The organism is Halorubrum aquaticum (genome assembly GCF_900113615.1).
Lineage (GTDB): Archaea > Halobacteriota > Halobacteria > Halobacteriales > Haloferacaceae > Halorubrum > Halorubrum aquaticum.
Genome location: NZ_FOPZ01000015.1, coordinates 1 through 52801, shown reverse-complemented (window position 1 = coordinate 52801; position 52801 = coordinate 1). Strand labels below are relative to the sequence as shown.

General features: G+C 68.9%; 66 protein-coding genes and 1 tRNA gene (1 of these 67 cut by a window edge). 21 read left to right on the top strand and 46 right to left on the bottom strand.

Translation table 11 applies throughout. The features are described 5' to 3' along the window. The 29 genes from F3H10_RS12180 to F3H10_RS12040 form a co-directional block, all read right to left on the bottom strand. Positions 1-916, bottom strand: the 5' portion of a protein-coding gene (locus F3H10_RS12180) for a tyrosine-type recombinase/integrase (RefSeq protein WP_149785033.1). Its footprint begins 206 nt before the window's first position; only the first 916 of its 1122 coding nucleotides appear in the window; the start codon lies at positions 914-916; the stop codon falls past the left edge of the window. Between the two features lie 4 nt (positions 917-920). Continuing rightward, on the bottom strand, positions 921-1541 hold the full coding sequence (locus F3H10_RS12175) for a hypothetical protein (RefSeq protein ID WP_149785032.1): 621 nt from the start codon (positions 1539-1541) through the stop codon (positions 921-923). Between the two features lie 49 nt (positions 1542-1590). Continuing rightward, positions 1591-3069, bottom strand: coding sequence for a preprotein translocase subunit SecY (gene secY, locus F3H10_RS12170; RefSeq protein WP_149785031.1), 1479 nt, complete (start codon positions 3067-3069; stop codon positions 1591-1593). Positions 3070-3071: 2 nt separating this feature from the next. Continuing rightward, a complete protein-coding gene (locus F3H10_RS12165) occupies positions 3072-3569 on the bottom strand; it encodes an uL15m family ribosomal protein (protein ID WP_149785030.1) in 498 nt (165 codons plus the stop codon). Next, complete coding sequence (locus F3H10_RS12160) at positions 3566-4030, bottom strand: 50S ribosomal protein L30 (RefSeq protein WP_149785029.1); 465 nt, start codon at positions 4028-4030, stop codon at positions 3566-3568. The genes F3H10_RS12165 and F3H10_RS12160 overlap by 4 nt, the downstream gene beginning before the upstream one ends. Then, a complete protein-coding gene (locus F3H10_RS12155) occupies positions 4030-4677 on the bottom strand; it encodes a 30S ribosomal protein S5 (protein WP_066413566.1) in 648 nt (215 codons plus the stop codon). The genes F3H10_RS12160 and F3H10_RS12155 overlap by 1 nt, the downstream gene beginning before the upstream one ends. Beyond that, positions 4670-5227: a 50S ribosomal protein L18 gene (locus F3H10_RS12150; protein WP_149785028.1), complete on the bottom strand. Its 558-nt coding sequence runs from the start codon at positions 5225-5227 to the stop codon at positions 4670-4672. The genes F3H10_RS12155 and F3H10_RS12150 overlap by 8 nt, the downstream gene beginning before the upstream one ends. Then, the gene (locus F3H10_RS12145; protein ID WP_149785027.1) at positions 5227-5688 is read right to left on the bottom strand and encodes a 50S ribosomal protein L19e; all 462 of its coding nucleotides are present in this window, start codon (positions 5686-5688) and stop codon (positions 5227-5229) included. The genes F3H10_RS12150 and F3H10_RS12145 overlap by 1 nt, the downstream gene beginning before the upstream one ends. Beyond that, a complete protein-coding gene (locus tag F3H10_RS12140; protein WP_149785026.1) occupies positions 5681-6388 on the bottom strand; it encodes a 50S ribosomal protein L32e in 708 nt (235 codons plus the stop codon). The genes F3H10_RS12145 and F3H10_RS12140 overlap by 8 nt, the downstream gene beginning before the upstream one ends. A 1-nt stretch (position 6389) precedes the next feature. After that, positions 6390-6923: a 50S ribosomal protein L6 gene (locus F3H10_RS12135; protein WP_149785025.1), complete on the bottom strand. Its 534-nt coding sequence runs from the start codon at positions 6921-6923 to the stop codon at positions 6390-6392. Between the two features lie 2 nt (positions 6924-6925). After that, positions 6926-7318, bottom strand: coding sequence for a 30S ribosomal protein S8 (locus F3H10_RS12130; RefSeq protein ID WP_142987147.1), 393 nt, complete (start codon positions 7316-7318; stop codon positions 6926-6928). 2 nt (positions 7319-7320) lie between these two features. Then, positions 7321-7494, bottom strand: a complete 174-nt coding sequence (locus tag F3H10_RS12125) for a 30S ribosomal protein S14 (RefSeq protein WP_066413547.1) — start codon at positions 7492-7494, stop codon at positions 7321-7323. Beyond that, positions 7491-8015, bottom strand: coding sequence for a 50S ribosomal protein L5 (locus tag F3H10_RS12120; RefSeq protein WP_149785024.1), 525 nt, complete (start codon positions 8013-8015; stop codon positions 7491-7493). The genes F3H10_RS12125 and F3H10_RS12120 overlap by 4 nt, the downstream gene beginning before the upstream one ends. Then, positions 8008-8757: a 30S ribosomal protein S4e gene (locus F3H10_RS12115; protein ID WP_149785023.1), complete on the bottom strand. Its 750-nt coding sequence runs from the start codon at positions 8755-8757 to the stop codon at positions 8008-8010. The genes F3H10_RS12120 and F3H10_RS12115 overlap by 8 nt, the downstream gene beginning before the upstream one ends. Continuing rightward, positions 8754-9110: a 50S ribosomal protein L24 gene (gene rplX / locus F3H10_RS12110; RefSeq protein ID WP_142987151.1), complete on the bottom strand. Its 357-nt coding sequence runs from the start codon at positions 9108-9110 to the stop codon at positions 8754-8756. The genes F3H10_RS12115 and rplX overlap by 4 nt, the downstream gene beginning before the upstream one ends. Before the next feature lie 2 nt (positions 9111-9112). Then, positions 9113-9511: a 50S ribosomal protein L14 gene (locus F3H10_RS12105; protein ID WP_122106333.1), complete on the bottom strand. Its 399-nt coding sequence runs from the start codon at positions 9509-9511 to the stop codon at positions 9113-9115. Continuing rightward, positions 9511-9855 carry a 30S ribosomal protein S17 gene (locus F3H10_RS12100; protein ID WP_149785022.1) on the bottom strand — a complete coding sequence of 115 codons (345 nt, stop codon included), beginning with the start codon at positions 9853-9855 and terminating at the stop codon, positions 9511-9513. The genes F3H10_RS12105 and F3H10_RS12100 overlap by 1 nt, the downstream gene beginning before the upstream one ends. Beyond that, positions 9846-10292 (bottom strand): ribonuclease P protein component 1, encoded by a 447-nt coding sequence (locus F3H10_RS12095; RefSeq protein ID WP_149785021.1) that lies wholly within the window; start codon positions 10290-10292, stop codon positions 9846-9848. Before F3H10_RS12095 ends, F3H10_RS12100 begins: the two co-directional genes overlap by 10 nt. Position 10293: 1 nt before the next feature. Then, positions 10294-10506: a 50S ribosomal protein L29 gene (gene rpmC / locus F3H10_RS12090; protein WP_066413526.1), complete on the bottom strand. Its 213-nt coding sequence runs from the start codon at positions 10504-10506 to the stop codon at positions 10294-10296. 1 nt (position 10507) lies between these two features. Next, a complete protein-coding gene (locus F3H10_RS12085; protein ID WP_149785020.1) occupies positions 10508-11455 on the bottom strand; it encodes a 30S ribosomal protein S3 in 948 nt (315 codons plus the stop codon). After that, entirely contained in the window at positions 11455-11919 is a 465-nt protein-coding gene (locus F3H10_RS12080; RefSeq protein ID WP_149785019.1) for a 50S ribosomal protein L22, read from the bottom strand. The genes F3H10_RS12085 and F3H10_RS12080 overlap by 1 nt, the downstream gene beginning before the upstream one ends. A 3-nt stretch (positions 11920-11922) precedes the next feature. Continuing rightward, positions 11923-12348, bottom strand: coding sequence for a 30S ribosomal protein S19 (locus F3H10_RS12075; protein WP_142987156.1), 426 nt, complete (start codon positions 12346-12348; stop codon positions 11923-11925). Continuing rightward, complete coding sequence (locus tag F3H10_RS12070; protein WP_112077512.1) at positions 12345-13067, bottom strand: 50S ribosomal protein L2; 723 nt, start codon at positions 13065-13067, stop codon at positions 12345-12347. Before F3H10_RS12070 ends, F3H10_RS12075 begins: the two co-directional genes overlap by 4 nt. A gap of 2 nt (positions 13068-13069) precedes the next feature. After that, on the bottom strand, positions 13070-13324 hold the full coding sequence (locus F3H10_RS12065; protein ID WP_149785018.1) for a 50S ribosomal protein L23: 255 nt from the start codon (positions 13322-13324) through the stop codon (positions 13070-13072). Then, positions 13321-14067, bottom strand: coding sequence for a 50S ribosomal protein L4 (gene rpl4p, locus F3H10_RS12060; RefSeq protein ID WP_149785017.1), 747 nt, complete (start codon positions 14065-14067; stop codon positions 13321-13323). The genes F3H10_RS12065 and rpl4p overlap by 4 nt, the downstream gene beginning before the upstream one ends. A 3-nt stretch (positions 14068-14070) precedes the next feature. Then, positions 14071-15087: a 50S ribosomal protein L3 gene (locus tag F3H10_RS12055; protein WP_149785016.1), complete on the bottom strand. Its 1017-nt coding sequence runs from the start codon at positions 15085-15087 to the stop codon at positions 14071-14073. Positions 15088-15091: 4 nt separating this feature from the next. Then, positions 15092-15958, bottom strand: a complete 867-nt coding sequence (locus tag F3H10_RS12050) for a putative RNA uridine N3 methyltransferase (protein WP_149785015.1) — start codon at positions 15956-15958, stop codon at positions 15092-15094. A gap of 85 nt (positions 15959-16043) precedes the next feature. Continuing rightward, complete coding sequence (locus F3H10_RS12045; RefSeq protein WP_149785014.1) at positions 16044-17234, bottom strand: molybdopterin-dependent oxidoreductase; 1191 nt, start codon at positions 17232-17234, stop codon at positions 16044-16046. A 128-nt stretch (positions 17235-17362) separates the two neighbouring features. Next, positions 17363-18121, bottom strand: coding sequence for an HFX_2341 family transcriptional regulator domain-containing protein (locus F3H10_RS12040; protein ID WP_149785013.1), 759 nt, complete (start codon positions 18119-18121; stop codon positions 17363-17365). 250 nt (positions 18122-18371) lie between these two features. Here F3H10_RS12040 and F3H10_RS12035 point away from each other — a divergent pair, with 250 nt between their 5' ends. Beyond that, entirely contained in the window at positions 18372-18713 is a 342-nt protein-coding gene (locus tag F3H10_RS12035) for an ArsR/SmtB family transcription factor (protein ID WP_149785012.1), read from the top strand. A 43-nt stretch (positions 18714-18756) separates the two neighbouring features. After that, a tRNA-Gly gene (locus F3H10_RS12030) sits at positions 18757-18827 on the top strand. A gap of 760 nt (positions 18828-19587) precedes the next feature. Here the strand turns inward: F3H10_RS12030 and F3H10_RS12025 are convergent. From F3H10_RS12025 to F3H10_RS12015, 3 genes are all read right to left on the bottom strand, one after another. After that, a complete protein-coding gene (locus F3H10_RS12025) occupies positions 19588-19887 on the bottom strand; it encodes a hypothetical protein (RefSeq protein ID WP_149785011.1) in 300 nt (99 codons plus the stop codon). Between the two features lie 296 nt (positions 19888-20183). After that, entirely contained in the window at positions 20184-20711 is a 528-nt protein-coding gene (locus tag F3H10_RS12020) for a redoxin domain-containing protein (RefSeq protein WP_149785010.1), read from the bottom strand. Next, positions 20708-22519: an acyl-CoA carboxylase subunit beta gene (locus F3H10_RS12015; RefSeq protein WP_149785009.1), complete on the bottom strand. Its 1812-nt coding sequence runs from the start codon at positions 22517-22519 to the stop codon at positions 20708-20710. Before F3H10_RS12015 ends, F3H10_RS12020 begins: the two co-directional genes overlap by 4 nt. Positions 22520-22637: 118 nt before the next feature. Between F3H10_RS12015 and pyrH the strand changes: the two genes are divergently transcribed. From pyrH to F3H10_RS11995, 4 genes are all read left to right on the top strand, one after another. After that, entirely contained in the window at positions 22638-23357 is a 720-nt protein-coding gene (gene pyrH, locus F3H10_RS12010) for a UMP kinase (protein ID WP_149785008.1), read from the top strand. Then, positions 23354-25099, top strand: a complete 1746-nt coding sequence (gene lysS / locus F3H10_RS12005) for a lysine--tRNA ligase (protein ID WP_149785007.1) — start codon at positions 23354-23356, stop codon at positions 25097-25099. Before pyrH ends, lysS begins: the two co-directional genes overlap by 4 nt. Beyond that, positions 25100-25399, top strand: a complete 300-nt coding sequence (locus F3H10_RS12000) for a DUF7573 domain-containing protein (protein WP_149785006.1) — start codon at positions 25100-25102, stop codon at positions 25397-25399. A gap of 165 nt (positions 25400-25564) precedes the next feature. Then, the gene (locus F3H10_RS11995; protein ID WP_149785005.1) at positions 25565-26476 is read left to right on the top strand and encodes a sensor histidine kinase; all 912 of its coding nucleotides are present in this window, start codon (positions 25565-25567) and stop codon (positions 26474-26476) included. A gap of 45 nt (positions 26477-26521) precedes the next feature. On the opposite strand, the gene F3H10_RS16460 is transcribed toward F3H10_RS11995, so the two are convergent. The 3 genes from F3H10_RS16460 to F3H10_RS11985 form a co-directional block, all read right to left on the bottom strand. Further along, positions 26522-26656, bottom strand: a complete 135-nt coding sequence (locus tag F3H10_RS16460; protein WP_262488571.1) for a hypothetical protein — start codon at positions 26654-26656, stop codon at positions 26522-26524. 146 nt (positions 26657-26802) lie between these two features. Then, complete coding sequence (gene icd / locus F3H10_RS11990) at positions 26803-28065, bottom strand: isocitrate dehydrogenase (NADP(+)) (protein ID WP_149785004.1); 1263 nt, start codon at positions 28063-28065, stop codon at positions 26803-26805. A gap of 71 nt (positions 28066-28136) precedes the next feature. Next, the gene (locus F3H10_RS11985; RefSeq protein ID WP_223174307.1) at positions 28137-29057 is read right to left on the bottom strand and encodes a glycosyltransferase; all 921 of its coding nucleotides are present in this window, start codon (positions 29055-29057) and stop codon (positions 28137-28139) included. A gap of 126 nt (positions 29058-29183) precedes the next feature. On the opposite strand from F3H10_RS11985, the gene F3H10_RS11980 reads away from it, so the two are divergent. From F3H10_RS11980 to F3H10_RS11935, 10 genes are all read left to right on the top strand, one after another. Beyond that, positions 29184-30092, top strand: coding sequence for an isoaspartyl peptidase/L-asparaginase (locus F3H10_RS11980; RefSeq protein ID WP_149785003.1), 909 nt, complete (start codon positions 29184-29186; stop codon positions 30090-30092). A 380-nt stretch (positions 30093-30472) separates the two neighbouring features. Next, the gene (gene cofD / locus F3H10_RS11975; protein WP_149785002.1) at positions 30473-31513 is read left to right on the top strand and encodes a 2-phospho-L-lactate transferase; all 1041 of its coding nucleotides are present in this window, start codon (positions 30473-30475) and stop codon (positions 31511-31513) included. Continuing rightward, positions 31510-32376: a tRNA-dihydrouridine synthase gene (locus F3H10_RS11970; RefSeq protein WP_223174306.1), complete on the top strand. Its 867-nt coding sequence runs from the start codon at positions 31510-31512 to the stop codon at positions 32374-32376. Before cofD ends, F3H10_RS11970 begins: the two co-directional genes overlap by 4 nt. Further along, positions 32373-33362: a triphosphoribosyl-dephospho-CoA synthase gene (locus tag F3H10_RS11965; protein ID WP_223174305.1), complete on the top strand. Its 990-nt coding sequence runs from the start codon at positions 32373-32375 to the stop codon at positions 33360-33362. Before F3H10_RS11970 ends, F3H10_RS11965 begins: the two co-directional genes overlap by 4 nt. Continuing rightward, positions 33359-34006, top strand: a complete 648-nt coding sequence (locus F3H10_RS11960) for a DUF447 domain-containing protein (RefSeq protein WP_321167756.1) — start codon at positions 33359-33361, stop codon at positions 34004-34006. The genes F3H10_RS11965 and F3H10_RS11960 overlap by 4 nt, the downstream gene beginning before the upstream one ends. A gap of 91 nt (positions 34007-34097) precedes the next feature. Continuing rightward, complete coding sequence (locus tag F3H10_RS11955; protein ID WP_149785000.1) at positions 34098-34292, top strand: 30S ribosomal protein S17e; 195 nt, start codon at positions 34098-34100, stop codon at positions 34290-34292. An 80-nt stretch (positions 34293-34372) separates the two neighbouring features. Then, the gene (locus F3H10_RS11950; protein ID WP_149784999.1) at positions 34373-35608 is read left to right on the top strand and encodes a tripartite tricarboxylate transporter permease; all 1236 of its coding nucleotides are present in this window, start codon (positions 34373-34375) and stop codon (positions 35606-35608) included. A 110-nt stretch (positions 35609-35718) separates the two neighbouring features. Then, complete coding sequence (locus F3H10_RS11945) at positions 35719-35898, top strand: HVO_2753 family zinc finger protein (protein WP_122106307.1); 180 nt, start codon at positions 35719-35721, stop codon at positions 35896-35898. A 1-nt stretch (position 35899) separates the two neighbouring features. After that, complete coding sequence (locus F3H10_RS11940; RefSeq protein ID WP_149784998.1) at positions 35900-36166, top strand: elongation factor 1-beta; 267 nt, start codon at positions 35900-35902, stop codon at positions 36164-36166. A 175-nt stretch (positions 36167-36341) separates the two neighbouring features. Next, on the top strand, positions 36342-37175 hold the full coding sequence (locus F3H10_RS11935; protein ID WP_149784997.1) for an HpcH/HpaI aldolase family protein: 834 nt from the start codon (positions 36342-36344) through the stop codon (positions 37173-37175). Positions 37176-37491: 316 nt separating this feature from the next. On the opposite strand, the gene F3H10_RS11930 is transcribed toward F3H10_RS11935, so the two are convergent. From F3H10_RS11930 to F3H10_RS11915, 4 genes are all read right to left on the bottom strand, one after another. Next, the gene (locus tag F3H10_RS11930; protein WP_149784996.1) at positions 37492-38049 is read right to left on the bottom strand and encodes a DUF1684 domain-containing protein; all 558 of its coding nucleotides are present in this window, start codon (positions 38047-38049) and stop codon (positions 37492-37494) included. A gap of 73 nt (positions 38050-38122) precedes the next feature. Beyond that, positions 38123-38827, bottom strand: coding sequence for a helix-turn-helix domain-containing protein (locus F3H10_RS11925; protein ID WP_149784995.1), 705 nt, complete (start codon positions 38825-38827; stop codon positions 38123-38125). A gap of 78 nt (positions 38828-38905) precedes the next feature. Then, positions 38906-39187: a DUF7521 family protein gene (locus F3H10_RS11920; RefSeq protein WP_149784994.1), complete on the bottom strand. Its 282-nt coding sequence runs from the start codon at positions 39185-39187 to the stop codon at positions 38906-38908. Continuing rightward, positions 39184-39567, bottom strand: coding sequence for an ArsR/SmtB family transcription factor (locus tag F3H10_RS11915; RefSeq protein ID WP_149784993.1), 384 nt, complete (start codon positions 39565-39567; stop codon positions 39184-39186). Before F3H10_RS11915 ends, F3H10_RS11920 begins: the two co-directional genes overlap by 4 nt. An 81-nt stretch (positions 39568-39648) precedes the next feature. Between F3H10_RS11915 and F3H10_RS11910 the strand changes: the two genes are divergently transcribed. Further along, positions 39649-39951 (top strand): DUF7853 family protein, encoded by a 303-nt coding sequence (locus F3H10_RS11910; RefSeq protein WP_149784992.1) that lies wholly within the window; start codon positions 39649-39651, stop codon positions 39949-39951. 39 nt (positions 39952-39990) lie between these two features. On the opposite strand, the gene F3H10_RS11905 is transcribed toward F3H10_RS11910, so the two are convergent. The 4 genes from F3H10_RS11905 to F3H10_RS11890 all read right to left on the bottom strand — a co-directional run bounded on the left by F3H10_RS11905 (position 39991) and on the right by F3H10_RS11890 (position 44388). After that, entirely contained in the window at positions 39991-42174 is a 2184-nt protein-coding gene (locus tag F3H10_RS11905) for a (Fe-S)-binding protein (RefSeq protein WP_149784991.1), read from the bottom strand. Between the two features lie 127 nt (positions 42175-42301). After that, complete coding sequence (locus F3H10_RS11900) at positions 42302-43015, bottom strand: energy-coupling factor transporter transmembrane component T family protein (RefSeq protein ID WP_149784990.1); 714 nt, start codon at positions 43013-43015, stop codon at positions 42302-42304. Then, entirely contained in the window at positions 43012-43803 is a 792-nt protein-coding gene (locus F3H10_RS11895) for an energy-coupling factor ABC transporter ATP-binding protein (protein WP_149784989.1), read from the bottom strand. The genes F3H10_RS11900 and F3H10_RS11895 overlap by 4 nt, the downstream gene beginning before the upstream one ends. A gap of 3 nt (positions 43804-43806) precedes the next feature. After that, the gene (locus F3H10_RS11890; RefSeq protein WP_149784988.1) at positions 43807-44388 is read right to left on the bottom strand and encodes a biotin transporter BioY; all 582 of its coding nucleotides are present in this window, start codon (positions 44386-44388) and stop codon (positions 43807-43809) included. Between the two features lie 152 nt (positions 44389-44540). Here F3H10_RS11890 and F3H10_RS11885 point away from each other — a divergent pair, with 152 nt between their 5' ends. The 3 genes from F3H10_RS11885 (at position 44541) to F3H10_RS11875 (ending at position 48202) form a co-directional block, all read left to right on the top strand. Then, entirely contained in the window at positions 44541-45218 is a 678-nt protein-coding gene (locus F3H10_RS11885; RefSeq protein ID WP_149784987.1) for a hypothetical protein, read from the top strand. Between the two features lie 482 nt (positions 45219-45700). Further along, positions 45701-46360, top strand: coding sequence for a CRISPR-associated protein Cas4 (locus F3H10_RS11880; RefSeq protein ID WP_188127933.1), 660 nt, complete (start codon positions 45701-45703; stop codon positions 46358-46360). A gap of 279 nt (positions 46361-46639) precedes the next feature. Continuing rightward, positions 46640-48202 carry a 2-isopropylmalate synthase gene (locus F3H10_RS11875; RefSeq protein ID WP_188127932.1) on the top strand — a complete coding sequence of 521 codons (1563 nt, stop codon included), beginning with the start codon at positions 46640-46642 and terminating at the stop codon, positions 48200-48202. A 50-nt stretch (positions 48203-48252) separates the two neighbouring features. On the opposite strand, the gene F3H10_RS11870 is transcribed toward F3H10_RS11875, so the two are convergent. Next, on the bottom strand, positions 48253-49431 hold the full coding sequence (locus F3H10_RS11870; protein WP_149784984.1) for a CBS domain-containing protein: 1179 nt from the start codon (positions 49429-49431) through the stop codon (positions 48253-48255). 92 nt (positions 49432-49523) lie between these two features. Beyond that, positions 49524-50864: an aminotransferase family protein gene (locus tag F3H10_RS11865; protein ID WP_149784983.1), complete on the bottom strand. Its 1341-nt coding sequence runs from the start codon at positions 50862-50864 to the stop codon at positions 49524-49526. Between the two features lie 66 nt (positions 50865-50930). On the opposite strand from F3H10_RS11865, the gene F3H10_RS11860 reads away from it, so the two are divergent. After that, positions 50931-51353, top strand: a complete 423-nt coding sequence (locus tag F3H10_RS11860) for a cupin domain-containing protein (RefSeq protein WP_149784982.1) — start codon at positions 50931-50933, stop codon at positions 51351-51353. Positions 51354-51426: 73 nt separating this feature from the next. Here the strand turns inward: F3H10_RS11860 and F3H10_RS11855 are convergent, their stop codons facing one another. After that, complete coding sequence (locus tag F3H10_RS11855) at positions 51427-52230, bottom strand: M14 family metallopeptidase (RefSeq protein ID WP_149784981.1); 804 nt, start codon at positions 52228-52230, stop codon at positions 51427-51429. Positions 52231-52801 lie beyond the last annotated feature (571 nt).

Sequence of the window (52801 nt, the reverse complement as noted above, 5' to 3'; positions counted from 1 at the left end):
AATCGGCCGGACGTAGAGGTCGCTGTACTCCAGCATTCTTGGCTGCTTGCTTGACGATGTTATTGATCTGCGGTCCCGGCATTTTGGAACTTTGAGTGGTGACCAAGATATTCCCCGAGTTGGGTTCCACTGCGGACGAAAAGGAATGACGAACTCTTCGGCACCACCGCTTCAGTTGGAATCGGAATTCTTCCGGGAAGTAAACATCGCGTCTGATTAGATCGCTATGTTCCTTCGGGTTCAACTTGGCACTTCGAACATTAATCTTGCACTCCTCCCAGTCGATCTGATCGATATCCAATCTCGATAGTTCGACGCTCCGACAGCCAGTATACCAGTTTAATCTCACCGCGATCTCGTTTCGAAGGCGCGCTTCCGGTGTCTTACCCGATACCGACTCAAACAGTCGCTCAATTTGATCCGGTTTGAGAGCGAGAATATCGCTCGAACCGTCCCGAACACCATCGATATCGTCACCCGCGAGATCGTGTTGGAGTTTGTACTCTGCCTTGTTCTCGTGGATGTTGTAATCCTCTTTCAGGTTGATCGTATCCCGATCCTTACACGGGTGACCGTTTTCGAGTTTGAGTCGCTCCTCCGCAGCGTCGTTTTGGACGATACTGTAGAATGACTGTACGGAGCGATAATACGAACCCCGAGTCGTATCCGCAAGGTGTGAGTTCACCTGAATGTATCCTTTAACGTCGTCAGTCGTAGCAGCGAGAGGATCGATATTATTTGATTCACAGAACGCCAACCAGTAGCGTACTTCACGACGTCGGGTTGTGATTGTGGACTCTTTCGTCCCGTCCTTTTGCTGTTTGAGACTCTCCACATATAGGCCTAGTAACTCTTCACATTCGCTACTGATCGACTTGTCATCAGGTGTTAAAAACTGGCCCTTGTTATTCCGCATACTATCACACTCTCATCCAGTGGCGCGTTCCATCAACGATCGCGCTATGGACACCCTCAGTAGTGTTTTGTTCCAAGTGGAGCAGTGCCTGTCGCACCTTGTGTTCGGGCTCACGCATATCAGTCGAGATGCGTTGTGCCGACCCGTCGATCATCACGTCAGTTGACGGGTCCATTCCGGCTTCAACAATAAATTCGACGTAGTCCTCTGAGGTCATATCCTCCTTCCCACCCATATCCCTGAGGACGTGGTCCGGGATATCAGACGGGTATACCGGTAATCGCGGCAAAATATCCATCGAGAGTCCTTCGATAGACTCATCTTCTCCATCATCATCTACAGTCGCAGCTAATGTGTCGATTTTACGATTTACAGCGTTGGCCGTCGATTGTAGGTCGTCAATCCGGTTCTCGATCCCTGTCGTGTCGATATCTACAGAGTCCGTCCCTCCGAGATTCTCAACCGTTTTGACATGCGTATACTCGTTATTGATCTCCCTATCAACAGCGCGGCGGACGAGGGAAGTGAGAGTTTCACCGTCTTCCAGAGCGTCCTTCCACTCCTCTTTCTTCGAGGGCGGAACACGGACGTTGAGTTTGACTTTGCTGTGTGAGCCGCTGGCCATACCCGCGGCTACGTGGACTTACTAAATAAAGTGTGGGACCCCAATGGGGTTACTCGTTACCGAACATCTGGCGCATCATCGGGTGCATCTCCATGAGCTGCTCCTCTGCGATCTCCTCGTACAGCTTGTACGTGATGGAGACCGCGAGCAGCAGGCCCGTACCGGAGACCTGTCCGATGGTGCCGAGCAAGTTCGCCATGACGGCGAGCAGCCCGACGAGCGCGCCGCCGATGACGGTCACCTGCGGGATGTACCGCTCCATGACCTTCTCGACGACCTGCGGGTTCCGACGGAACCCGGGGATCTGCATCCCGGAGTTCTGGATCTGCTCCGCGGTCGCCTCCGGCCCCATGCCGGTGGTCTCGACCCAGAAGATCGCGAAGATCGCCCCGCCGACGACCATGAACAACAGGTCGATGGCGAGCCGAACGGCGATCATCCACGGCTCGACCGACGCCGGGATCTCCCCGAGGAACCACATCCACTCGGTCCGCGACTGGATCGGGTTCAGGTAGTAGAACAGGCCCGAGAGGGGCTGTCCCTGGTCGCTGTAGGTCCCGAGCCATCCGGGCATCCCCGCCCACTGCGAGGAGAGGATCTGGCCGAGGAACTGGACGTTCGCCTGCAGCGCGCGAACGAGGATCATCGGCAGGACGGACGCGTAGATGAGCTTCACGGGGAAGCGACCGCGAGCGCCCTTCACGCGGGCGTGTGACAGCGGGATCTCGACGCGGACCGACTCCGCGTACACGACGATCCCGAAGATGAACACCGTCGTGAAGAGCGCCAGAACGTTGCCCGGATCGAAAAGCAGGTTCTGGAGCCCCTCGGCCGTGAACGGCGACAACGAGACGGGAACGTCGCCGAAGACGATCCCGTACCAACTCGCGAAGAAGCCGGGCGCGCCGAGCGCCGAGAAGCTGAAGAAGCCCCCGACGATCTGCTGGCTGACGGCGGCGATGATGAACAGCCCCACGCCGGAGCCGACGCCCCACTTGCTCACGATCTCGTCCATGAACAGGATGAGGACGCCGCCGACGAAGATCTGCGCGAAGATCAGTACCTCGACGCCGAACTCGCCGATCCCGAGGGCCTGTCCGACGGCCTGATCGGCTGGAAGGAACTCGCCGGTGAACACCATCGGCGCGGCCGTGAGCGCGGTGACGATGATCACGAGCAGCTTCTGGAGGCCCTGATACAGGACCTGATCGCGCGGGTCGTCCGTATCGAGGCCGAGCAGGTTCGCACCGCCGAGCAGCTGCAAGACGATCGACGCCGTGACGATCGGCCCGATGCCGACCTGTAACAGCGAGCCCGACTCCCCGGCCAACACCGAGCGGAACTGCCCGAAGAAGTCGCTCCCCTGTCCGGCCGCCAGGCCGAACGGATTGATGTTGGTCAAAAAGAAGTAGACGAGCAGGATCCCCGCCGTCCACATGAGCTTACGTCTGAACGGGACGTGACCCGCGGGCCGCTCCACGACGGGCATCCGCGAGAGCACCGGTTCGGCGACCTCCTTCCAACTCATCGTTACGCCTCGTGGGTCTCGTCGTCGGAAGTGTTTTCTGCTTCGTCGGCGGCCTCCTCGGCGCGCTCCGAGAGCGTCGCCTCGCCGCCGGCGGACTCGATCCCCTCGACCGCGCCGGCCGTGAACGCGTCGGCGGTGACGTGGAGCTCACGGCGGACCTGTCCGCCGCCGAGCACCTTCACCACGTCGGCGTCGTGGCCGTCCTCGACGACGTCGCGGGCGTCGATGACGTACGCGTCGCCGTCCTCCTCGGCGAGGTCCTCCGCGACGTACAGCGCCGCGTCCTCGTCGAGCTTCTGGGCTTTGACCTCGAGGACCTCCGTCTTCGAGTCCTCGGGGCGCTTGAAGCCGTGCTTGCCGAGCGGTCCGTAGTTGTGATACTCGTGTTTCGAGCGGCCGGCGGCGCCGCGACCGCCGCGGTGACCGGCACCGCGCCGGTTCTTGTGGGTCCCGCCGCCGTGGGTTCGGGAGCCGCGCTGTCGGCGATTCTTGTTCGTCATCGCATCGCCTCCAGGAGCGAGTCGATCTCCTCGGTGGAGTGGCGACCGAGCTCGCCTCCCTCGATGATCGGGTGTTTGATGCCGTCGTGGCCGCCGCGCGGAGCGTGAAGCCGGAGCGTCGGGGAGAGGCCCTGCTCGCGCAGCGTCGTCTCCTCCGCGACGATCGCCTCGGCCAGCGCCGCCACGTCGTCGTAGTCGGTGTGTTCCGCGACCCACTCGTCGTCGACGTCGGCGTCGCCCTCGATGGGCTCGCCGCGCCGCTCGATGGTGGCCGCCACCGTCTCGACGCTCGGCTCGCCGAAGGCGACGAGGTCGTTTACCTTCGTGATCATGCCGCGGTAGGAGTCGGTCTCCGGAACGAACGTCGCGTGGTTGACGCGCCCGACGTTCAGCATGTCGAGCGTGTCGACGACGCCCTCGTTCACGTTGACCTCCCCGCGGAGCTGAACGATCGCCTGCATCACTCGCTCACCTCGTCGTAGTGGACCTGTCGCGCGTGCTGGGGCGTGCGGGACTGCGCCGCGTTCTCCAGGGCGTTGAACGTCGCCTTCGCGAGGTTGACGGTGGTCCGGGTGTTGCCGTCGGAGTTCGTCCAGGCGTCCTCGACGCCGGCGAGCTCCAGGATGTTCCGCACCGTCTCCGCGGCGGCCAGCCCGAGCCCCTGCGGGGCGGGCTTGATCTCCACGGTGACGGAGCCGGCCTTCCCCTTCGCCGTCCGGGTCAGCGAGTTCGTGCCGCCGGGCTGGTCCTCCCAGGAACCCGAGCCGCGGTCGACCTCGATGACGTTCAGCTTCGCGACGTCGATCGCCTTCTGGATCGCGCCGCCGACCTGGTCGTCCCGCGCCTGCGCGTAGCCGAGGTAGCCGTCGCGGTTACCCACCGCCACGACACACCGGAACTTCACGCGTCGGCCGGAGTCGGTCATGCGCTGGACCATGTTGATGTCCAGCACCTCGTCTTCGAGCCCCGGGAGGAGCTGGTCGACGATCTCGGCCTCCTTCAGCGGGAGTCCGGAGTCGAGCGCCTGTTCCATCGACGTGATGTCGCCGTTCTGTACCTTGCGGCCGAGCCGCGTTCGCGGTTCCCAGCCGTCGTTATGTCTACTCATGGTCCTCCTGTAGCTCATCGAGCACGGAATCGAAGTGCTCGGGTAAGTCGTCGGCGTCGAACTCCCCGCTGTACAGCGGCTCGTCGAGCTGCTCGGCGTACGCGGCGATGTGCTCGCCTCGCGTGCGCGACCAGTCGGCCAGCACGTCGTCGTTGTGGGGGATCTCGAGACCGGCGTCGATCGCTCCTTCCTGTACCGCGAACGTCTTGTTGCCGGGCGTCGCCGTGTTGAGCCCGATGTCGAGGACGGCCTCGTCGAGGCCGGCGTCGACCGCGCGAGCGCCCGCGAGGTACCCCGTGAGGTACGCGCTGGGGAGGTTGCCCGTCGGGGCGTCCCAGCCGTACTCAGCGAGGTCCTCGCTGGAGGCGGCCGCGTGGGTCTCGTCGCCGTCGGGTCCGGGGGTGACCAGCTGCGCCCTGACGTGAGCGTTGCTCACCCGGGCGACCAGGCGAGGCTTGCCCGATTTCAGCAGGCGCAACCTCTGGTGGTAGTCGGTCCGGACCTCGCGGCGGCGCCGCATCGGCACCTTGTATCGTGGTCCTGTCGCCATTAGTCGTTCACCTCGTAGCCGTACTGCGTCCGGATGTACGCCTCCAGTCGGGCGACGTCCTCGAACTCGCCGCCGCTCGCCTTGTTGTAAAGCGTGCGGTACTCCGTGGCGTCGAGGACGTCCTCCTCGTCACGCAGCTCCTTCAGACGGGCCCGCTGTGCGCGGATCCGCGCCTTCCAGTCGTCCTTGGTGTTCTGTCGCGCGCCGGCTTTCCCCTTCCGGGAGCCAGCACCCGTCTTGTGGCCGTACGAGCGCTTCTCCGCGCGCTCGCGGGCCCGACCGCGGGAGTTCGTCTTCGCGTCCTTCGCGCGGATCGTTCCCTGATCGATGAGTTCGCGAACGTCCTCGCGGGTGATCGCGTCCTCGATCTCCTCCTGGGCCTCGGGGTCGAGCCAGACGCGGCCCTTGCCGACGTCGAGCTCGTCCGCGGCGAGTCGTTTCTGGGCTTTCAGGTCACTCATCGTTCACCTCCACCTCGACGTAGGTCGGGTTCAACACGCGGATCCCGCGCTCCTCCGCCTCGTCCTCGATCAGTTCGCGCTTGCGCCCGCCGACCTTCGAGGCGATCCGCACCGCCTGTACGTCGCCGTCGACGCCCTCGAGGTCGTCCGTGTTGTGAACGCGGACCTCCTCGAAGCCGCTCGGATGAAGGTCGCGAGACGCCGTCGGCGAGCGGAAGCCCGCCTCGACGACGGGACCCTTCGCCTTCATGCGGCGCCGCTGTTTGGAGAGCCCGCCGCGCGGCTTGCGCCACGACGTCGGGATCCGCTTCTTCTTGTGGTAGTCCTGCCGGTTGAACTGCGGTTTCCCCTCGCGGTGCTTCTGTGCGAGCGCGCGAGCGGTCTCGTCGTCCAGTTCCGGCGTCTTCTCGGCGTGGCCGCGGGGACGAAGCTCCGTCTCGACCGCCTCGTCGGAGTCGGCCTCCGCCGCCTCCTCCTCGTCGGTCTCGTCTTCGATCTCCGCTTCGGCCTCCTCGTCGACCTCCAGACCGCCGACGTCGGCTTTGATACGCGCGGCGAGCGCGTTACCGACGCCGTCGACCTCGGAGAGCTCCGACTGGGAGGCGGCTTTCACGTCCTCGACCGTCTCGTAGCCGGCCTCTCGAAGGGCGTCCGCCTTCGAGGGACCGACGCCGCTGATGTCTTCGAGTTCCTCGGCCATGTCAGGCACCTCCGGTCGGCTTCTCGACGATGTACACGCCGTCCTGGAAGACGCGCGTGTCCTTGTCGGTCACCTTGGTCAGCTGTTCGATGTCGGCGGCGGTCTGCCCGACGGCCTCCTTGTCGGAGCCCGAGAGCGTGACCGTCTCGCCGTCGATCTGTACGTCCGTGTCCCCGCGGATCGGGGTGCGTCGCTCCGCCTTCTCGCCGAGGAAGTTCTCGATGACGACCTCGTCGCCGTCCACGTTGACCTGCATCGGGAAGTGAGCGTAGTACACTTCCATCGTGTACTCCCACCCCTCGGTCACGCCGTGGACCATGTTGGAGACGTGGCTCTCGAAGGTGCCGACCGTGGCGTTCGTCTTCGCGTCCTCGTTCTCCGAGGCGATCGCGACCGCACCGTCCTCGACCGACACGTCGATGTCGGGGTACCAGAGGCGTCGCGTGACGCTCCCGTTGGGACCCTCGACGGTGAGTTCGAGGTGATCGGTCTCGGCGGAGACGTCGTCCGGAATCTCGATTTCGACTCTGTTCATTGTTAGTAGACGTATGCGATCACTTGGCCACCGATGCCCTCCTCGCGGGCCTCGTAGTGGCTCATGACGCCGTGGCTCGTCGTGACGACCAGCGTCCCGTAGTCACGGGCGGGGAGGTATCGCTTCTCCCACTTCTCGAAGTCGTCCGCGCCCGCCGAGTAGCGGGGCTTGACGGCGCCACATTCGTTGATCGCGCCTTTCAGTTCGACCTCGAACTTCCCGGCTTTCCCGTCGTCGACGTACTCGAAGCCGTCGACGTACCCGCGGTCGTAGAGGACCTCGAGGACGGAGCCGATGATGTTCGAAGCGGGCTCTACCGTGTACGACAGGTGGCCAACGCTCTCGGCGTTGTCCACGCCTGCGAGTGCGTTGGCGAATGGATCGTTTCCTGTCATGATCAGCTGTACTTCTCGAATCCCATGTCTCGAGCGACCTCGCGGAAGCACTGTCGGCAGAGGTTGATGTCGTACTTCCCGACTAACCCCTGCTCGCGGCCGCACCGCCGGCATTCGTGCTGCTGGCCGGTGCGTTTCGCCGCGTGCTCGCCCGTTTCGTTGTTCGCTTCGCTCATTCCGTTACCTCAACGTCGAAGTGCGTTTCGAGGAACGCGATGGCGTCCTCGGCGGTCATCCGGTGGTTCGACGGGATCGAGCGGGTCACCTTGTCGCGCTTGGCGACGCGGTAGCCCGGCCGGACGATCGTCGTCGTCACGTCGAGCCCGTAGATGCCGATGTTCGGGTCGTACTCCTGACTCGGGAAGTCGGTGTGGTCTTCGACCCCGAAGCTCAGGTTCCCGGTGTCGTCGAACTGGCTCTCGGCGATGTCGACCAGGTCGAGCGCCGTCTCGAGGAACTCGTGGGCGTCGTCGCCGCGCAGCGTCACCTTGACGCCGATCGGGTCGCCCTTGCGGATCCCGAACTCGGCGATGGTGCGCTTGGAGGTGGTCCGGACCGACTGCTGGCCGGTGACCTCCTCGATGATGTTCTCGGCGTCCGCGAGCGGCTCCCCGCCCTGGCCGACGCCCATGTGGACGACGACCTTCTCGAGGGTCGGCTCGCGCATCTCGTGGGACGCGCTCTGGGCGTCACTCATCGTCTTCACCCGCCTCGTCGGCGTCGTCGGACTCCGCCGTCGCGTCCTCGTCGTCGGTGAAGTTCTCGTCGATGACGACGACGTACTCTTCGACCGTCTCGTAACGGTCCTCGCCGTCGTCGACGACGACCGTGTTGGAACCGGAGCCGAGCGTGACGTCGATCGTCTCGATCTCGCCGATCCGACCGGCGTGCTGGCCGGTCGTGGCGGTGACGAGCGCGCCCTCCTCGTACTCGAAGTGGGCGACGACGTCCTTGGACTCGTTGTCGATGACGATCGAGTCCTTGGTGTCGTACTCGGTGCCGGCGTCCACGCGGACGTTCGTCCCGTCGTGAAGCGTCAGCTGGGCGTCCCCGCCGGGGACGACCGTCTTGTTCGTCACCTTCCCGAGCCGGCTGCTCGCGGACTCCTCGTCGACGGGCGTCAGCGCGAGCCGACCCCCCTCGTCGGGGAACACGCGGAAGAACTCCCCGCGGACGGGGAACGCCAGGATGTCGAACATCCCGATCGGACGCTGCTCGTCCGACACCGCGTCCCCGTTCACGAGAACGGAGTCGTTGTTCAGCGCGTAGCGCGCCTCCTTCGTCGAGTCGACGTAGCCGAGCACGTCCCGCAGCAGGACGACGAGCGGAACGCCAGCCTCGCCGTGAGGGCCTGCGCCGGCCTTCACGGTGAACGTCTGGGTCTTCCGCTCGACCGGCCAGGAGTTCGGTACCGCCAGTCGTTTCTGATGTCGCGTCATTCGTTGTCCTCCTGGAGCCGCGCCTCGCGGCGGTCGTCCGAGAGGTCCAGATCCGTCACGCGGACGTTGCTCGCCGGGATCGGGCGGGGAGCTTCCTCCCCGTCCGCTCGCTCGACGGTGACGTCCTCGACGGTGATCCGCTCGGCGGAGAGATCCACCGAGAGGACCTCCGCTTCGGTTCCCGCGGCGTCGCCGCGGAGCACCTCGACGGTGTCGCCCGCGTTGACGCGGACGCTCCGCTGGCCGTACTCCTCGCGGAGCTCGGGCGTGAGCGGGGATCGGACCTTCCGTTGTCGCTCGTGGAGCGACGCGGTCTCCGACTGTTTTCGTTGTTTGCGTGGCTGTTTCGTCATGGTTACACGATCATCGTCGCGGTGGACGCGATGCTCCCGTAGCGCTCGGCGACCTCGCGGGCGACGGGGCCTTTGATCTCCGTGCCCCGCGGCTCGTCGAGGTCGTCGATGATCACGGCCGCGTTGTCCTCGAACTTCACGCGCGTGCCGTCGGGACGGCGGATCGACTTGCGCTGGCGGACGACGACCGCCTCCAGCACCTGCCGCCGCATCTCGGGCGTCCCCTTCGTGACCGAGACGGTCACCTTGTCGCCGATACCTGCCTTCGGGTGGCGGTTCTTCGTGCCGGAGTAGCCGGCGACGGAGATCACCTTCAGCTCACGCGCGCCGGTGTTGTCGGCACACGTGATGAGAGAGCCCTTCGAGAGCCCCTGCGTGACGTCGGCTTTGAGCGCCTCCATCACTGATCACCCGACAGGTTCTCGACGACGACGTGTGATTTCGTCTTCGAGAGCGGCCGCGTCTCCGCGATCGTCACTTCGTCACCTTCCTCGAGCGGCTCGAGCACGCCCGGCACGTGTGCCGGGATGCGCGAGCGACGCTTCATGTACCGATCGTATTTCGGCACGAACACGTCGTACTCTCGCTCGACGATGACGGTCTTTTCCATATCCGTCGACACGACCGTCCCCTCTCGGAGCTGGCCGCGGACGGAAAGCTGCCCGTAGAACGGGCACTTCTCGTAGTCGTAATCCTCCGGGTCGTCTGGCTCCGGAGGCATGGGTACGTCGATTCCTATCGCCATTGTGTGACACCTCGTTCGGTGCGTTCGGCGGGCCGGTCCCGCAACCGCGTGCCATCCACCGTTACGTAGACCGCGTCTTTGCACTCGCCTCGCCGGCTCGCCGCGTCGGTGTTCGATACACCGGCCGCGGACGGGCCGGACTGACAGGGGCGGACCCCCGCAGTATCCGACCCGAGTTGGGACGCGGACCCCGACGACTGGCCGTCATCGGCGGCTTCATCTGTGCGTGCGGTCGCCTCCTCGACGACCGCGAACTCCAACGTCGTGCCCGACTTGGGCACGCGTTTGTCCCCCGATCCGGTCCGCACCACGAGGGTGCGTTCCGTCTCGTACAGCACTCGACCGGCGATCCCGACATGGGCGTCGCCGTCGGCGTCGGCCACCCGAACCGGGAGGCCGACGAGTTCGTGCCGTACGAGCGTTTCGGGGGAGATCATGTTATTCGTCGTCGAAGTCGCCTTCTTCCGCCTGGATCGTCTTGATCCGGGCGATCGTCTTCTTCAGCTCGTTCACCCGGCCGGGGCTCTCGGGCATCCCGCCGGCCGCCTGTTGTGCCTTCGTGTTGAGCAGCTCGGTCTCGAGCTCCTCGAGCTCGACCTCCCGCTCGGCAGCGGTCATGTCGCGGATCTCGTCGGTGTAGAGGATCGCCATGTTACTCGTCCTCCTCGGCTTCCTCGTCGGCTTCTTCCATCTCGGCGACCAGGTCGGCCGCCTCGGACTCGATCTCCTCGTCGAGGTCCTCGAGCTCGTCCGGTTCCTCGTCGACGTCGCCGGTCTCGACCGGCTCCTCCGCGGGGGCATCCGTCGCCTCCGTCGCGGTCTCGCCCGTCTCCTCGACGACCTCCTCGACGATCTCCTCGTCGATGACGTCCGCCGGGTCGTCGTCCGGCACGTCGACGGCGTCGTCGGCCCCGGCCTCCGGGACCTCCTCCGGCTCCTCCTCGAGGAGCGACTCGACGCCCTCGTCGCCGGCCGCGTCGGCCTGGTCGACCTCGGGAACCTCGGCGTCCTCGCGGACGTCGAAGTCGTCGGGAAGCTTCGCACCCGGCGGGATGATCTTGACGTTGACCCCGATGGTGCCGAGCTTCATCACCGCGACGCCCTTGCCGTGGTCGACGACCTCCTGGGCGGGCTCGCCGTTGTGCTTGATGTAGCCGCGGTTGAACTTCTCGACGCGCGAGCGAGCGCCCGTGACCTTTCCGGAGAGGACGATCTCGGCGCCGAGCGCGCCCGCGTCCATGATCCGGTCGATCGTGGTGTGGCCCGCCTTCCGGAAGTACCAGCCCCGTTCGAGGGCGTTCGCGAGCCGGTCCGCGACGATCTGGGCGTTCAGGTCGGGCTCGTCGACCTCCTGAACGTCGATCTGCGGGTCGTCCATGTCGAAGCGGTCCTCGAGCTCGGTGGTGATCTTGCGGATGTTCTTCCCGCCCTTCCCGATCACCATGCCGGGCTTCTCCGCTTTCAGGACGATCTGCGTGCCCATCGGCGTCTTGGCGACGTCCATGCCGCCGTAGCCGGCTCGGCCGAGCTCGTCCGCGAAGAACTCGTTGATCTGTGAACGGCGAAGGCCGTCCTCGATGAATTGGTGTTCGTCAGCCATTAGTTCTCAGCCTCCGGCTCCTCGATGATCAGTTCGACGTCCGCGAGCGTGGTGTTCCACTGGGTCGCACCCGCAGCACGCGGGTTCCGACCGGGTCGCTCGCCCACCTTGTGGGGCGCGACGTGTTTGATCACCATCTCGTCGCCGTCGAACCCCTGCTCGTCGGCGTTGTGCTTGACGTTCTCCAGGAGCTTCAGGAAGTCCTTGGCGGCCTTCGCGGGGTACCGACCCGCGTCCCAGCCGTCGATGTCCGAACGGTGACCCGCGCCGGCGTTGTGCTGGCGCATCGGCACCGAGGTCTCCTCGTCGACGACTTCCCGGAGGAACTCCTCGGCGTCGGCGACCGTCTCGCCTTTGATCTCCCGGGAGATCTCCTTGCTGTCCTTCACGCTTATGGGCCGGTCGCGGAGCATCCCCTTGGCGGTGGTCTCCGGGTCGGCCTCGACGCTGTAGTTGATTCCCATGGGTTACTTGAGGGGCACGAACTTCGAGGACCGGGTCGCGCCGATGCCGGCCTGACCGTGTTCGACGGTGCTTCGGGTCTGATGGAACTCGCCCAGGTAGTGGCCGATCATCTCGGGTTCGACCTGGACGCGCTCGAAGCTGTGTCCGTTGTACACGGAAAACGTGACGCCGACGAACTCCGGAAGGATCGGCATGTCGCGCAGATGCGTCCGGATCGGGTCGTCGGCGGTCGTCTCCTTGTCACGGCTTCGAGCCTTCTCGAGAAGCTTCTCCTTCTCGACGCTCAGCCCTCGCGTGATGCTTCGCCGCAGTCGTGCGGGGAGCAGTTCCGCGACCTCCTCTACGTCCATCTCCTGCAGCTCGTCGAGCGAGTGACCGCGGTAGGCGAACTCCTCGCCCTCGCGGCCGGTGCGGTATTCGGAACTCATTTGTTGCTACCTCGTCCGGTCCGTTTGGATGCGATGTCCCCGACCTTGCGTCCCGGCGGGGCGTCCCGCGAGACCGACTTCGGCTGACCGGGGTGTTGGCGACCGCCCCCGCCGAAGGGGTGGTCGACGGCGTTCATCGCGACGCCGCGAACGCGCGGGTACTTCGTCCCGCGAGCCCGCATCTTGTGGTACTTGTTGCCGGCCTTGACGAAGGGCTTCTCCGTCCGTCCGCCGCCCGCGACCACGCCGATCGTGGCGCGACACTGCGGGTCGAGCCGTTTCACTTCCCCGCTCGGAAGCTGGACGACCGCGACGTCGCGGTCGTGCGTGAGAAGCGTCGCCGAGACGCCCGAGGCACGGGCGAACTTCCCGCCGTCGCCCCGGTTGCTCTCGACGTTACACACGGGAACCCCCTCGGGGATCTCCGCCAGCGGGAGCGTGTTCCCGGGTTTGATCTCCGCCGAGACGCCGACCTGGATCGTCTCGCCCACGCGCACGCCCTCCGGCGCGAGCACGAGCCGCCGGTCGTCGTCGTCGAACTCGACCTCCGCGAGCGGCGCGGAACGCGCCGGGTCGTGTTCGATCCCGACGATCTCGCCGGTGATCAGGTCGGTGTCCTCGAGCGTCTTGTGCGACAGTTCCGCCTTGTAGCGGTGGGAGGGGGCCCGGAACGTCGGGCCGCCGCGTCCTCGCCGCTGTCCTTGGATTCGTCGTCCCATCGTCAGAACACCCCGATCCGGGAGGCGACGTCGGTCGCGTCGTCCTCCTCGGAGAGCGTGACCGTCGCCTTCTTCTTGCCCTTCGACGTCACCTGCGTGTTCACGTCGGTGACGGTGACGTCGTACCGCTCGGAGACCTCGTCGCGGATCTCCGGCTTGGTCGCGTCGATGTCGACCAAGAACAGCAGCTTGTTCTTGAAGTCCATCTCGTTCATCGCCTGCTCGGTCACGAGCGGGTGTTCGATGAGCGAGCTCATCGGTCGGCCACCTCCTCGATCGCCGACTCGGTCCACAGCGTGAGCCGACCCGGGTGCGTGCCGGGCGCGAGGTCCTCCGCGTTGACCTCGCCGGCGGTCGCGACGTCGACGCCCGCGAGGTTGCGGGCGGCGCGCGACGGCTCCTCGCTCGTGACGACGAGCACGGACTTCGGCTGGCTGTACTTGCGACCGCGGGTCTTCCCGCGGCCGGCTCGGACGGAGCGACCCTCGTCGGCGCGCTCGACGTCGGCGTCGACGCCGAGGGCCTCGAGGACGCCCAGGGCCTCCTGGGTCTTGTTCAGGTCCTCGAACTCGTCGCTCACGACGAGCGGGAGGTCCAGGTCGTCGTCGAACGCGTGACCGCGCTCGGCGACGAGCTCGGCGTCGGCTGTGGCCGCGATGGCCGACCGAACCGCGAGCTGGCGCTCCTTGTCGTTCAGTTTCTTCGTCTGGTCCTTCTCGGCCTTCGGGGGGTGCGCGGCGCGGCCCGAAACCGCGTGCGGGACGCGGCGGGCGACGTTCTCGGAGCGCGGGACGTGAGCGAGCCCGCGCCCGGAGCCGAACGACTCCGCGGGGGTTCGCAGTCCGGCGAACTCGTCGGCCCCGTAGGCCTGTTTCCGGTTAGCCTGTGCGGCGGAGACCGCCCGACCGATGAGGTCCGGTCGGAACGCGGTCTCGAAGATCGCCGGCAGCTCGACGCTGCCCGCGTCCCCGCCGTCCAGGTCGTGTACTGTCGTGTTCATGTATTATCCCTGGTTGGATGCGGTGGATACGTACCGGACCTCGGGGTCGAGGCGCGGCTGGTCGTTCGGCCGGATGGCCGGGCGGAACCGCAGCAGGCGCTTGTCCGGTCCCGGCAGCGAGCCCTTGATGAGCGCGTACTCGCCGTCGACCTCGCCGTAGTTGACGAAGCCGCCGTCGACAGAGGCGTCGTCGCCCTCGCCGAAGTCGAGGAGGCGCTTGTTGAGCTCGGTGCGCTGGTGGTAGCCGGTCTGGCCCTGCTGGGGGACGGTGGAGCGCACGCGGGAGGGGTTCCACGGACCGAGGTTGCCGATCCGACGCCGCCATCCCTGGCGGGCGTGTTTGCCCTTCCGCTTCTGTACGCCCCAGCGCTTGACGGGACCCTGCGTCCCCTTCCCCTTCGTGACGCCGGAGACGTCGGTGTACTGTCCGGCGCGGAAGACGTCGCCGAACTCGTGGGCGCCGCCCGCCTCGACGAGCTCGAGCGCGAAGTCGGCGCGCTCCTCGAGGGAGCCGCCGCCGACGCGCGTCTCCATCACGTCGGGCTCCTTCTTCGGCACGTTCGCGAGCTCCGAGGGGTTCGTGTGGGTGATGACGCGGACGTCATCGATCACGTCGTCCTCGAGCAGCTCCTCGAGTTCCGCTCGGTCCTCCTCGAAGGTGTCCTCCGCCGGCAGGTCGAGCGCGCGGTCGAGCTCCTCGTGGAACTCGGTCGCCCAGACCTCGGCAACCGGCTTCTGTCCGTACGGCGTCTCCTCGTAGGCTCGCACGGCGACGGCGTGCATCGGCGGCGTCTCCACCACCGTGACGGGGACGGACTCCTCCATCCCCTCACGCGGCGAGTCCGCCTCGTCGTTGACCATCATGACGTGGGTCATCCCGGCCTTGTAGCCGGCGAAGCCCTGCAGTGCGGGCGCCCCGTCGTCGTCTGGCCACGAGCGAATGCGCGGTACCTCGCTGTCCGCGCGGGTGCGTGGGCCGTAGCCCAGCGAGCCTTTTCGTGGTCGGCTTGGTTGTGGCATGTGTTTACTCCGTGAGTGTGAGCGAGCCGAGGGTCGCGAACAGAGCCTCCTCCGTTCGGACTACCCCGCTGCCCTGTGCCGGGATCGTGTTCAGCCAGAGGTCGAACCCCGGATCGGGTTCGACTCGGCGGCCGTCGGCGACGGCCGCCCGAACGTCCTCGGGCGAGAGCCCGAGCATCTCCGGAAGCCCCCGTTCCGGCGCGCCGAAGGCGACGGTGTAGCCGTCGGCCTCCCGCGCGTCGGCGACGAGTTCGCCGAGCCGCGACACGGAGAGTTCCTCCCCGTGTCGTGACGTGGCGACGGCGAGTCCGTCGCCGGCGAGCGCTTCCGATAGGTCCGCACCCACGACCTGGAAGCCGACCTCGGGCTTCCCGGTGATGCGGGCGCGGACCGGTTCTCTCGAAGAGACCCTGATGGTGACGCGCTCCCCCCGCTCGACCTCCATCTCGGAGGGGACGAGCAGGGAGATCGGGTGTTCCCCCAGCGGGGAATTGACCCGGACGCGGCCTTCAGGTCCGACCTCGGTCACGAGTCCCTGTGTTGTCGACTCCCCCCCGTTCGGGGGCGAGCCGGTCCGCCACGGCACGCGAAGCGGCGGCAGCACGCCGACGTACCGGAGTTCCTCGCGTTCGCCCCAGAGGTCCTTTCGGAGCTCCGGAGGCGTCGCGGCGTACCCCAGCACGGCACGGACGTACTCCCCGCCCCGGTCCCGTTCGCCCTCCCCGTCGGGGAAGACGACGAGCCGGTCCGCCCGGAACACCGCCGCCGCACGGGCGACGTAGCCGAGTTTGCGAGTCGCCTCGCGATCGTCCTCGGCTTCCCGGACGACCGAAGACGGAACACAGATCGTGAGTCCGTCTTCGGTGCGCATCGTGGCGAGACTGTACTCCTGATTCCGGACGACGGACTAAAAGGATAGCGGTCCGGTTTCCGGGCTGTGGGGCGTTCACACGGCCCTATCCGGACGATCCGGAGTGATTCCCGGCCGAATCGAACCCGCTCACCAGCGTGACGACCCACTGTGCGGGATCGCGCTCCGAGCGGACCTCGACCCGGGTCACCCACTTCACCCACTGGAACCCCCGGCGACCGGGCGCGACGAGCCGGGCGGGCCCCCCGTGACCGTGCGCCAGCCGATCGCCGCCGACGTGCGTCGCGAGCAGAGCGTCCTCGGCCTCCGCGATCGGAAGGCTCCAGCGGTACCCCGTGACGGAGACGAACCGGACGTACGCCGGTTCGTCCTCGCCGTCTCCCTCCACTCCGTCGTCTCCCTCCGCCCCGCCCTCTCCCTCCATCCCGCCCTCTCCCTCCACCCCGCCGGCCGCCTCGATCAGGTCGCCGACCCGGACCCCGCTCCACTCCTGAACCGTGTACCAGCCGCTCGTACAGTCGAGCAGCACCGAGGCCTCGTCGCCGCCGACCCTCTCGACGTCGTCCACGGCGAACTCCCGCGACTCCGCGACGAGCCCGGTCACCGAGAGCCGGTAGCGCTCCCGGTCGATCGGGTCCGGGTCGTCGGCGACCCAGGAGGTCACGGGGAACGCGCCGTTCCCCTCGCCCTCCCGTGGCTGTGACCCCGTGAACCGCCGGTCCGCGCCGGGCGTCGAGAGGAGGCCGTTCACCCCTTGCTGGACGCGATACGCCACCGCGCCCGCGATCAACAGAAGGCCGTACTGGACCGCGGTCCGCCGCCCCTCGAAGTCGACGCGTCGCGGCGGCCGGAACCGCGTCGAGGCGTGAACGGCGACGAGCGGGAGGAGCGCCAGTCCGAAGCCGACGTGGATCGACAACAGCGTCCAGTAGGAGAGCCGGACGTCGAGCCCGATCACCCAGAGCATCCCGGTCGAGACCGTCCCCACCGCGGCGACGAGCGTGAGGACGGACAGCGCGGTCGAGCGTTGCCACAGCTTCCGGTCGAGCAGCCGGTGTCCCACTCGGGACAGCTTCCAGCCGAGCAGGACGACGATCGCGAGCCCGAGCGAACGGTGGAGCCAGAAGAGCGGCCAGCCCTCGGGCGTTCCGACCGTGAACGAGACGAGCCCCGTGACCGTCTCCGCGAGGACGACGGCGAGAAGCGACCAGTCGACGACCCGCGCCGGCGGCTCGAGCCGGTCGAGGGCCTCCGAGAGCGTGGCACGGACCCCCATGGTATCGCTTCGGGTCGAGCACGAATAGGAGTGACGGCAACGTCACGACACCGCGACGCCACGGCACGACACCGCGACGCCAGGGTACCTCGATGACGACTCGCGCGACACGGGTCGTCGTGATCCGCTCACTCCGCGAGGAGGTATCGGAAGGCCCGGAGGTGGTTCTCGCCGCTCTCCGTGAGCGAGACGTACTGGTACTTCGAGTGCTTCTCGATCTCGATGAATCCCCGTTCGCGGAGCGGCTCGACGATCCGGGTGTTGAGCCGGCGGTAGTACCCCCGTTCGGGGTTCTGGACGCCCTCGGTCTCGTAGCGCTCGACGAACGGGAGCCCCTCGCGCCGCCCGTACTCGATGAGGTCGCGTTTCGTGACGGGCTGGGCGTCGGCGACGTGGTCGAGGACCGCGACGTGCTCGCGTTCCGGCTCCTCGATGTGGTACTTCGGCAGCGTCTCCGGGGGCTTCGCTCCCGACGCGACGGGGCGTTCCTCCCCGCCCGCGTACGTCTCCGCGCGCACGTAGTAGGGCACGGCCCCGGTCACCATACAGGCGATCATCCCGCCGATCGCGGTCACCTTCGACCCGGACGCGAGGTTGACGTAGACGCTGTGGTCGCGGAACCGGTTCGACACCTCCGCGATCGTCCCCAGCGAGCTGTAGAGGTTGAAGATGTCACACTCGATCGTCTCGGTCCGAACGTCCGCCTCGCGGAGTCGCTCCCGAACGTCCTCGTGGTACGAGGGTCGGTCGACCCCCTCGTCGTCGGGGTCGGGTTCGAGCAGGAGCGCCTCGTCGGCGTCGGCGTCGATCACCGGCTCCACGATGCGGTCCTCCTCGTACCCGAGCGGTACGATGTGGATGCGCCTCGGAACGTCCAGATCGGCCATGTTTCACGAGTACGTTCGATGAATATTGATTGTTATGCTGATCCTGTCGATGTTGACGTTTATGTCGACATAATACCTATCCGGTCGCGACCCCTCCCTTCCGAAAGCCGATGCTCGTTTCAACGAGAGTGAACGATCTCGCGACCGAGTGGTCTCCCTTCGACGACGCTTCGATCCTCGCGGTCGACGCCCTCCACGTCCTCGATCGAGACGTATCGCCCCACAGACGAGACGTCGCGGACGCTCGACGATGACGCTCGAACGGCTCTCCCCGCCGCCGAGCGAGTCCGATCCCGACCGCGACCGGCGGACGGTTCCGCTCGACCGCTCCGACGACCTCCTCGAGGTCCTGGCCTCGGAGACCGCCCGTGAGGTGATCGCCATCGTCCGCGAGTCGCCCTCGACGCCCTCCGAGATCGCCGACGACCTCGACGTCTCGCTTCAGGCGGTCACGTACCACCTGCGCCGGCTCCAGCGCGTCGACCTCCTCGCGCCGGTCGGGGTTCGGTACTCGAAGAAGGGCCGGGAGATGAACCTGTACGACCTCTCGACGGAGTCGGTGACGGTCTCTCTCACGGAGCCGAGAATGTGACAGGTTTAAGTGTCTCACCGGCGGACCGTCTATTGCGAAGCACGCACCGGTAGTGTAGTGGTATCACGCAACCTTGCCATGGTTGCAACCCGAGTTCAAATCTCGGCCGGTGCATTTCTCGAACGTAGTGAGAGAAATCACCGAGTGATTTGAACGCTATCAGTCGCGCGCAGCGAACTGGCGAGCGAAGCGAGCCGTGAGCGAGCACGTCTGATTCTGAGTTCAAATCTCGGCCGGTGCACTCCCTTCGGTCGTACACCGGCCTGACTCCCGTTCACTTCGTTCACGGGAGTCTCGGCCGGTGCTTTCCGTGAATGAGGTGAGAGAGATCACCGGGAGATTCGACGCTATCGACCGCTTTCGATCGGCAGTACCGATTATACAACTCGCGGCTCTGTTGGAATCCTCCGTAGACGATATGTCATAATCCGGCTATGGTCAGTACAGGCGAAGGAACGACCGATTCGCGGTGCGGTGGCGTGCCTCCGAGCGGCCGGAGGCCGCGAGGAGCCCGCGAGGGACGCGGAGAGCGCTCGGAGAGCGCGAGCCGCGAGGCTGGGGAGGTGTGAGGTACGGGGCTGTGCGGTATGGGTGGGACTCAAAGGGGCAGTCGCGAGGACGACGGCGGCCGAAGCAAGGACCGCAGGAGTGAACATAGTGAGCGACGAGGACCACAGCGAGGCCCCCGAGTCCTCGCGACTGGGGCTTTGGACGTGTTCTCTGAAGTCGCGATCACTGTGCCGGTAACGACCTCGTTCTCATCATCCCGATCTCCATCGAAACACCCGTCCTACAAGCACTCTTCAGCGATCGACTGTTTCAGTCCAAATCACATGTGAAAAGTGAGATTTCAACGGAGCCAAACTCGCCGACGCTATCCGACGACGAACTCCGGAGCGAAGACGATGGCGACGAGCAGACACGACAGTACGAAGATCGCCGTTAACCGCAACACGCCGGCCGCGAGGTACCGGTCGTTCGGGAGGGATTCGGCGATCCCTGCCACGGTGGCTCCGAGAGCCATGACGAGCAGCCAGTCGCTCGAGCCGGCGTTCCCGGTGACCCCGGAGTAGGCGTACAGTCCCAGGAACGTGATCGCTCCCGCGAACTGGACGAGCGCGTTGGTCCGACCGGACGGCTCGCTGAACACGATATCGGAGAGGACGGAGGGCATCGTCCGCCTCTCTCCCTCGAGACACAAATAACGGCCGTCCCGATTCTGCTCCGAGGACGACGGAAGCGACTCCAGCGTCCCACCCGAAAGCGCACGGCTCCGCACCTCACGCCTCCCCAACCTCGTCAGTCGCCAGAGGCGACTGACTCCAGCGAGAATCGGAGATTCTCTGGCAGCCGGCGGCTCCGCCGTCGGCGACCTCGCGCGGTCGGGTTCGCGCCCGTCGGGCGCTCACCGGCGCGCGCCGAAGACGATCACCGATGTGAGGACATCGCCGATCTCCCAAGAGTCGTCGTTCACCACGGCCCGTCGTAGTTCACTCGCGGGCGGTCGACGTCGACGCCGAGGTCCCGCAGCGTCGCGGTCGCGTTCTCGACCGGCGCGGGCGCGGGGCGGTCGAGCGCGTCGGTCGTCGCCTCGGCGAACCTGACCCGCCACTCGTCGTCGAGGACGACCGTCGCCCGGCGCGGGATGTCCGAGTGGCCCTCCCACGACTCCGCGAGCAGGTCGTAGGAGTCGGCGACCCCGCCGTGAAAGTCCGAGACGACCGGAAACGGGAGATCGAAGCGGTCGACGTACGCGAACCCCGCGTACAGCGAGTCGCCGGTGAGCGCGACGACGGCCAGGTCGTCGCCGTCGTGCCAGCCGGCGTCCCGGACCGCGGCGAACGCCGCCGTGCTCGTCGGGACGAAGTTCGCCGGCGCGAACGAGAGGACGACCGCGCGATGCGACTCCACGAGCCGGTAGAGCGCGAGTTCGGTCGCCCGCCCGTCCGCGACCGCCGGCGCGGCGAAGTCCGGGGCGGTCGCGCCGACGTCGATCATAGCACAGTCCCGTGTTTCTTCTCGGGGAGGTCCTTCTTCACGTCCTCGTAGAAGTCGAAGCGGGCGGCCAGCTGGGCGCGGAGGTCCGAGGGCGGGACGATCTCGTCGATGACGACCTCGCTCGCCATCCGGTGGACGTCGATCTCCTCGCGGTACTCCTCGCGGAGGCGCTTCTCCTCCGCGGCCCGCTCCTCGGGGTCGTCGATCTCGGCGAGCTTCCGAGCGTACACCGCGTTGATCGCGGCCTCGGGCCCCATGATCGCGATCTCGCCGGAGGGAAGTCCGATGGTGCTCTCGGGGTCGTAGGCGGGCCCGCCCATCGCGTAGATGCCCGCGCCGTACGCCTTCCGGACGACGACCGTCTGTTTCGGGACCGTCGCCGACGACGTGGCGTAGATCAGCTTCTTGCCCTTCTCCAAGATCCCGTCCTTCTCCACCTGGCTCCCGGCCATGAACCCGGGCGTGTCACAGAGGTAGAGCAGGGGGATCTCGTAGGCGTCGCAGGTCCAGACGAACTCGGCGGCCTTCTCGGCGGCGTCCGGGAAGATCGCGCCCGACCGCTCCGTCGGCTGGTTGGCGACCACGCCGACGGGACGCCCGTCGATCCGACAGAACGCGGTGACGATCTCGGGTCCGTACCCCTCCTTCAGCTCGAAGACCGACTCCGCGTCCGCGATCCGGTCGAGCAGGTCGCGCGCGTCGTAGGGACGATTCGGCGACTCGGGGATCAGCTCGTCGATGCCCTCCGGGGAGTACTTCGGCGGCTTCGTCTCGGATCCGGGCGGTTTCTCGCCGGCGCGGTCCGGGAGGTAGCCGATCAGGTCGGCGACGAGTTCGCGGGCGTGCTCCTCGTCGCGGGCGACGAGGTCCGCGGAGCCGGAGTGTTCGGCGTGGATCCGGGGACCGCCCAGCTCCTCCAGGTCTATCTCCTCGCCGGTGACCATCTCCACCATCCGCGGGGAGCCGATAGCCATCGCGGACATGTCCTCGACCATCACGGTGAAGTCGGCGAAGACGGGCGTGTAGGCGGCTCCGGCGATACAGGGGCCGTAGAGCACGCAGACCTGCGGGACTGCCCCCGAGAGCATCGAGTGGTTGTAGTAGTACTTCCCGATCCCCTCGCGGTTGGCGAAGAAGCCGGACTGCTGGTCGATCCGCCCGCCCGAGGAGTCCATCAGGTAGAGCACGGGGTTGCCCGTCTTCAAGGCGCGTTGTTGCATCCGGAGGAACTTCTCGACGCCCCTCGCCGCCATCGATCCCGCCTTCACGGTGAAGTCGTTGGCCATGAAGTGGACGTCCCGGCCCTCGAACTCGGCGCCCCCCGTGATGAGCCCGTCCGCGGGGAGGCGGTCGCCGTCGCCCCCTCCTTCATCCCCGTCCTCGTCTTCCGTGCCGCCGGGCGCGTTCGGGTGCCAGTCGTCGAACGCGGCGAACGTCCCGTCCTCGAAGCGGAGGCCGGCCGGGTCGCCGTCGGACGCGCTCGCGTCGCCCGCGCCGCCCTCGCCGCCGAACCAGAGGTCGAGCCGGTCGCGCACGAACAGCTTCCCCTGCTCGGCGAGGCGCTCGCGGTACTTCTCGGGGCCGCCCTCCCGGATGTCCTCGATCTCCGCTCGGAGGTCCCGCTCGCGGTCGGTGGGTCCGAGGTCGTCCTCGAGCGGGTAGGCCGTCTCCGGGGGGTCGGCGCTCGCGACGGGGTCGTCTCCGTCCCCGACGTGGACGTCGACGCCGACGCCGAGGTGCGCCGCCAGCGACCGGGCGATCGCCTCGGCCTCCTCGGCCGTCGCCGCCGACCCGACGTGGACCTTCATGCCGGGAGGACTCCCGGACGGTTCTAAACTGTTTTCCATGAAAAACCCGTTCGCTGGGGCCTCCGTCGCCGTCCCCGCTTGACAATCCTTAAGCCGGCGACACGGCTACCTCGCCGCAATGAGAGTCGTCGTTTCCATCGGCGGGAGCGTGCTCGCGCCGGAGCTCGATCCCGAACGTGTCGCCGCCTACGCCGACGCGGTCGAGCGGCTGACGGCGGAGGGGTGTGAGATGGCCGCCGTCGTCGGCGGCGGGGGGGTCGCCCGCGAGTACATCACGACCGCCCGCGAGCTCGGCGGCAACGAGGTCGAGCTCGACGAGTTGGGGATCGGTACCACGCGGCTCAACGCCCGCCTCCTCATCGCCGCGCTCGGCGACGCGGCCGCGCCCACGCCGGCGACGGGGTACGACGAGGCGGCCGCCGCGTTCCGGCGGGGCGAGGTCCCCGTGATGGGCGGGATAACGCCCGGACAGACGACCGACGCGGTCGCGGTCGCGCTCGCGGAGTCCGTCGACGCCGACCTGCTCGTGTTCGCGACGAGCGCCGACGGCGTCTACGACGTCGACCCCAACAGCCACGACGACGCGACCCGGTTCGAGTCGCTGTCGCCCGCCGAGCTGGTCGACGTGGTGCTCCCGATGAGCCGGAACGCCGGCTCGTCCGCGCCCGTCGACCTGCTCGCGGCGAAGCTGATCGACCGCGCCGGGATCCGCTCCGTCGTCCTCGACGGCACCGACCCGGACGCGGTCGTCGACGCGGTCCTCCACGGCGAGCACACCGGGACGAACGTGATCCCCGAGGGGAGCACCGAACCGGCGGGGTGGGGAGCGGAGCGATGACCGACGAGGCCTCGCGGGACGGCGACGCTCGGGCCCGCCCCGACTGCGACGACTCCCCGCACATCCTCTCGGAGCAGGCGAGGGGAGCCGAGGACGGGACCTCGGGGGACGACGCGTTTCACGCCTTCTGGGCGGACGTGGTCGCCGACGAGATCGAGGCGCGCGACCCCGACGACCCGATCGTGATCAAGGGGGGCGTCTCCCCCTCCGGCGTCGCCCACGTCGGCAACGTCAACGAGGTCATGCGCGGCTACTTCGTCGCCGAGGTGCTCCGCGACCGCGGCCACGAGGTCCGCCAGCTGTTCACCTCCGACGACAGGGACCCGCTCCGGAAGCTCCCGCGGAAGCTGGCGAACGCCGACGGGGAGATCGTCGGGCTCGGCGACGTCGACGCGGGCGCGCTCGGCCGCAACCTCGGGAAGCCGTACACCGCGATCCCGGACCCATTCGGCGAGCGCGAGTCGTACGCGGCGCACTTCGCGGCGCTGCTCGAGGCCGACGCCGAGCGCCTCGGCGTCCCCGTCGAGATGGTCTCGAACACGGAGCTGTACGCGGACGGGACCTTCGAGGACGCCGTCCGGACCGTCCTCTCGGACCTCGAGGGCGTCCGCGAGACGCTCGGCAAGTACCAGGACAAGGTCGACGACGAGTACGTCCCGTTCAACCCGGTCTGTGCGGAGTGCGGGAAGGTCACCGAGACGGTGACGGCCGTCGACCTGGAGGCGGGCACGGTCGAGTACGCGTGTACGGACCTCGAGGTCGGCGACGACGTCATCGAGGGCTGCGGTCACGAGGGGACCGCCACCTTCCGGGAGGGGAAGCTCCCGTGGCGGCTGGAGTGGCCCGCCCAGTGGGACGTCCTCGACGTCGACTTCGAGCCGTTCGGCAAGGACCACGCCGAGGGTTCGTGGCCCTCCGGCGTCGACCTCGCCCGGACCGTCTTCGGGATCGAGCCGCCGGTGCCGATGGTGTACGAGTGGTTCACGCTCGGCGGGGAGGCGCTCTCCTCGTCGGCGGGCAACGTCGTCACCGTGCCCGAACTGCTCGAGATACTCGAGCCCGAGGTGGTGCGGTACTTCTTCGCGCTCCACCCGAAGAAGGCGCGCGACCTCGACCTCGAACGGATCGATCAACTCGTCGACCGCTTCGACCGCTTCGAGGAGGCGTACTTCGGCGAGGTCGACGACGAGGAGCTGACCCGGTTCGCCGAGCGGGCGTACCCGTTCGTGGTCGGCGGGTCGCCCGGGATCGACCGCCCGGCCGACGCCGACCCCGCCGACCGGGTCCGGTTCCCGTACACCTTCGCCGCCGTCCTCGGCATGGTCGAGGACCGGGAGTTGCGCGAGCAGCTCGCGCGCGACGAGGGGCACGTCGACGACGACACTCCGGAGTGGGCGGTTCGGGAGGCGCTCGCGCGCGTCGAGCGGGCGCGGACGTGGGCCGAGCGCACCGACAACGAGTACAACTACCGGCTCCAGACGGCGCTTCCGGACGTCGCGTTCGACGGGGACGTGGCCGCGGCGCTCGACGACCTCGCGGAGTTCGTCGCCGCCGGTCACGACGGGGAGGCGATCCAGGCGGAGATGTACGAGACCGCTCGCGACCACGGGATCGAGGTCGCCGACTTCTTCGAGGCGGGGTACCGCCTCTTCTTCGACCAGCCGCAGGGTCCCCGACTCGGGGAGTTCCTCGGCGAACTGGAACGCGAGTTCGTCGTCGCCAGGCTCCGACGGGAGGCGTGAATGTCCGAGGACCGATCGCTCGACGACTTCGCGTCGACCGGAAGCGACGAGGAGGAGACCGCCGGGAGCGGCTCGGCAGGGACCGATCCAACCGAAGCCGACTCCGTCGACGACGACCCCGCAGAGGCTGACGCCACCGCCACCGACCCCGCCCCGACCGACCCCGCCGACGTGGATCCCGCCGAGTCGACGTCGACGTGGACGACGGACGGTGCCGACTGCGACCGCTGTGGGGCGACGGTCTCGCGGCGCTGGCACGACGAGGGCGATCTCGTCTGTGCCGACTGTGCGGATTGGTGACCGGTCGCGACCGTCCCGGAGTTCGAGCCGCATCGACCGAGGGGACGAATATCGGACGCTCGGTCGTCCGTTTTGCCGCCTCGTTCGATGACGGTGAACACTTAATACACGTCGGATCGAGCCGTTAGTTACGGACGATATACGTTGGGCTTAAGTGATATATAAATGAAATCAGATCCGGATCGGCTGTTCGATCGGTCGCCCCGCGCCGTCGCCGGCCTGTACCTCCTCCTCGGCGCGGGGTGTGTGGTCGCGATCGACGTCGCGGTCGGGGCGGTCTCCGGCTCCGCCGCCCCGTTCTCGCCCATCCGGCTCGCGGGCGGGTTGGCGCTCGTCGCGGTCTCCTCGCTCTTCGTCTACGGGGCGGTGAGACACCACTCCCGTCGGACCGTCGTCGCCCGCGAGGAGTTGGAGACCTCGAACCAGCAGCTCCAGGTGTTGAGCCGGGTGTTCAGACACAACGTCCGGAACGACCTCAACGTCGTTCAGGGGTACGCGGACCTGCTCGAACGTCGGCTGGACGACGAGCGCAGTCGCGAGTGTCTGGCGACGATCCGCGAGACCACGGAGGACATGGTCGAGATAAGCGAGAAGCTCCGGGTCATCGAGGACGCCTCGCCCGGCCCCGTCGATGACCGCGTCGACCTCACGACGGTGGTACGCGAGGCGATCGAGGAGTTGGACGACGAACGGACGGACGTGGAGTTCTCCCTCGACCTCCCGGAGCGCGCGTGGATACACGCGGACGAATCGGTGAGCTACCCGGTCCGGGAGGTGTTCGAGAACGCGATCGCCCACAACGACGAACCGGGTCGGGAGGTCCTCGCACGGGTCGAGACGAACGGGACGACGACCTGCCTCGAGGTCCACGACAACGGTCCGGGGATCCCCGAGGACGAGCGGGCGGTGCTCCGGGCCGAGGAGGAGACCCCGCTTTCACACGCCAGCAGCATCGGGCTGTGGCTCGTCAAGTGGATGTGCGAGCTCCAGGGCGGTACCGTGCGATTCGACGCCACCGACGACGGGACCACCGTTCGGCTTCGGTTCCAGCCGGCGGAGAAGCCGACGGATCGGTAGCTCCCGGCCGCGTCCTCGTTCCGATACCTCCTCGCTCCGGTTCCCTCACTCGAGTTCGGTGATGGTGACCGCGTACACCGCCCCGCAGTTGCCGCATTCGACGTGGACCCCCCGGCTCGCCTGTCCTCGAGTGAACTCGGAGATCTCCTCGGAACACGAGCACTCGAACTGGACTTTCATTGACCGAGTTAGGCACTATTCGTATTTAAAATACGGTGATCGATTCTCCACATTGATACTCGGGGTCCGGGAACCGGAGAAGCGGTCTACGACAGCTTCTCGATGTTCCCGGAAATCTCTGATTTCCGGGCGCTCGAAAAGCTCGCCTAGGCGAGCTTTTCGATGTTCTCGACGACGGCGTCGGCGAACTCGCTCGTGGCGAGCTTCTCGCCGCCCTCGATCTGCCGGTGGAGGTCGTAGGTGACCTTGCCGGAGGAGATGGTCTCCTCGACGGCGTCACGGACGAGGTCGGCGGCGTCCGACCAGCCGAGGTAATCGAGCATCTCGCGGCCGGAGAGGATCATCGCGGTCGGGTTGACCTTGTCCTCGCCGGCGTACTTGGGCGCGGAGCCGTGGACGGGCTCGGCGAGCGCGCGGCCGTGACCGTAGTTGACGCCGGGCGCGATGCCGAGGCCGCCGATCTGCGCGCCGGCGGCGTCGGACATGTAGTCGCCGTTGAGGTTCATCGTCGCGATGACGGAGTAGTCGCTCGTCCGGGTGAGAAGCTGCTGGAGCATGTTGTCCGCGATGCGGTCCTTGACGACGACCGTGTCCTCGGGCTGCTCGCCGTCGTACTCCTCCCAGAGCTCGTCCTCGGTGATGAACTCGTCGCCGTACTCCTCCTCGACGACCTCGTAGCCCCAGTCGCGGAACTGCGCCTCGGTGAACTTCATGATGTTCCCCTTGTGGACGAGCGTGACGGAGTCACGGTCGTTCGCGAGCGCGTAGTCGAGCGCCTCGCGGATCAGGCGCTTGGAGGCGAACTCGGAGATGGGCTTCACGCCGATCCCGATGGGACCGTCGTGGAGCACGTCCTCGACGCCCATGTCGTCTTCCAGGAAGTCGCGGACCTGCTCGACCTCGTCGGTGCCGGCCTCCCACTCGATGCCGGCGTACACGTCCTCGGTGTTCTCCCGGAAGGTGATCATGTCCATCGCCTCGGGGTTCTTCACGGGCGACGGGACGCCGTCGAGGTGGTAGGTCGGTCGGACGTTCGCGTACAGGTCGAGCGTCTGACGGAGCGCGACGTTCAGCGAACGGAACCCGGAGCCGACGGGCGTCGTCATCGGGCCCTTGATCGCGACGCGGAACTCGCGGATCGCGTTCACGGTGTCCTCGGGGAGGTTCTCGTCGTACTTCTCGCGGGCGCTCTCGCCGCCGTACACCCGCATCCACGCGATGGAGCGGCCGGTCGCCTCGGCGGCGGCGTCGAGCACCTGCTGGGCGGCCGGGCCGACGTCGGTTCCGATGCCGTCCCCGTGAAGGATCGGGATGATGGGGTTCTCGGGGACGTTCAGTTCGCCCGTCTCCTCGTCGGCGAGAGTGATACGCTCCCCGTCGTCGGGAACTTCGATCTTCTCGTAGCTCATGTCGGTCGGGGGTTCTCAGACCGCCGTAAAGTGCCTGCCGCTTTCCGCGCGACCGAGCCTCCGCGACGAGGTCACTCGGAGAGCACTCGAACGTCGTCCTTCCGCACCCATCGGTATCGACGGCCGCCCCACGTGAACGTCCGGCGAGCGAACGCGTACGCCATCATTGCCGGCATCGCGATCGCGGCCGGACCCGCGAGCAGGAACGTCGGTCGGCGGAGTCCCGCCCAGGCGTACGTCGCCCCGGAGAGCAGGGTCACGAACCCGATCCCGAGGACCGGCGCCGCGAGACACAGCGTCGAGAACGCGACCGCGAGCGCGACGTTGACCGCGCTCGCACGAGGTGCGTGGTACCGCACGATCCACAGGAACCGGACGAACCGCTCCAGCGACGCTCGGATCGACCCGCCGGCTGGCACGACCCGCGTCCGTTTCACCGGCGTCACCTCGAGGTGCTCCGAGAGGGTTCCGTCGTCGCTGACGGTCCGCCGGAGGTCGGCGATGAAGGCGGCCTCGTCGAGGTCGGCGCGCTCGAAGACGACCGCGCCGCCCCACGCGATCCCGCCGGCGGCGACCGCGAGGGTGCCGCCGATGAGGTAGGCGGGCTCGAGCAGGGTCCCGAGCGGATCGCGGCCGACGAAGACCGGGAGCTCCGTCGTCGGTCCCTGCCGCTCGTAGTCGGCGTGGAGGTCGGCGAGCCACCCCGGCGGGTGACGGAAGTCGTCGTCGGTCCAGACGATCCGGTCGCCCTCGGCGGCGGCCATCCCCGCGGCGATCGCGTTCGCCTTCCCCGAACAGCCATCGGGCTCGCCGGCGAGCACGACCCGAACCCCCTCGGGCGTCTCGCCTCGTCGATCGGCGACCGGGTCGTCGGCGTCGTCCGCGATCACGAGGAGTTCGTCGTCCTCGGCCAGCATCGCGGCGACCTCCTCGCAGGCGTCGGTCCAGCGAACGGTCGGGAGGAGCACGGAGGTCGGCGGCGGGTCGGTCACACCGGCGGTTCGACGGCAGGGTACAAAAACCGGGCGTCGGTCGCGTCCGGGTTCGCCCGTCCCCGCGTCCCCGTCCACCCCGCCGCTTCCCGGAGCCTTATGCCGTCGCCCGCGGAGGGGGCGACCATGCGCGTGATACTTCACGGCGGTGCGGGCGGCGTTCCCGACGAACCCGAACCCAGACAGGCGGTCCTCGACGAGGCGGCCGAGGCGGGCGCGGCCGCGTCCACGCCCCTCGACGCGGTCGAGGCGGGGGTCCGCGTCCTCGAGTCGAGCCCCCGGTTCAACGCGGGCGTCGGCGGCGCGGTCCAGTCCGATGGCGTCGTTCGCACGGACGCGGGCCTGATGACCTCGGACCGCGCCGTCGGCGCGGTCTGCTCGATGCCGGGCGTCGAACACGCGGTCTCGGCCGCCCGGGTCGTGATGGAGGAGACCCCGCACGTCCTCGTCTCCGGCGAGCACGCGGTCGACCTCGCCGCGGACTTCGGCGTCGAGACCGGCGTCGACCTCCTGACCGACGAGACGCGCGAGCGCTACGAGGCGGAGTCCCCGCCGGACGGCTCCCCGAGCGAGCACCTCGACTGGCTGGAGACCCGGTTCGCCTCGGGCGCGGATCAGGTGGGCGGGACGGGGGACGGGGAGTCGAAACGCGGCGCGCCCGACCACGACACCGTCGGCGCGGTCGCGTCCGACGGCGAGACGTTCGCGGCGGCGACCTCGACCGGCGGGCGCTCGTTCGCGCTCGCGGGCCGCGTCGGCGACGTCCCGCAGGTCGGGTCGGGCTTCTTCTGTACCGAGGCGGGCGGCGCGAGCGCGACGGGAGCCGGCGAGGACATCACGCGCGTCACCCTGACGCGCCGGGCGGTCGAACTGCTGGAGGAGGGCGTCGACGCCGGGACCGCCGCGGAGCGAGCGATCGCGGAGTTCGACGACGTGACCGGCGCGGAGGCGGGGGTCATCGTCCTCGGCGACGACGAGGTCGGCAGCGCGTTCAACTCCGCCGGGATGCAGACGAGCGTCGCTTCGAGCGAGTGAGCGGCTGGACCCCGACTACGATCGGCGAGCGAGATCCGGTCTAGCGAGCGTGGGATCGGTGTGAGCGATCGACGCCGTTGGCGCAGTGGCCACCGGGAGATTCCCAGCCGATCGACCATACGCGGTTGCTAGCGCGGGGAACACCGGAAAAGCCCCACCCCGCACCACACGGCCCCGCACCTCACGCCTCCCCAGCCTCGGCCTCGGTGATCCGCCGGACACGTCGGCGGGTCGCCTCGCCCTCCCTCGCGCGGATTCCTCGCGCCCGTCGGGCGCGAGGAGGCGCGCGCCGACGTCCGATCGTGTCGTCTGATCCCGTCGTCGTCACCGCCGTCGTCGCGGAGCCGAGGATACAAATCCGCCCCCCGCCTTGCGGGCGTATGGTCACGTTCCTCGCCGGCGGCACGGGAACGCCGAAACTGCTCGAGGGCGCGGGCTCCGTCTGGGACCTCGACGACGTGGCGGTCGTCGCCAACACGGGCGACGACGTCGAACTCGGCGGCCACCTCGTCTGTCCCGACGTCGACACCGTGCTGTTCGCGGGCGGCGACGTCCTCGACCGCGAGCGCTGGTGGGGGATCGACGGCGACACCACCGCGACCCACGACGAGCTCGACCGGCTCGCGGAGGCGGCCGGGCTCGAGTCCGGCCCGCGCTACCTCGACGACGACGCCCAGACCGCGGGCCGGGAGATCGCCCGGTGGCGGCGCTTCTCCGGCGTCGCGGAGTTCATGGAGATCGGCGACCGCGACCGCGCGGTCCACCTCACGCGGACCGGCCTCCTCGACGAGGGCCACACCCTCACCGAGGTCATCGGGACCCTCGCGGACGCCTTCGGCCTCGAGGTCGACCTGCTGCCGATGTCCGACGACCCGGTCGCGACGCTGGTCCACACGACCGCTGGCGAGACGCTCCACTTCCAGGAGTACTGGGTCGCCCGCCGCGGCGAGCCGGCGGTCGACGACGTGGAGTTCCGCGGCGCGGACGCGGCCGAGCCGACCAATGCGGTCCGGGAGGCGCTCGCGGACCCCGTCGTGATCGGCCCCTCGAACCCGGTGACGAGCATCGGCCCGATGCTCGCGGTGCCCGGGATCGAGGCGGCCCTGGAGGCGACGTCCGTGGTCGCGGTCTCGCCGTTCGTCGGCGACGAGGTGTTCTCCGGGCCCGCCGCCGAGCTGATGGCGGGCGTCGGGCTCGATCCCTCGACCGCAGGGGTCGTCGACGCCTACCCGTTCGCGGACGCGTTCGTCCTCGACGACGATGACCCGACCGACCCGGCCGACCCGGCCGACTCGACCGGCTCGATCGATCCGGCGCGTCACGTCGAGCGAACCGACACCCGGATCGACGACGCGGACGACGCCGAGCGCGTCGCTCTCGCGTGCGACCGGGCGCTGGAGGCGCTGGAGGCGGTATCGTGACCGCCACGTCGCCGGCTCCGGCGTCCCCGCTGGCGGGCTCCGATGCCGACCCGTTCCTCGTCGCCGCGAGCCTCAGCGGCAAGTCGGACGCGGCGTGGGCACGGGCGGCCGCCGCCCACGTCGACTGCGCGGTGCTGGGCGGGATCGCGCTCGACCCGGCCAGCCGCGAGGCAGCCAGCGATCTCGTCGCGCGCGGGCGCTCCGAGTTCCTGCCCGAGGACCCCGTCGCGTGGATCGACCGACAGTTGCGGGCGCTCGCGGATGCCCCGGTCCGGCCCGCGGTCAACGTCCGGAGCGCGACCGTCGACCCGGTCCGCGAGGCGGCCGCGGTCTGTGCCAAGCACGGAGCGGGCTGTGAGATCAACGCCCACTGCCGGCAGCCGGAGCTCCGCGCGGTCGGCTGCGGGGAGACCCTGCTTGCGGACCGCGAGCGACTCGCCGAGTACGTCGCGGCCGCGGCCGAAACAGGGGCGACCACGGGCGTGAAGGTCCGCGCGGAGGTCGAAGGGGTCGACCTCGTCGCGGTCGCCCGCGCGGTCGCCGAGGCGGGCGCGGACTGGATCCACGTCGACGCGATGGACTCGGAGGCGGTCGTCGCGGAAGTCGCGGAGGTCGCGGAATCGATACGCTCCGCCGGTTCGGACGCGGATCCGGCGGCCGCCCCGACGGTCGTCGCCAACAACGGCGTCAGAGGCCGCGAGACGGTCCAGGAGTACGCTGCGTACGGAGCCGACGCGGTGAGCGTCGGTCGGCCGAGCGACGACCCACGGGTCCTCTCGCGGGTCGCGGACGCGGTCGTGGACTGGCGTGACGGGGACCTGATCGCTCGGCCCGACGAATCGGACCGGGAGATCTCGCCGTGACGACGGGCGCTCCCGCGGACGACGCCATCCTCGCGCTCCTCCTCGAGGTCGCGGGGACGCCGAAGCCGGGGAACGTCGACCGCCGTCGCGACCTCGCGGACCTCCGGTTCGAGTCGTTCCTCGGCGGCGCGGTCGGGGCTCGCGAGGGGCTCGAACGCGCGGCCCGCGGCGCGGCGGTCGGGCACGCCTTCGAGCGCGCGGTCGCCGGGATGGCCGACCGGGCCGGAACGAACACGCAGTTCGGCTGTCTCCTGCTCCTCGTCCCGCTCCTCCGAGCGACCCGAAACGGTGACCTCTCGCCGGCCGGACTCGACCGAGTGACGCGAGAGGCCACCGTCGACGACGCGGTCGACTTCTACCGGGCGTTCGAGCACGTGGACGTCGCGGTCGGTGACCCGCCCGAGGACGCGACCGACCTCGACGTGCGCCGCGGGGCCGACGCCGAACCCGCCCTTCGCGAGCGCGGGGTCACGCTCCGTGACGTGATGGCCACGTCCGCGAGCGTCGGGGACGGCGGCGAGAATGATGGGGGCGACGGCGGAAGCAACGACGACAGCGACGAACGGGTCCCCGACCGCAACGCGCAGGAGTGGATCGAGGGCTTTCCGCGGACGTTCCGCGCCGCCGAGTGGGTACTCACGGACGAGGGACCGCTCTCCGACCGGGCCGCCAGGGCCTTCCTCGGCCTGCTCGCGACGGAGCCCGACACCCTCGTCGCGACGGCTCACGGTCCGACGGTCGCGCGCGAGGCGAGCGCCGAGGCGCGTGCGATCGTCTCGGACGGCGATCCCGCACCCGACGCCGACGCGGTCCACGCGATCGACCTCGACGCGGTCGAGGGGCTGGCGACGTCGTTTCACGAGCGCGGGATCAATCCGGGAACGACGGCGGACCTCACCTGTGCTGCGCTGTACGTCGCGTTGCGGCGCGGGGCAGACGCGAACGGATCGGGAGAAGCGAGGGACGACCACGGGGTGAAGCCGTGAGCCCCGATGGCTGGCCGGTCGACCTCCGTGGAGTCACGGAGTCCGTCGTCTCGACCCTCGGTCCGAACGACCTGTGGAACGTCGCCGCGCTCGGGATCCACGCGCCCGACGAACCCGACGAACCCGTCACCGCCCGGACCTTCGGCCGGACCCGGACCTGGCGGAACTTCACCGAGCGCGGCGGCGGCGTGGTCCAGTTCACGGTCGATCCCCGGGAGTTCGTCGACGCGGCGCTGGCCGTTCGCGAGGAGCCCGATCCCGTCCTGCCCAACGCCGACGCCTGGGTCGAAGTGCGCGTGACGGAGGTCGCGAGCGAGGAGAGGGGAGACGCCACCGTCCGGACGTGGGCGCTCGAGGCGGTCGAGAGCGCGGTCGTCTCCGAGCGGGTACCCACCGTCAACCGGGGGTTCGGCGCGGTCGTCGACGCCACCGTGGCCGCCTCGCGGCTCGACGTCCCCGGGTACGACGCGGACGAACTGCTCGGCCGGCTGCGGTACTTCGCCGACGTCGTCGCCCGGTGCGGCGGTCCGGCCGAGCGGGAGGCGTTCGCGCGGATCGACGAGGCGACCGACTGGCGGGCGCTCGCGGCGGAACGCGGGCTCGACGTGGACGCGGTCGTCGACGATTCGGGCGACTCTCGGTGACCCGTTTCGGAACTACGGCGGCGCGATCCCTCCGTACAGCCGCTCGCGCGGGAACGAACCCTTTTAGTTCGGCCCGCCGGTATCGCTCGGTATGGCCATCAAGCCCAAGTACATCAAACAGCTCGCGAACGTCCTCTTGGAGCGGTATCCCCAGTCGTTCAACACCGACTTCGAGACGAACAAGGAGAGCGTCTCCGCGCTGACGACCGTCGAGTCGAAGGGCGTCCGCAACCGCATCGCCGGCTACATCACCCAGAAGAAGTCGCAGGCGGCCGCTTCGGCGTAATTCTCGGATCTCGTCGTCCGCTCCGATAGCTCGACGCGCTGGCGTACCTTTATCTCCGAAGCCGCGGCCATCGCGTCGGGATGGACGCGCTCGTCCGCCCGGTGGTCGATCCGACGTTCGCCGGAGCCGCGCTCGCCTTCCTGTTCTGTGGCGCGAGCCTCGGTACCGTGAGCGGGCTGGTTCCCGGGCTCCACGCGAACAACTTCGCACTGCTGCTCGCCGGGATCGCTCCGTCGATCCCCGCCGACCCGCTTCTCGTGGGCGTCGCCATGCTCGGCGCGGGGGTCGTCCACTCGTTTCTCGACATCGTCCCCGCGCTCGCGCTCGGGGTGCCCGACGCCGCGACCGCGGTCGCCGCGCTGCCCGGTCACCGGCTCGTGGTGGCGGGTCGCGGTCGCGAGGCCCTCCGCCTGTCCGCGGTCGGCTCCGGGCTCGCGGTCGCGCTGGCGGTACCCTTCGCGGTCCCGATCACCTGGCTCATGGTTCGCGGCTACCCGACCGTCCGGGCGCATCTTCCCCTCCTGCTCGCGGCCGTCGTCGTCTTCCTCGTCGTCACGGAGTCCTCGAAGCGAGCCGCCGTCGGTGGATTCGTCGCCTTCCTCGCGAGCGCCGCGCTCGGCGTGGCCACCCTCGACGTCGACCCGTCGGCACCGCTGGACGCCGGCGGGGTACTCGCGCCGTTGTTCGCCGGGCTGTTCGGCGCGCCCGTCCTCGTCGACGCGCTCGGCGGCGAGGGTGTCCCGCCGCAGTCGGACGCCCGGATCACGATGGGGAAACGCGACCTCGGCGTCAGCGCGACCGCGGGATCGCTCGCCGGCGCGGTCGTCGGCTACGTTCCGGGCGTCTCCGCGGCGATCGCGAGCGTCGCGGCGCTGCCCGCGGTCCCGCGGAGCGAGGCGGACCGCGGGTTCATCGTCGCCACGAGCGGGGCCAACACGGCCAATACCGTCTTCGCGCTGTTCGCGCTCGTCGCGCTCGGCACGCCACGGACCGGCGTCACGGTCGCGATCGACCGGGCCGAAGTGCCGCTCGCGCTGCCGATCCTCCTCGTCGCCTGCGCCACCGCGGCGGCCTGCGGGTTCGCGCTCCTCCTCCTCGTCGGCGACGCGTACCTCCGGGTGGTCGGGAACCTCGACTACACTCGGCTTTCGGTCGGCGTCCTCTGTCTGCTCGGCTGCGTCTCCTACGCGTTCGCGGGCACGTTCGGCGTCGGCGTCTTCGTCGTCGCCGCGGTCCTCGGTCTCCTTCCGCCGCGGCTCGGCGCGCGGCGCGTTCACCTGATGGGCGTGTTGATCGGGCCGCTGATGCTGGGATGAGCGGCGAGGTGGCGGACCGAAGCGGTCGACCGACGGCCTCGCGCTCGTGGACGCCCCCGACACGAGGGCAAAGAACAACGGTTAAACGTCACGCGCCGGTGAGAACTGGTATGAGCGATACCGAAAGCCGGGGCACGAAGCAGTGTGTCTCCTGTGGCATCCAGGTGTCCGGGATGAACGCCGCGCGGTTCGCCTGCCCGGACTGTGGCGCGACGATCCACCGGTGTGCGAAGTGCCGGAAGCAGAGCAACCTCTACGAGTGCCACGACTGCGGCTTCCGGGGGCCCTGAGATGGGGGACGTCGCCGCCAAGATCAAGGTCATGCCGAACAGCCCCGAGGTCGACCTCGACGAGCTTCAGGACGACCTCGAAGCCGCCCTCCCGCAGGGCGCGCGCATCCGTGGCTTCGAACGCGACGACGTCGCGTTCGGGCTCGTCGCGCTGCTCCCGACCGTGATCGTCCCCGACGACGCGGGCGGCACCGAGGCCGTCGAGGAGGCGTTCGCGGACGTCGAGTCCGTCGAGTCCGTCGCCGTCGAGAACGTCGGCCGACTGTAGCCCGAACCGGCTCGCCGTCGTCGTCATACCGACGACCTTCGACGACGCCGGCTCGCGTTTTTCGCGTGCTTTCGCGCCGTGAGCGCCGGGTGCGTTCGGGCGGCGGAGCGTCTCCGAACCCCCCGACGATGGCCGCCGCACCGGCGCTTTTGTACTCCGTTCACGAACGTGGCGTATGGACCTGAAACGCAAGCTCGCGGAGGGCGACCGTCCGGTCGGCGGCTGGTGTGCGCTGCCCTCGCCGGGCGCCGCGGAGGCGCTGGCGACGGCCGATTTCGACTTCGTGACCATCGACACCGAACACTCGCCGGCCACGACGGAGTCAGTCGAGAACATGCTCCGGGCGGTCGAGGCGGCTCCCGGCGACACGGAGGCGCTGGTGCGCGTCGCCGACGTGGAGCCCGCCCGGATCAAGCGCGTGCTCGACGCGGGCCCGTCGGCTATCATGGCACCGCAGATCAACTCGCCGGCGGCCGCGCGCGAGCTGGTCGAGGCGTGTCGGTATCCGCCACAGGTCGCGAGCGGGAGCGGGGATGAGGAAGCCTCGGCCGAGTCGTCGAACCGCGTCGATTCCGACGGCTATCGGGGCCAGCGCGGCGTCGCCGGGAGCCGGGCGTCCGACTTCGGGCGACGGCTCGACGAATACCTTCGGACCGGTGCCGACGACGTCGCGGTGATCGCCCAGATCGAGACGCCGCGGGCGGTCGAGTCGGCCGGCGAGATCGCGGCGGTTCCCGGGATCGACGCGCTGTTCGTCGGCCCGGCCGACCTCTCGGCGTCGCTCGGGCGGTTCGGCGAGTACGACGACCCCGAGTTCACGGACGCGATCGGGGAGACGATCGCCGCCGCGAACGACGAGGGGGTGCCGGTCGGGACGTTAGCGACGAGCGACGAACTGGTCGACCGGTGGGTCGAGGCGGGCTACGACTACCTGATCGCGGGAACGGACACCGGGTTCCTGTCGGCGGGGGCCGACCGCGCGATCGAGCGGTACGAAGGACAGTTGTAGGGTTCGATCCGAGAGGATTCCCGGGAGCGGTTCGTCTCGGCCGTCGGAAGCGATCCGATCTCCCGGATCCCCCTCCCGATCTCGAGTCGTCGGGCGCGATGGACCGCACCCGTACCACGCCACGCGCATCGTAACCACACCCTACACACCGCAACTACACCCCGCACACCGCGACCGCCTCGCACCTCACGCCTCCCCAGCCTCGGCCTCGGTGACCCGCCGGAGTCACCGGCGGGTCCCCTCGGCCTCCCTCGCGCGGGCTCCTCTCGGCCTTCGGCCGCTCGGAGGCGCGCGCCGGGGTTCGGGAGCGCTCCGGCTACTCCGATTCGGCGAACGCGGGTGCCCGCTCGCCGGCGGGGACCACGGTCTCCAGCCAGTTCTCCTCGGGCGGGAGCGGGCACGCGAACGTCTCGCTGTACGCACAGAAGGGGCTGTACGCGAGGTTGAAGTCGACGACGACGGCGTCGCCGTCCTCGAGTTCGTCGTCCGGCTCCAGCTCCATGTACCGCCCCTGGTGGTACGTCTGCTGGCCGGTGGTCTTGTCGCGGAACGGGACGAAGATCGCCCCGTCGTCGCCCTCCTGACGATAGCCGGCGAGCTCGTGTTCCTCGCCGTCGATCTCGAAGGAGAACGTCACGATCCGCAGGTAGCGGACCGGGTTGCTCGCGGTCGTCTCCATCTCCACGGGCTCGGGCTCCTCGTGGACGGTCACGGTCGCCTCGACGCGGTAGTCCGGGTCGGGCGGGAAGTACTCGAGCCCGTCGAACCCCTCGCGGTGTTCCGGCGGGATCGGCGACTGCGGGTGTTCGGCGAAGAACTCGTCCTTCTCCTCACGGTTGGCGGCGAGCCGCTCCGCGTATCCTCGGTCGCTCATGGCCGGATCGAGACGGGCCAGGGGTTTCAGGGCCGCGGTTGCCAAGCGTTCTCCGCGACGGCGTCACCCCGCCTCAAAGCTCCCGGAGGTCCGCCAGACACGCCTCGAGGTCGCGCGTGGAGGTCGCGAGGGAGAAGCCGTCCACGCGGGCGAGGTCGCCGGCGTGCTCCCAGAGGTCGTCGGCGTCGATCCCGTGGAGCACGACCGCGTTCGGGGTCGGGCTGACGACGCGCATCGCGACGAGCGGCGATTCCCCGCGAGTGACCCGCGTGAACACCAACGCGCGGTTCGTCGACTGGCCGTACAGCCGGTAGAACTCCTCGCTCGACAGGCGAGTGATCGCCTGGATGGAGTCGATCACGGTGTGGCCGTTGACGTGGTCGCGGTCGCCGCGGACGACCTCCGTCGCCCCCATCGCCTCGTAGAAGTCCTCCAGCGGGACGGCGGTCGCGTACTCCCGGAGGTCGTGGACGATGTCGCTCTCGAACCCGGCCGAGAGGACGCGGGCGTACTGCCGGAGGCGACCGCCGCCGCGTCGCTCGTCGATGTCGAGGAGTCCTTCCACGGTCCGGCGGACCACGCCGATCCCGGGGCTCTCGCGGCGGCCGCTCTCGTAGTCGGAGACCACGGAGGAGGACACGCCGAGCTGGTCGGCGAGCTCCGTCTGTGAGACGTCGAAGTCGGTCCGCCACTTCCGGAGCGTCGCTCCCGGGTCGTCACTGAGCGCGATCTCGCCGGCGATCCGGCGGGAGAGCTCCTCGCGTGCGGCCTCGCTCATTCGTCCGATCCCACGCGTGAGCCCCGCAAAAGGCTACCGTTCGTCGGCGAATCCGTCGAGGACTCGCGAACCGGACGGTCACTCCAGATACAGGGAGTAGACGATCACCGCGAATCCGACGGCCGTCAGCAGGCTGTCGATCGCGATCCCCACCGCGAGGTCCGCGCCGATGATCTGGTGGGAGACGCCGCCGACCAACGCGCCGACGGTGACCACGCCGAACCCGATCCCGAGCGCTCGAAGCGACGGGTCGCCGGTGCGCTCGAACGCCCGGAGCGCGTAGTAGGTGATCGAGCCACCCAACACGAGGATGGCGGTCTTTGCCACGATTATCGTCAGGTCGATGTATGCTGCTGTCATGTTTCCTCACGAAGCTCCGACCACAGGTCCGCCAGCCGCTCGTCGCGCGTCGGCTCGGGACGCTCGAACTCGACGGCCAGCTCGCGCCCGTCCGCCTCGTCGATCGAGACGACGACCTCCTCGAACGCGACGTTGTACCGCGTCGTGTGCTGGCCGTCGCGCCGGATGTCGGTCGACTCGTTCAACAGGGACGCGTCGGTGAGCTTCTCCAGTTTTCGGTACGTCGTCGAGAGCGGGACGTCGCACTCCTCGGAGAGTTCACTCGCCGTCTTCGGCTCCGAGAGCGCCGCGACGATCCGCCGGGCGGCCTCGTCGGACAGCGCGTCGAGCACCTCGGCGACGTCCGGGGAAGTCTCCTCGCGCGACGGATCCCGCACCATACCCGCGCTTTCGTGCGGCGACTCTTAAACCATGGAACTCGGGCATACTTTTAAGACCCTCCCTCTGGAGAACCCAGGTGAATGCCCCCTCGGAGAACCGACGCGATCGACCTGACGCTCTCCCGCGAGGAGGCGTGGGTCGCGCACGCGGCGCTGCTCGACGCCTGTGAGCGCGTCGTCGACGCCGGCGGAGACGCCTCCCCGTACCGCCGCCCGCTCGCCCGCATCGAACGCGGGGACGAACTCGACGCGGAGGGAACGACGCTGCTCCGGGACGCCCTCGTCGACTACCTCGGCGACGCGCCCGTCCGCGACCGAGCCCCCGGTCGGGCGCTGCTTCGCCGGACCGACGACGCCGTCGAGTCGACTCCCCGCCGCGTCTGAGTTCCGTTTCTTCCCGCAGGACCCGCCTCGTTCGGCCCGTCAGGAACCCGCCTCCACCGCCTCGATCAGGAGCTCCGCCACGTCGACGACCTCGACGTCCTCCTCGAACCCGCCCGTCTTCCGCCCGTCCTCGAACATGGTCGTACACATCGGACAGGCGACGACGAACTTCTCCACGGCGTCGCCCGCGTCGGTGTCCTCAACCGCCTCACGGAGCCGCTCCTCGCTCGGTTTCACCTCCTCCTCGTGTTCCGTCCAGAGCCCGCCGCCGCCGCCGCCACAGCAGAACGAGTCCGACCGGGACCGGGGCATCTCGTACAGCTCCGCGCCGGTCGCGCGGATCAGCTCGCGCGGTGCCTCGTACTCGTCGTTGTACCGCCCGAGGTGGCAGGGGTCGTGGTAGGTAACGGTGTAGTCGAGCTCGTCGCCGGACAGCCCCAGACGACCCGCCGCGACCAGCTCCTCGACGACCTGCGTCCAGTGGAGCACGTCGATCGCTCCCTCGGGGTTCCACGGCTCCTCGCGGTCGAACGGCATCATCGGGTCGTCGGCGAACTCCGCGAAGTCGACCTCGGGGTACTCGTTTCTCATCGTGTTGTACGAGTGCGGGTCCGTACAGACGATCGAGTCGAACTCGCAGTCGGCGAACGTCTCGACGTGGTGGCCGGCGAGTTCGAGGTAGAGGAACTCCTCGCCGATCCGGCGGACGTCGTTGCCGTCGTTCTTCTCGTCGTCGAAGAGGATGCCGAACGACACGTCCGCCTCCTCGAACAGCCGGGCGAGCGCGCGGGCGACCTTCCTGTTTCGGTCGTCGAAGCTCGGGTAGTCGCCCACGTACCAGAGGTACTCCACCTCGGTCTCCCGGGCGTCCTCGACATCGAACCCGAGGTCATCGGTCCAGTCGCCCCGGCTCGATTGCGACTCCCCGAAGGTGTTCCCCTTCTGCATGACGTCTTGAAACACGTCCTGGAGGTTGGAGTCGACCGCGCCCTCGTCGACGAGCTGGCGGTTCATGCGCGTGAACGAGGTGAGGTGCTCGATGTCGACTGGACAGGCGTCCATACACGCCATACAGGACATACACGACTCCATCGACTCGCTCGCGATCACGCCGCCCTCGTCGGCGACGATGGGAACCGTGCCGCCGTCGCCGGCGGCGGCGCTCGCCACGCCGCCGTCGGCGACCGCCTCGTTTTCGCGTCTCCCGGCGACCGGGTCGTCGACCACGGACTCGCGGTACGCTTTCAGGTCCAATATCACGTCGCGGGGATCGAGGTTCCGCCCGACCGTGTCGGCCGGACAGGCGTCGGTACAGCGCCCGCACTTGGTACAGGCGTCGCCGTCCATCAGCTCCTTCCAGGTGAAGTCCTCGAGGGACTCGGCGTTGGTGTGGTCGAGGTCGGCGGGGACGTTCGGGAGCCGCGCGCCCGCCTGCTCGTCGCGGACGACGACGTTCGCGAACGAGGAGATCATGTGGAACGGCTTCGCGTAGGGGATCCACGCGACGAACGCGAACGCGAGGAGCGAGTGGCTCCACCAGACGACCCCGTAGACCGCCTCCGCGCCCGCGGTCGTCAGTCCCGCCGCCTCGAACCCGGCCGCCATCGCCATGCCGACGAAGCTCACCGTCTCGTCCGCGCGCGCCGGCTGGCCGACGATGCCGATCGCCTGGAGGACGAAGCCGCCGACGCCGAGCAGGAGGAGCGTCCAGACGAACGCGTCGTCCTCGAGCGAGGTGTGTTTGCCCCACAGCCGCCCGTCGCGCTCGCGGTAGCGTCGGAACATCGCCATGCCGACGCCGACGACGAACAGCAGGCCGAACGCGTCGACGGCGAACTGGTAGACTAAATAGAACTCGCCGACCCAGAAGGACTCGCCGGCGAGCGGGCGGTAGACGTCGATGTCGAACCCGAGGATCGTCGTGGCGACGAGTAAGACGAGAAAGCCCCAGAGCACGAACGTGTGCATCACGCCCGCGTACAGGTCCCCGTCGAACTGGTTCTCGTTCGAGAGGACGGTTCGCGTCGCCGAGACGACGCGGCCGGGGAGATCGGAGAGGCGGTCACGCGGGTCCTCGCGCCCTCTCGCGTACGCCGCGAACCGGGCGTACACCCCGTACAGGAACGCGAGGATCGCCACCGCGGCGAGCCAGTAGAACGCGGCCTTCCCGACTGGACCGATCGTCCAGAACGTCTCGCGGGTGGCCGTCTGCAGCGCGGTCATGATCTATCACGAGCATACGGTCGGGTTAAAACTTGCCACGCGGGGGCCCAGGCGGAGCAACCGTCCGGGGTCGGATCGTCGGCGACGGCAGTCGGATCGTCGGCGGCGACGGTCGGATCGTCGTCGGTCAGACCGTCGTCGCTACCGCGGTCGCGAGCAACCCGGCTCCGAGCGCGAGCACGGGGTAGTCGGCCCGGCGGAACGCCAGCCGCGGGAGCGTCGGGTTCCACGCGAAACACCGCGCGGCCAGCGCGGTCCCCAGCCGGTCGGCCCGGCCGAACGCCCGGTTCGTCCCGGCGACCGCGATCAGCCGCATCCGCTCGTGGACGGGGAGCCGGTCGCCACCGCGGACGTGGACCGCCTCCCGCGCGGCCAGCAGGTCGCGCCGGAGGAGCGGGAGGAAGCGGAACACGAGCGCCACGCCGACCCCGAGAAACGCGCCGATTCGGCCCGGGACCGTGTGGTGGATCGCCGCCCGCGAGTCGCGAACGGGGGTCGACCGCACGTAGGCCGCGGCGACGACGAGCAGGAGCAGGACCCGGTAGCTCGCGAGCGCCGCCGTTTCGGCTCGCGCGACCCGGAACCACGGAGTCCCGAGCGTCGCGCCGGCGACGAGGGGAGCGGCGAGAAGCACCGGCAGCGCGAACCGGTACCCCCACAGGTCGACCGGGTCGCCGTCGGCGGCCCACAGACTGCCGCCGGCCAGAAGCGTGAGGACTGCCAGTCCGCGTGGGGTCGTGTGGGCGTAGGCGGCCGCGGCGAACCCGATCTGGACGAGCAGCTTCGTTCGCGGGTCGAGGCGGTGGGCGAGCGAATCACCCGGGACGTACTCGAGGGTCACGGCTCGTCCGACCTCCCGGCGTGGTCGTCGCCGGCGGCGTCGAATCCCGCCGGCACCCGCACGCCGATGTCCGACAGCGTCGGGACGGCTTCCGACGGCGGCCCGTCGACGACGATCCGGCCGTCGTCGAGGCCGACGACCCGGTCCGCGAACCCGACCACGTCGCGGAGGTCGTGGGTGACGACGACGACGCCGGTCCCCCCCGCGTGGCGTTCGCGAAGGCGGGTGAGGACCGACTCGCGGGCCGGCTCGTCGAGCCCGGTGAACGGCTCGTCGCACACGAGGTGGTCGGGCTCCATCGCGAGCGCGCCCGCGATCGCGACGCGCTGGCGCTCACCGCCCGACAGCGTCGTGATCCGGTCGTCCCCGCGTCCGGCCATGTCCACCGCGTCGAGCGCGGCCTCCACCCGGCGGTCGATCTCCTCGCGGGGCAGCCCGAGGTTCTCCGGGCCGAAGGCCACGTCGCCGCCGACGGTCGCGGACACCAGCTGGTCGCGGGGGTCCTGAAAGGTCATCCCGACCGCGGCGCGGGCGGCGACGAGGTCCTCGCTCACGGGGGTCCCGTTCACCGAGACGGTCCCCGAGTCCGGCCGCACGAGCCCGTTGAACGTGCGGACGAGCGTCGTCTTCCCGGAGCCGTTCGCGCCGGCGACGACGAGGAACTCGCCGTCGGGGACCGAGAGCGTCACGTCGTCGACGGCGAGGACCGAGTCATCGATCGCGTCTCCGTCGTCCTCACCGCGATCGTGAGCGCCGTACCGACACGTGACGTCCTCAAGGGTGATCACGGTTCAGGCGGCCGCGATCGCGTCGGACCGCACGATCCCGACCGCGGCGGCGATCTTCAGCGCCTCGGCGGGGAGGAACGCGACGGCCCCGACCGCGACCGCCTCGACGGGCCCGAGCGAGAGGACGAGGGCGAGTCCGGCGACCCCGAGCGCGTAGATGACGACGGTTCCGAGGACCATCGCGGCGACCAGCGTCGCGAGCCCGGCGGCGTCGGGGTCACGGAGGGTGGCCCCGCGATGGACGACCGCGCCGACGACGCCCGCGGCCAGCGGGTACGACCAGAGGTACCCCGCGGACTGCCCGACGAGGACGCCGACGCCCGCGGAGCCGCCCTCGAAAACCGGTGCGCCGAGCGCACCTGCCGCGAGGTAGAGGACGAGCGCGGCCGGCCCCCAGACCGGCCCGAGGTAGATACCCGCGAGAAAGACGCCGAGCACCTGGAGCGTCACGGAGACGGGCGAGATCGGGTTCGGAAACGTGACGTACGCGAACGCGCCGACGAGCGCGGCGAAGAGCGCCGCGCGCGCGAGATTGGTCGCGGCTTCGTCGCCGACGAGATCGACGGACTCGGTTCGAGTCGACATGCCCGCCGGTCTCTCGTAAACCTATTTTATCGTATTGGTTTACCGACATCGGAGCCTCCGGATCGCGAATTCGAGGACGACTCGCACGGAACGCAGGGAACGCTCGGCCCGCCGACACCCTTTTTCGCCCGCGCCGCCTCCGTTCAGGGAGCATGGACGAGAAGACCGAGGAACTCCGGGACATCTTCGTCGACGCCACCGGCTCGGACACCGTGACCGACCGACAGGAGGAGTCGCCCGGGAGCCTCGTCGACCGCGACGACGACGCGGTCGAAGCACGCGTCGCGGAACTCGTCGCGACGATGCGCGAGCGGTACGACTTCGACGCCGGAAGCGGTGACGGTGATGCGGATGGTGACGCTCCCGACGTCGAACTCACCGACGCCGAGTACGAACGCGTCGTTTTCGGCTTCTTCGATGACGAGGACGACGCGGCGATCGCCGACGCTCTCGGCGGGTCCGACTCGGGGCCTGACGCCCGGACGGAGCGTGACGCCCGGACGGTCCGCGACGCCCGCCTCGACCTCCACCTCGTCGCCGATGCCGACCGGGACGCCCCCTTCGAGTACGCGGCGCTGAAACGGCTGCTCGCGGCCGATCGGTCGGTCGAGGCGATCGCGGCGAAGCTCGACGCCGACGCCGGGACGGTTCGCGAGTTCGTCCCCGTCGCCCGCGCCGACCTCGCGTCCACGCGCGTGAACGACCGCTTCCGCGACGAGTTCCGCGCGCTCCTCACCGACGCCGACATCGAGGACGCCCACGCCGCGACCGCCCGCGATGACGGCCTGCGCGAGGCGACCGAGGACATCGAGACCGACGTGTCGCTGTAGGTCGTGGTTCGGATCCGACCTCTCGTGTCGTGTTCGATACGTTGACTGGACAGCATGCTGAGGACCGTTCCGAAGCCCAGCCGCGAGGCGCTACGTCGTTGCTGTCGCGGTGAACACCGCCAAAGCCCCAGTCGCGAGGACTCGCGTGACTCGCTGTGGCCCTCGTCGCTCGTTTCACTCGCTCCTGCGGTCCTTGCGTCGTCAGGCTTCGCCCTCGCGACTGCCCCTTTGAGTCCCACCCCGAACCGCACAGCCCCGCGCCTCACGCCTCCCCAGCCTCGTCGCCGGCGGCAGAGCCGCCGGCTGCCAGAGGCGCGGAGCGCCTCGCTGCCGCTCCCTTCGGTCGCGGCGTCCCTCGCGGGCTCCTCGCGCCCTCCGGGCGCTCGGAGGCACGCCACCGCGATCCTCAAGGGTGTATGAACCCCGCCCCCCGGATCCGCCCAGACCGATTCCTTATATTCCATACCGCGGCGATCCTCCCCGTGACCCCCTTCAGCGACCTCGCGGCCGCGGCGTACTGCCCACGCCAACTCTACTATCGTCGCCGCGAGGACGACCGGAGCCTCCCCGCCGAGGTCCGCGACCGGATCGAATTGGCGTATCGGTATCCCGAACTCGTCGACGCTCCCGATTCGGTCCTCCGTCGGCTCCCGATCCGGCGCGAGCCGGCCGCCTACCGGCGCAACCTCTCGCGGCTCCGCGAGCGCGACCTGTACGACCGGCTCGTCGACCCGGCCGAAACCCGGGCGTTCCTCTCGGGGCGGGAGTGTCACGGCGTCGTCCACAAGCTGCTCGCGGGCGTCGACGGCGGACCGCCGATGCCGGTGGTCTGTTCGCCGGGCGAGCCGCCGGATCGCGGCGTCTGGGGACCGCAGTCGGTCCGGGCGGTCGCGGCCGCCAAGGCGCTCGCGTGGGAATGGGAACAACCCGTTCGGCGGGCGCTCCTCGAGTACCCCGCCGTCGGCGTCGTCCGGGAGGTCCGGCTCACGACCCGTCGGAAGGCGGCCTACCGCCGGGCGCTCCGGGCGGTTCGGGCGATCGACGGGCCGCCGGCCCGCGTCGACGACGACCGATGCACGTCCTGTGACTACCGGGAACGGTGTGGAACCCGCCGCCGCTCGCTGCGCTCGCTTCTGGGGTGAACGGTGACGGATCGTCGGCCTCGGTCCGGTTTGACCGACGATCGGTCGGCGAGTTCGGACGCGAACCGTCTGATTTATTACCCTGAGGACCGTCCGCACGGGTACGAATGACACGAGACACTCGTGGTCGTTCGGAGGATAGAGCAAGTCGCCTCACGGCGGCTGGCCGTGAAATTCGCCGACAGTAACGCCCACTCCGACGCTAGCCCCGACGCTCGAACTCTCGTTTCCGACGGCGGAACCGACCGAACGACACCGACACGGACCACGGAGACCCTTTTGAACCCGAACCCACTCACCGACCTCGAGGAGGTACAGCTGCTGGACACGACGCTGCGCGACGGCGAGCAGATGCCCGGCGTCTCGCTCACGCCCGCGGACAAAGTCGACGTCGCCCGCGAGCTCGACGCCGCGGGCGTCCACGTGATCGAGGCCGGCTCGGCGTGTACCTCCGAGGGCGAACGCGAGGGGATCCGCCGCGTCGCCCGCGAGGGGCTCGACGCCACGGTCACCAGCTTCGCGCGCGGCGTCCGGTCCGACATCGACCGCGCGCTCGACTGCGACGTCGACGGCGTCAACCTCGTCGTGCCCGCCTCGGACAAACACGTCGAGACGAAGGTGGGTTCGAGCCGCGAGGAGGTCGTCGACACCACCGTCGAGCTGGTCGAGTACGCCAAGGAGCACGACCTCTGGGTCGAGGTGCTCGGCGAGGACGGCTCGCGGGCCGACCTCGACTATCTCGAGCGGCTCATGGGTGCCGGCCTCGACGCGGGCGCGGACCGCGTCTGCTACTGTGACACCGTCGGCGCGGCCGGCCCGGAGCGAACCGCCGAGGTCGCCTCCCGACTCGCCGAGCTCGGTCCGACGAGCCTCCACACCCACGACGACCTCGGCTTCGGGCTGGCGAACGTCCACGCCGGGCTGAAGGCGGGCGCGGACACGGTCCACGGCACCGTCCTCGGCGTCGGCGAGCGCGCCGGCAACGTGGCCTTAGAGGAGGTCGCGATCGCGCTCAACCGCTGTTACGACGTGGACACCGTCGACGTCGAGCGGCTCTACCGGCTCTGCCGGCGCGTCTCGGAGGTGACCGGCGTCGCGATCCCGCCCAACAAGGCGGTGTGCGGCGCGAACGCGTTCGCCCACGAGTCCGGCATCCACACCGACGGCACGCTGAAGGACGGGACGATGTACGAGCCGTACCCGCCCGAGACGGTCGGCCGCGAACGACGGCTCGTGTTGGGCAAACACGCCGGGCGCGCGGGCGTCGCGGCCGCGCTCGCCGACCACGACGTCGACGTCGACGAGGACGAGCTCCGCGAGGTCGTCTCCCGGGTCAAGGAGCTCGGCGACCGCGGGAAGCGGGTGACCGACGCGGACCTACTGGCGATCACCGAGGACGTCCAGGGCCGCGAGCGCGACCGCCAGGTCGAACTCGTCGACCTCTCCGCGACCTCCGGCGGCAACCTGCCGACCGCCTCGGTACGGCTCCGCGTCGGCGACGAGGAGCGGGTCGCCTCCGGCACCGGCTCCGGGCCGGTCGACGCCGGCCTCGAGGCGGTTCGCGCCGCGCTCGCCGACGAGAGCGGCGGCGTCGACGCCGTCTCCTTCGAGCTCGACTCCTACCACGTCGACGCGATCACCGGCGGCACCGACGCCGTCGTCACCGTGGCGGTCGACCTCTCGCGGGGCGACCGCTCCGTCTCGGTCTCGGCGTCCGACGCCGACATCACGCGCGCCAGCGTCGTCGCGATGGTCGACGCGCTCGACCGGCTCTCCGAGCTGGCGGACGACGACGAGAACGCGGACGCGGCAGCGACGCCGGCCGGCTCCGCGGACGACTGATCCGGTAGACTGCGGGCGGTTCCTCGACGTCTCAGAGGGTTCGACCCACCTCAAAGGATCCGACCGTCTTCCTCAGCGCGCCGGCCGGTGATCACGCTCGGGGTGCCGCCGGTCTGGATGATGTTGAACGCGGTCATCAGGTCGGACCGCGAGATGAGCCCGATCAGCTCGCCGTCCGCGTCGAGGACGGGGAGGCGACCCACGCCGTGTTCCTGCATCTCCTGGAGGGCGGTCATCGCGTCCGTGCCGGCGGTGACGGAGGCGATGTCCGTCTCCATCACGTCCTCGACGCGGTAGGCGTCGCGCTCGACCTCTCGAACCTCGCGGGCGTCCTCGAGGGTGACCATGCCGACGAGGTCCCCGCCGTCCATCACCGGATAGCCGGTGTGTCGCTCCTCGAACATCCGGCTCATCAACTCGGCGACGGAGGTGGTCTCGGTCACCGTGTGGAGCCGGTCGCGGGGCGTCATCACGTCCGCGACGGTGACGCCCTCGAAGACCGCCTTCAGCGTCGTCTGTTGGGCCTCCCCGGAGGCCGCGATGTAGATGAAGAAGGCGAGGACGATGAGGAGCAGCTGGAACGTCAACAGCCCGAAGACGCCCATCAGGAACGCGAACACCTTGCCGATGGCGGCCGCACGCTGGGTCGCCTGCGCGTGCGGCTGGTTGCGTGCGAGAAGCGCCCGGAGGACGCGCCCGCCGTCCATCGGGAACGCCGGAAGCATGTTGAAGCCGGCGAGGACGACGTTCAACACCGCGAGGTAGCTGAACACGAACAGCAGGGCGTTGGATCCCGCGGGCGCGAGCACGAAGACGCCGTAACAGACCGCGCCGACGCCGAGGCTGACTATCGGCCCCGCGACCGCGATCCAGAACTCGTGTTTCCAGTCCTCGGGGAACTCCGCGAAGTTCGCGAGCCCGCCGAGCAGCCACAGCGTGATCGACTCGATCTCGTAGCCGTACCGCATCGCGACGAGCGAGTGGCCGAACTCGTGAAGCAGGACGCCGGCGAACAGCCCGACCACGGCCGCCAGCCCGAGCAGCCACGGGGTGGTTCCGACCCCGACGGCCGCCGTGTCGATGCCGGCACCCAGCGTCTCGTTCATCACGCCGGCGATCGTCTCCACTTCCGATCCGATGAGATAGGCGAAAAGCGGCAACACGATCAGGAACGTCCAGTTGAGTCTGACCGGAATGCCGACGACGGTCCCGATCCGGAGTCCACGCATGCCCTCGTGTTGATCGGGCGGCCGTTTAACTGTTCACCGTGGGGAGTTCGCCCGCCGATCCCCCGCTCGGGTCGAAAACGGGTGACGGTCCGCTACTCGAACGTCTCCTCGATCGCCGCATCGAGCGCGTCGATGCCCCGTTCGAGCTCGTCACGGGTGGTACAGAGCGGCGGGGAGATGAGGACCTGTACGTCCGGCCGGCCGCTGCCGAAGATGACTCCCCGGTCGGCGGCCGCCTCCCGGACCGCGGCGACCGGGTTCTCCTCGTCTTCGTCCGCGTCGGCGGCCCACGGGTGAACGAAGGGTTCGCCGGTCTCGGGGTCGGCGAAGACGACGCTCCAGAGGAACCCCCGGCCGCGCACGGTCCGGACCGCGTCGTGTGCGTCCTCCAACTCCTTCAGGCGGGACTCGAGCACCGGCGTCAGCTCCCGGACGTCGTCGATGAGGTGTGACTCGTACTCGTCGATCGCGGCACGGCCGGCGGCGCAGGCCACCGGGTGTCCGGCGAACGTCTGTCCGAGGTCGTACCCCTCCTCGCGGACGGTCTCGCCGATCCAGTCGTCGGCGATCACGCCGGCAAGCGGGGCGTACGCGCTCGTGACGCCCTTCGCGAACGTGATCATGTCGGGTTCGACGTCCTCGGTGTCGATGCCGAACCAGTCGCCACAGCGGCCGAATCCGGTGATCACCTCGTCGGCGATCAACAACACGTCGTACTCGTCACAGATCTCACGGAGGCGTTCGAAGTAGCCCGGCGGCGCGGGATACCCGCCGCTCGACCCGCCGACCGGCTCCATCATGATCGCGGCCACGGAGTCGGCCCCCTCGTTCCGGATCACGAACTCCACGTGGTCGGCGGCCTGCTCCGCGAGGTCCTCCGGCGAGTCGGCGTCGAACGCCGTCGGCAGCGGCGGCAGGAACTTCCCCGACCCGGTCGTCGCGGCGTAGCGGCCGACGGTCGACCGCGTGCTCGGGTCCCCGGTGAGCGCGCCCGCGCCGGCGGTCCCGCCGTGGTAGGACTGCCACCGCGTCAGCACCTTCGGGGCGTCCTGGACCGTCCGCGCGATCTGGGCGGCCGACTCGTTCGCCTCGCTCCCCGAGATCGAGAAGTACACCTCCGAGAGCGACCCGGGCGCGATCTCGGCGAGGTCCGCCGCCAGCGCGTCACGGACGTCGTTACCCTTCGCCGAGGAGACGTAGGGGATCCGCTCCATCTGTGCGGTCATCGCGTCCGTTATCGCCTCGTTGCTGTGGCCCGCGTTCGTACAGTAGAGCTGTGAGACGAAATCGAGGTACGCGTTCCCCTCGTCGTCGTAGACCGTCGCGTCTTCCCCCTCGACGATGGTCATTCCCTCGCTCTTCGGGTCGTGCCAGTGCGGGATCGTCTCTCCGTCCGCTTCGCCGCGGTCGGCGTGAGGTACGTTCTCTTGCATATGTCCGTCACGATTCACCATACCACAATAAATCCATTTATGCCGGTCGGGGACGACGCGACCGGTATGAGCGAGGCGACTGACGACGAGGAAACGGCCGGTACCGCCGAACGAGCGACCGACGACGCGGAACCGGTCCTCAAACGTGCGAACGAGATCGCCTACGACCCGGTCGACGCGGCCGAGGGGCTCCGGAAGGGCGTCCTCCTCGACGAGTCGGACGGCGCGCCCAACTTCGCGATCCGGCGGTTCGAACTCGCCGCCGGCAGCGAGGTCCCCAGACACACGAACGCGGTCGAACACGAACAGCACGTCCTCGCGGGCGAGTACGTCGTCGGGGTCGGCGAGGAGGAGCACACCGTGGAGGCGGGCGACTCGCTTCTCATCCCGGCGGGCGTCGAACACTGGTACCGAAACGAGGGCGACTCGCCCGGCGCGTTCCTGTGTGCGGTGCCGAACGGCGACGACACGATCGAACTCGTGGAGTAGCGGTCCTCGGGAAAAGGAGATTCTCGGGGGGAGATTCTCGGGAGAGGGAGATGCCCGGAAGCGGACGACCGGACTACTCGAGTGCGCCGACGCGCTCGGCGACGTACCCGAACTGGTCGCGGTAGCCGTACGCCGACAACAACACGGGATAGAAGGGTTCCTCCGCGCGGAGCGGCTCGCCGTCGGCGGTCGCGAAGCGGTCGCCGGCCTCCACGCGCTCGAAGTTGTGCGCGAACACCTCGTACTCCTCGGCGGCCGGCTTGGGGATCCGGTCGCGGAGCCGGAAGACGGGCACGTCCTCTCGGCCGCCGGCGTCTATCACGTCGTCGGAGCCGGGCGCGGGCAGCGCGCCGGTCGCCGCGAGGAACGCGCGGGTGACCCAGTAGGCGTTGTCGGCGGCCGCCTCGCTCCCCTGGAGACCCGCCTCGATCTCGATGGTGTGCGGGTGTTCGATCAGCCGACCCTCGGTGAAGGCGTCGGTCTGGATGACGGCGTCGACCGGGAGGTGCGGCGCGACCGCGCGGGCGACCTCGTCCATCGAGTCGACGACCGCGAACGGTTCCGCGTACGACTGCGTCGAGTGGATCGCGAGGGTCGTACAGCCGACCAGCTCCGATCGGAGCCGGTAGGCGAGCCGCTCCTCGTGAGTCCCGGCGTCGGGATCGCCCGGGAACGACCGGTTGAGGTCGGCCTCCAGGTAGCGACTGCCATCCGCGAGCGCCTCCTCGTTCGCGACGATCAGCTTCACCGCGCGCTCGACGTCGGGCTCCTCGGCGACGAGCCGCTCGACCGCGCGGACTCCGCAGGGCTCGTCGCCGTGGATCGCCCCGACGACCGCGACTTCCGCCGGGCCCTCGCCCAGCTCGTAGACGTCCATGCCGGATCCACGGGGTCGGCGGGTAAGTCGCGTTCGGATCGGAATTCGGCCGCCTCGTCGGACTCGTTCCCTTCGGAGGGTACCCGTGTGAGACGGCGTTATATCTCGAGTGCTTATAGGACGGGTGTTTCGTAAGTGATCGAGGTGAGGAGAAGGGAGTCGTTGCTGGCGCGGTGAACACGTCCAAAGCCCCAGCCACGAGGCGCTCCGCGCCTCTGGCAGCCGGCGGCTCCGCCGCCGGCGACTGCCCCTTTGTGTCCCATCCCGCCCCGCACAGCCCCGCACCTCACACCTCCCCAGCCTCGCCGCTCACGCTTTTCAAGCGTTCGCGGCGTCCCTCGCGGGCTCCTCGCGCCCGTTCGGGCGCTCGGAGGCGCGCCACCGCCCCGGATTGATACCTCTCTCACCTGTATTGACCGCAACTGGATCGGGATCGATCCCCTCTCACAGAATTCAACGAGGCCGCCGGTCGATTCGGGCCCGCTCACTCGATCGGGTCGAAAACGAGCACGTCGGCCGCGCTCACGCCGCGCTCCTCGGTCCATCGGTAGTTGACCTCGAGGACGTACTT

Coding starts and splice junctions, on each gene's coding strand:
- F3H10_RS11905 (WP_149784991.1), bottom strand. CDS start 42,174: ATGACCGCGCTGCAGACGGCCACCCGCGAGACGTTCTGGACGATCGGT.
- F3H10_RS12070 (WP_112077512.1), bottom strand. CDS start 13,067: ATGGGACGACGAATCCAAGGACAGCGGCGAGGACGCGGCGGCCCGACG.
- F3H10_RS12080 (WP_149785019.1), bottom strand. CDS start 11,919: ATGGGAATCAACTACAGCGTCGAGGCCGACCCGGAGACCACCGCCAAG.
- rpmC (WP_066413526.1), bottom strand. CDS start 10,506: ATGGCGATCCTCTACACCGACGAGATCCGCGACATGACCGCTGCCGAG.
- F3H10_RS12020 (WP_149785010.1), bottom strand. CDS start 20,711: ATGATCGACGTCGGCGCGACCGCCCCGGACTTCGCCGCGCCGGCGGTC.
- F3H10_RS12040 (WP_149785013.1), bottom strand. CDS start 18,121: ATGGCCGATCTGGACGTTCCGAGGCGCATCCACATCGTACCGCTCGGG.
- F3H10_RS12135 (WP_149785025.1), bottom strand. CDS start 6,923: ATGAACAGAGTCGAAATCGAGATTCCGGACGACGTCTCCGCCGAGACC.
- F3H10_RS12125 (WP_066413547.1), bottom strand. CDS start 7,494: ATGAGCGAAGCGAACAACGAAACGGGCGAGCACGCGGCGAAACGCACC.
- F3H10_RS11855 (WP_149784981.1), bottom strand. CDS start 52,230: ATGGACGTCTACGAGCTGGGCGAGGGCCCGGCGGAAGTCGCGGTCGTC.
- F3H10_RS12045 (WP_149785014.1), bottom strand. CDS start 17,234: ATGGGGGTCCGTGCCACGCTCTCGGAGGCCCTCGACCGGCTCGAGCCG.
- F3H10_RS12065 (WP_149785018.1), bottom strand. CDS start 13,324: ATGAGCTCGCTCATCGAACACCCGCTCGTGACCGAGCAGGCGATGAAC.
- F3H10_RS12160 (WP_149785029.1), bottom strand. CDS start 4,030: ATGCAGGCGATCGTTCAGCTCCGCGGGGAGGTCAACGTGAACGAGGGC.
- F3H10_RS11935 (WP_149784997.1), top strand. CDS start 36,342: ATGGACCTGAAACGCAAGCTCGCGGAGGGCGACCGTCCGGTCGGCGGC.
- F3H10_RS11865 (WP_149784983.1), bottom strand. CDS start 50,864: ATGCAAGAGAACGTACCTCACGCCGACCGCGGCGAAGCGGACGGAGAG.
- secY (WP_149785031.1), bottom strand. CDS start 3,069: ATGAGTTGGAAGGAGGTCGCCGAACCGGTGCTCTCGCGGATGCCCGTC.
- F3H10_RS12105 (WP_122106333.1), bottom strand. CDS start 9,511: ATGGAGGCGCTCAAAGCCGACGTCACGCAGGGGCTCTCGAAGGGCTCT.
- F3H10_RS12140 (WP_149785026.1), bottom strand. CDS start 6,388: ATGGCCGAGGAACTCGAAGACATCAGCGGCGTCGGTCCCTCGAAGGCG.
- F3H10_RS12100 (WP_149785022.1), bottom strand. CDS start 9,855: ATGGCGATAGGAATCGACGTACCCATGCCTCCGGAGCCAGACGACCCG.
- F3H10_RS12050 (WP_149785015.1), bottom strand. CDS start 15,958: ATGCGCACCGAAGACGGACTCACGATCTGTGTTCCGTCTTCGGTCGTC.
- F3H10_RS11995 (WP_149785005.1), top strand. CDS start 25,565: ATGAAATCAGATCCGGATCGGCTGTTCGATCGGTCGCCCCGCGCCGTC.
- F3H10_RS12095 (WP_149785021.1), bottom strand. CDS start 10,292: ATGATCTCCCCCGAAACGCTCGTACGGCACGAACTCGTCGGCCTCCCG.
- F3H10_RS11955 (WP_149785000.1), top strand. CDS start 34,098: ATGGCCATCAAGCCCAAGTACATCAAACAGCTCGCGAACGTCCTCTTG.
- F3H10_RS12150 (WP_149785028.1), bottom strand. CDS start 5,227: ATGGCGACAGGACCACGATACAAGGTGCCGATGCGGCGCCGCCGCGAG.
- F3H10_RS11950 (WP_149784999.1), top strand. CDS start 34,373: ATGGACGCGCTCGTCCGCCCGGTGGTCGATCCGACGTTCGCCGGAGCC.
- F3H10_RS12000 (WP_149785006.1), top strand. CDS start 25,100: ATGTCCGAGGACCGATCGCTCGACGACTTCGCGTCGACCGGAAGCGAC.
- cofD (WP_149785002.1), top strand. CDS start 30,473: ATGGTCACGTTCCTCGCCGGCGGCACGGGAACGCCGAAACTGCTCGAG.
- F3H10_RS11930 (WP_149784996.1), bottom strand. CDS start 38,049: ATGAGCGACCGAGGATACGCGGAGCGGCTCGCCGCCAACCGTGAGGAG.
- F3H10_RS12015 (WP_149785009.1), bottom strand. CDS start 22,519: ATGAAGGTCCACGTCGGGTCGGCGGCGACGGCCGAGGAGGCCGAGGCG.
- F3H10_RS12085 (WP_149785020.1), bottom strand. CDS start 11,455: ATGGCTGACGAACACCAATTCATCGAGGACGGCCTTCGCCGTTCACAG.
- lysS (WP_149785007.1), top strand. CDS start 23,354: ATGACCGACGAGGCCTCGCGGGACGGCGACGCTCGGGCCCGCCCCGAC.
- F3H10_RS11890 (WP_149784988.1), bottom strand. CDS start 44,388: ATGTCGACTCGAACCGAGTCCGTCGATCTCGTCGGCGACGAAGCCGCG.
- F3H10_RS11860 (WP_149784982.1), top strand. CDS start 50,931: ATGAGCGAGGCGACTGACGACGAGGAAACGGCCGGTACCGCCGAACGA.
- F3H10_RS12025 (WP_149785011.1), bottom strand. CDS start 19,887: ATGCCCTCCGTCCTCTCCGATATCGTGTTCAGCGAGCCGTCCGGTCGG.
- F3H10_RS12145 (WP_149785027.1), bottom strand. CDS start 5,688: ATGAGTGACCTGAAAGCCCAGAAACGACTCGCCGCGGACGAGCTCGAC.
- rplX (WP_142987151.1), bottom strand. CDS start 9,110: ATGACGAAACAGCCACGCAAACAACGAAAACAGTCGGAGACCGCGTCG.
- F3H10_RS12155 (WP_066413566.1), bottom strand. CDS start 4,677: ATGAGTAGACATAACGACGGCTGGGAACCGCGAACGCGGCTCGGCCGC.
- F3H10_RS12120 (WP_149785024.1), bottom strand. CDS start 8,015: ATGAGTGACGCCCAGAGCGCGTCCCACGAGATGCGCGAGCCGACCCTC.
- F3H10_RS11910 (WP_149784992.1), top strand. CDS start 39,649: ATGCCCCCTCGGAGAACCGACGCGATCGACCTGACGCTCTCCCGCGAG.
- F3H10_RS11870 (WP_149784984.1), bottom strand. CDS start 49,431: ATGCGTGGACTCCGGATCGGGACCGTCGTCGGCATTCCGGTCAGACTC.
- F3H10_RS12075 (WP_142987156.1), bottom strand. CDS start 12,348: ATGAGTTCCGAATACCGCACCGGCCGCGAGGGCGAGGAGTTCGCCTAC.
- F3H10_RS11885 (WP_149784987.1), top strand. CDS start 44,541: ATGGACGAGAAGACCGAGGAACTCCGGGACATCTTCGTCGACGCCACC.
- F3H10_RS11920 (WP_149784994.1), bottom strand. CDS start 39,187: ATGACAGCAGCATACATCGACCTGACGATAATCGTGGCAAAGACCGCC.
- F3H10_RS12130 (WP_142987147.1), bottom strand. CDS start 7,318: ATGACAGGAAACGATCCATTCGCCAACGCACTCGCAGGCGTGGACAAC.
- F3H10_RS12175 (WP_149785032.1), bottom strand. CDS start 1,541: ATGGCCAGCGGCTCACACAGCAAAGTCAAACTCAACGTCCGTGTTCCG.
- pyrH (WP_149785008.1), top strand. CDS start 22,638: ATGAGAGTCGTCGTTTCCATCGGCGGGAGCGTGCTCGCGCCGGAGCTC.
- rpl4p (WP_149785017.1), bottom strand. CDS start 14,067: ATGAACACGACAGTACACGACCTGGACGGCGGGGACGCGGGCAGCGTC.
- F3H10_RS11925 (WP_149784995.1), bottom strand. CDS start 38,827: ATGAGCGAGGCCGCACGCGAGGAGCTCTCCCGCCGGATCGCCGGCGAG.
- F3H10_RS12035 (WP_149785012.1), top strand. CDS start 18,372: ATGACGCTCGAACGGCTCTCCCCGCCGCCGAGCGAGTCCGATCCCGAC.
- F3H10_RS16460 (WP_262488571.1), bottom strand. CDS start 26,656: ATGAAAGTCCAGTTCGAGTGCTCGTGTTCCGAGGAGATCTCCGAGTTC.
- icd (WP_149785004.1), bottom strand. CDS start 28,065: ATGAGCTACGAGAAGATCGAAGTTCCCGACGACGGGGAGCGTATCACT.
- F3H10_RS11980 (WP_149785003.1), top strand. CDS start 29,184: ATGCGCGTGATACTTCACGGCGGTGCGGGCGGCGTTCCCGACGAACCC.
- F3H10_RS12055 (WP_149785016.1), bottom strand. CDS start 15,087: ATGCCACAACCAAGCCGACCACGAAAAGGCTCGCTGGGCTACGGCCCA.
- F3H10_RS11945 (WP_122106307.1), top strand. CDS start 35,719: ATGAGCGATACCGAAAGCCGGGGCACGAAGCAGTGTGTCTCCTGTGGC.
- F3H10_RS12115 (WP_149785023.1), bottom strand. CDS start 8,757: ATGACGCGACATCAGAAACGACTGGCGGTACCGAACTCCTGGCCGGTC.
- F3H10_RS11915 (WP_149784993.1), bottom strand. CDS start 39,567: ATGGTGCGGGATCCGTCGCGCGAGGAGACTTCCCCGGACGTCGCCGAG.
- F3H10_RS12165 (WP_149785030.1), bottom strand. CDS start 3,569: ATGACGAACAAGAATCGCCGACAGCGCGGCTCCCGAACCCACGGCGGC.
- F3H10_RS11940 (WP_149784998.1), top strand. CDS start 35,900: ATGGGGGACGTCGCCGCCAAGATCAAGGTCATGCCGAACAGCCCCGAG.